Raw genomic sequence first — 57,671 nt, 5'->3', positions numbered from 1 at the left:
GGGCGCTTCGAACACGATGCGGCCCTTCAAACCGATCACGGTATCGCCGGTGTACACGCCACGGCCCACGCCGTAGGGCGCGAACAGCTTGTTGAGCTGGGCCAGGATCTGCTCGCCCGGCAGCGCCTTGCCGTCGAGTTCAACGGCCTCGCCTTCGACGAACTTCAGGGTGACGGTCAGCGGCTCGACCGGCCACTCGCTGCGCGGCGCGCACCAGCCGCGCGCACCCTCGCCCGGCGCTTCCCAACGGTCGATCTCGCCGCCGGACATGGTCAGCCCGAGCAGGTTCTCGTTGATGGTGTAGGCCTGCTGCTTGGCGCGCACGCCGAAGCCGCGCTCTTCCAGGTATTTCTGCTCGTAGGCACGGGTCTGGGTGTGCTCTTTCTGGATCTCGCGGATCGGCGCCACGATCTGGTAATCGCCCAGTGCCTTCACTGCCAGGTCGAAACGCACCTGGTCGTTGCCCATGCCGGTGCAACCGTGCGCGATGCTGCGCGTGCCCAGTTCCCCGGCGCGCTTGAGCGCGGCGTCGACGATCAGGTAACGGTCGGACACCAGCAACGGATACTGGCCCTGATAGCCCTCGCCCGCCCACACGAACGGCTTGACGAAGCCCTGCCAGATCGCCGGGCCGCCATCGACGGTGACATGGCTGGCGGCACCGAGTTCGGCCGCACGTTTTTCGATGAAATCACGCTCCTCGGCATCCACCCCGCCGGTATCGGCAAACACGGTGTGCACCGCATAGCCCTGCGCCTGCAGATACGGAATGCAGAAGCTGGTGTCCAGGCCACCGGAGAACGCCAGGACGATGTCCTTCTTGCTGCCGGGAATCGGGAGTTGGGAATCGGGAATGGTGGAAGCAGTGCTCATCATTGTTTCCTTGGTACGTAAAAGTGGGATCAACGTTCTTGCTGTTGCGATTCTCTATTCCCGATTACCGATTCCCGCTTACGAGGGCAGCCATGATCGCCTTCTGCACATGCAGGCGATTTTCGGCTTCATCGATGGCGATGCAGTTGGGCGAATCCATTACCGCGTCGGTGGCCTTGACGTTGCGACGCAGCGGCAGGCAGTGCGAGAACACGCCGTTGTTGGTCAGCGCCATCTTGCGTTCGTCGACGATGAAGTGCTGGTACTGGTCGCGGATCGGCTTTTCCGGCTCCCAGTTGCCGAAGAACGGCAACGCGCCCCAGCTCTTGGCATACACCACGTCGGCACCGGCGTAGGCGCTGTCGATGTCGTGGCTGACCTGCAGCGAGCCGCCGCTTTCGGCCACGTTCTGCGCCGCCCAGTCCATGTAGCGCGGGTCCAGGATGTAGTCCGGCGTCGGGCACAGCAGGGTCACGTCCATGCCCATGCGGGTGGCGATGGTCAGCGCGGAATTGGCCACCGCGGTGTTCAACGGCTTGGGATGATAGGTCCAGGTCAGCACGTACTTCTTGCCGCGCAGATCCTGGGTACCGAAGTGTTCCTGCAACGCCATCGCGTGCGCCAGCTCCTGGCACGGGTGGGTGATGGTCTCCATGTTGATCACCGGCACCGGCGAATACCTGGCGAAGCTCCTGAGCACCTGGTCCTCGCGGTCCTTGGACCAGTCGACGAACTTCGGGAACGCGCGCACGCCGATCAGGTCGACATAGCGGCCCAGCACCCGCGCCACTTCGGCGATGTGCTCTTCGGTGTCGCCGTCCATGACCGTGCCCAGATTGAATTCGATCGGCCAGGCGTCCTTGCCCGGCTGCAGCACCACTGCATGCCCGCCCAGCTGGAACGCGCCCAGTTCGAAGCTGGTGCGGGTGCGCATGGACGGGTTGAAGAACACCAGCGCGATCGACTTGCCCTTCAGCTCGCTTCCCAGCTTGTTGCGTTTGAACAACGCGGCCTGGGTCAACAGCGCGTCCAGTTCGGCGCGGCTCCAGTCCTGGGTGTTCAAGAAGTGCTTCAGTGACATCGATCGATCCTTGTGCTGCGTGCTTCTGCTGCGTGGTCCGCCAGGAGCGACGGGGTGCGCGACATGCGCGTTTCTTGCGGTTGAAACTTTTGTGACGTCAAAACGAAAAAACCCAGCCTGCGGGCTGGGTTTTCAACGGCGGAACAGCAAAACGCTCCGGTCACCCACCGAAAATGTGGGATTCCGGTCGGCGGGCACGCGAGGTCATGCCGGAGGCCATCCGGGCGGCGCTGGTGTCGTGCTGAAAGGCGTTTGCGTACATAGGGCGCGAATCCTCGCATGCATGCGGGCACGGCGCAACCGCCGCGCGGCTCAGCGCGGCGGTGCGACGATGGCGTCAGGGATGTAGGGGGTGACCGAGACGCGGATGCGCAGCCGGTTGCCCGGGTCTTCCGGCAGCCGCGAACGGTACTTGGTGCCCTTGTAGACATAATCCACGTCGAAGGCGATCGGCCGCCGGAACTCGCGCGGCACTTCCACCACCCGGCAGTTGCGCCGCGTGCTGGTCGGCGGCACCGCCATTGGGACGGACGCCGGCTCGGGACGGCGGGAGAACATCTCCTTGACCGAATCCACCATCCGGTTGATGCGGCCCTCGTCCTCGACCGGTGCCGTTGCCACCGGCGCGACCGGCTCGGCTTCGCACTGTTCTTCCATGCGGGTGGCGCGCAGGGTCTGGTAGACCGGCTCGACATTGAGCACCTGCGCGTAATCCAGCTTCACGTTCTCGATCACCACTACCCGGTTCTTGGGATCGGTTTCTGCCGCGTGTGCTGACGATGCCTGCCAGGCGAACACACAGAGCAACAGGAAGAACGGGGAAGGTCGCATCAGTACCAGGAGGGCGCAGCCAGGCAATACGTAAGTGTATGGAGCTTGCGATCCCCTGGGCTGAACGCAGCCCATCCGGTCACCGGCGCCGCTGCGGACAGGCGGTTGGTTCGCCACACCGCCGCGACCGGCTAGAATCGCCCGGTTATCCTTTCTCAGATGCCGATGAGCCTGCGCCTGCACAACAACCTGACGCGGCGGGTCGAGCCGTTCGCACCGCTCGATCCGTCCAGCCCCACCCTGTATGTGTGCGGCCCCACTGTCTACAACTACGCGCATATCGGCAACGCCCGCGGCCCGGTCGTGTTCGATGTGCTCGCCGCCTTGCTGCGCCGGCGCTATGGCGCGCTGCGCTACGCGCGCAACATCACCGACGTGGACGACAAGATCAACGCCACCGCGCAGGCGCAGGGCGTGCCGATCTCGACCATCACCGACCGCTTCGCCGCGATCTACCGCCAGGACATGGCCGCGCTCGGCGTGCAGCCGCCGGACATCGAACCGGAAGCGACCGCGCATATCCCGCAGATCGTGGCGATGATCGAGCAATTGATTGCCAACGGGCATGCCTATGCCGCCGAAGGCCATGTGCTGTTCGCGGTGACCAGCTTTGCGCACTACGGCAAGCTCTCGCGCCGCGATCCGGACGAGATGCTGGCCGGCGCGCGCGTGGACGTGGCACCGTACAAGCGCGACCCCGGCGACTTCGTGCTGTGGAAGCCTTCCAGCGACGAGTTGCCCGGCTGGGACTCGCCCTGGGGCCGCGGCCGCCCGGGCTGGCATATCGAATGCTCGGCGATGGCTGCCGCGCACCTGGGCCCGACCATCGACATCCATGCCGGCGGCGTGGACCTGCAGTTCCCGCATCACGAGAACGAGATCGCGCAGAGCGAATGCGCGCATGGCGGAGCCACCTTCGCGCGGTTCTGGCTGCACAACGGCATGCTCAACTTCAGCGGCGCCAAGATGAGCAAGTCGCTGGGCAACATCGAGACCGTGCACGACCTGATCGCCCGCCACCCGCCCGAGGCGCTGCGCTACGCGCTGCTGAGCGCGCATTACCGGCAGCCGCTGGACTGGTCCGACGGCCTGATCGACCAGGCCAAGCACACGCTGGACCGGCTATACGGCACCTTGCGCGACCTGGCCGCGGCCGAACACGCTGCCGGGATCGCCCCTGCGCAACCGGCCACGATTCCCGACGAGGTGGAAGCCGCGCTCGACGACGACCTCAACACCCCGCTTGCGCTGTCGGTCATCGCCAGCATCGCCTCCGAGGCCCGCGCGCTGCGCACCCAGCTTGCTCAAGGCAACGAAGCGTCGGTAGGCACCGCCGCGCTGTCCGGGCTGAAGTCGCGGTTGCTCGGCGCAGGCCAGGCGCTGGGCTTGCTGCAGCAGGATCCGGCCGCCTGGTTCTCGCGCGGCACCGACGCCGGCGACGATGCGCGCATCACGGCGCTGGTCGAAGAACGCAATGCCGCCAAGAAAGCCAGGGATTTCGCCCGCGCCGACGCCATCCGCACGCAGCTGGCCGACGAAGGCATCGTGCTGGAAGACACCCCGCAAGGCGTGCGCTGGAAGCGCGCATGACTCTCCTCCCTTCTCCCGTCGGGAGAAGCTGCCCCGCAGGGGCGGATGAGGGTGCGAGCGCAGCCACATGCATCGCTTTTTTCGAGATGGGCGAAGCCACCCGCATCGAATTCCAGCGAGGCTTCGCACGTACCCTCGCCCCAACCCCTGCTCCGCGCCCCGGCCCGCGCTGGCGGCGCGGGCGCTGCAAGGCACGCGCGCCAATGGCGCGCAAACCGCGCCTTCTCGCCCCGGAGGGAGAGGGGCTTTGACCGAACGATTCTGGATGTTTGATGACCACCACCCCCTTCCCGCTTGAACCCACCGCCGTCGACGCACAGGCCGCCATTGCCGAGGAGTTTTCCTTCTTCGGCGACTGGTCCGAGCGCTACCAGTACCTGATCGACCTGGGCCGCAAGCTGCCCAGCTTCCCCGAACAGTGGAAGACCGAAGAACACCGCCTGCATGGCTGCCAGTCGATGGTGTGGATCGTGCCGGAAGGCAATGCCGAACGGCTGGACTTCCACGCCGTCAGCGACTCGGCGATCGTCTCCGGGCTGATCTATCTGGCCTTGCGCGTGTACTCCGGGCGTAGCGCGCAGGAGATCCTGGCCACCGAGCCGGACTACATCGCCGGCATCGGGCTGGCCAAGCATCTGTCGCCGACCCGCAGCAATGGCGTGGCGGCCATGCTGGCCTTTATCCGCGACACCGCCCGCGCCCAGCAGTGAGCACGCCGACGCCCTCGCCTGCCGCCTCGCTGCGTACGCTGCTCGCCCACCCCGGCTTCGGCCTGGTGCTGCTGTATCGCGTGGCGGCGATGCTGTCGTACCAGGTCGTCGCGGTCACGGTCGGCTGGCATATCTACGAGATCACCCGCAATCCGCTCTCGCTCGGGCTGATCGGCCTGGCGGAGATCCTGCCGTTCTTCTGCATCGCGCCGTTTGCCGGCTATCTGGTCGATCATCTGCCGCGCCGACGCCTCGGCATGGTCGCGGTGCTGGGCCTGGCCGCCACCGCGTTGCTGCTGTTGGCCATCACCCATGCCTGGCTGCCGGTGCAGGGCGTGTGGCCGATCTACGCGGCCATCGCGCTGACCGGTGCAGCGCGCTCGTTCCTGTCGCCGGTCTATAACGCGCTGTTCGCGCGCGCGCTGCCGCGCGAGGCGTTCGCCCGCGGCGCCAGCATCGGCAGCGTCACCTTCCAGGCCGGCATGGTGATCGGCCCGGCGCTGGGTGGCGTGCTGGTCGGCTGGGGCGGCAAGGGCCTGGCCTATGGCGTGGCCGCCGGCGTGGCGCTGGTGGCGATCCTGGCGCTGGCGCTGCTGCGGGTCAGAGAGCCGGTCAACGCAGACCCGCGTGCGCCGATCTTCCGCAGCATCGCCGAAGGCGCGCAGTTCGTGCTGTCCAACCAGATCATGCTGGGCGCGATGGCGCTGGACATGTTCTCGGTGCTGCTGGGCGGCGCGGTGTCGATGCTGCCGGCCTTCATCCACGACATCCTGCATTACGGCCCGGAAGGCCTGGGCATCTTGCGCGGCGCCCCGGCGCTGGGCTCGATCGTGGTCGGCGTGTGGCTGGCAAGGCACCCGCTGCAGCGCAATGCCGGGCGCATCCTGATGCTGTCGGTGGCCGGCTTCGGGCTGTGCACGATCGCCTTCGGCCTGTCGCGGCACTTCTGGCTGTCGGCGGCGATCCTGCTGGTCTACGGCATGTGCGACGGGGTGTCGGTGGTGGTGCGCCAGACCATCCTGCAGCTGGCCACGCCCGACGCGATGCGCGGCCGGGTGTCGTCGATCAACGGCATCTTCATCGGCTCGTCCAACGAGCTGGGTGCGTTCTACGACGGGGTGATGGCGCGCCTGGTCGGCCTGGTGCCGGCGGTGGTGATCGGCGGCGGCGTGACCCTGGGCGTGGTCGCCACCACCGCCTGGAAGGCGCCCAAGCTGCGCAAGCTGGATCTGCGCGACCTGCAGTGAGGTCTGCGGCAGTGCCCGCCGGTCTGATCGACAGCGCCCAATCGACGCCTGCCTGGCAACACGACACGCGCCAGGCGTGTCGCTAAACGCAACGCCCAGTGCGCTTGCGCGATGCGCATAAAAAAACCCCGCACATGGCGGGGTCTTTCAGTCGACGGACAAGGCCTGGACCTTGTCGAACGATCAGTCGCCCTGCTGCTTCTGCAGGTGCTCCCAACGCTCCTGGGCGTCGATGGTGCGTTCGGCGGTCAGGCGCGCTTCCAGCCGGTCCAGGCCGATCTCTTCGCCGGTGTCCACGCAGTAACCGTAGTCGCCGTCTTCCAGACGCTTGAGCGTGCTGTCGATCTTGCCGATCAGCTTGCGGTGACGGTCGCGAGTGCGCAGCTCCAGCGAGTTCTCGGTCTCGCGTGTGGCACGCTCGGCCTCGTCGCCGATGTCGCGCACTTCTTCGCGCAGGTTTTCGATGGTCTGCTTGGACTCTTCGATCAGGTCGTTGCGCCAGCTCTGCAGACGCTGACGGAAGTACTCCTGCTGCAGCTTGCTCATGTACTCCTCATCGGCTGCAGGCTTGTAGCCCTGCGGCAGGATCGGACGACCGGTGGCTTCATCGGTCTTGTACTCGACCACCTTGTACTTGGTCTTGGGGGTCGGGCTGGCCGGCTTGGAGGTCACGGCCACGGCCACCTTGCCGACCGGACGGGTCGCGGCGGGCTTGGCGGGGGCTTCGGTTTTGGTTGGCGTTTTTGCTGAAGATTTCGAAACGGGCACGGGATTCTTGAGTGACGGGGTCGCAGGCTTTGCCGGCTTCGCAGGGACGGCCTTGGAGGCCGGTGCGGGCGCGGGCTTTTCAGCCTTGACCGGGACTGACTTGGCCGGAGTCGACTTGGCAGCCGGCTTCGGTACGGACTTGGGCGCCACCGGCTTGGCGGCCGGTTTGGCGGCAGCCGGAGCTGCCTTGTTCGCCGCCGGCTTGGCAGCACGCTTGACGATAGAAGATTTTACAGGGTTGGCGGCCGCGGGTTTGGACGCTGCGGTCTTGGCGACCGGCGCCGGCTTGGCCGCGGTCTTGCTCGCAGCTGCCTTCTTGGCAACCGCTGGCTTGGCAGCCGGCTTGACCTGCTTGGCGGCCGGTTTTGCAGCGGCAGGCGCCGCTGCCTTCTTCGCAACGGGTCTGGCGGACTTCTTGGCGGCCTCTACGGCCTTTTTTGCAGGTTTTTTAGCAGCCACGAAACGCTCATCCTTGGTTCCCCCGGGGCCCGGGAAAGCAGGCCTTTATAGCTTACCCCACGGACCCCCGGCAACCACGTATTAATCCAAGTGGCATATCATTGGCAAGTGATCTCACGCCTGCTCATCGCGCTGCTGCGCTTCTACAAGCGGTTCATCAGCCCCCTGCTGGGGCCGCGCTGCCGTTTTGCGCCCAGTTGCTCGGAATACGCGATGACCGCGATCGGCCGCTTCGGCCCGCTGCGCGGTTGCTGGCTGGCCGCACGCCGGCTCGGCCGCTGCCATCCCTTTCATCCGGGCGGGTTCGATCCCGTCCCCGACGCGCCCGCGTCCGGGTCCTCGCCCGTTTCCCCTTCCTGCAGTTGCAAAGGACCTCATCCATGAGCCGAACCCTCATCGTCAACGCCCGCCTGGTCAATGAAGGCAAGGAATTCGACGCCGATCTGCTGATCGACGCTGGACGCATCGCCAAGATCGCCAGCAAGATCGCCCCAGCCGCAGGCGACACCGTCGTGGACGCGGCCGGACGCTGGGTGCTGCCGGGCATGATCGACGACCAGGTGCACTTCCGCGAGCCGGGCCTGACCCACAAGGGCGATATCGCGACCGAATCCGGCGCCGCGGTGGCCGGTGGCCTGACCAGCTTCATGGACATGCCCAACACCAATCCGCCGACCCTGGACGCGGCCGCGCTGCAGGCCAAGTACGACGCGGCGGCCGGGCGCGCCTGGGCCAACTACGGCTTCTACATGGGCGCCAGCAACGACAATCTGGCCGCGATCCAGACGCTGGACCCGAAGACCGCACCGGGCATCAAGGTGTTCATGGGCGCCTCCACCGGCAACATGCTGGTCGACAACCCCGAGACGCTGGATGCGATCTTCCGCGACGCGCCGACGCCGATCATTACCCACTGCGAAGACACCCCCACCATCGATGCGACGCTGGCGCAGTACAAGGAACAATACGGTGACGCGTTGAGCCCGGAGATGCATCCGGACATCCGCTCGCGCGAGGCTTGCCTGAAGTCCTCGCTGCTGGCGGTGTCGCTGGCGCGCAAGCACAACACCCGCCTGCACGTGCTGCATATCTCCACCGCCGACGAGCTGGTGCTGTTCGAAGCCGGCCCGCTGGTCGATGCCGAGGGCAAGCTGCGCAAGCGCATCACCGCCGAGACCTGCATCCACTTCCTGCGCTTCGACCGCAGCGATTACGCGCGGCTGGGCAACCTGATCAAGTGCAACCCCGCGATCAAGGACGCCGACGACCGCCTGGCATTGATCCAGGCGCTGGCCGAGGACGTCATCGACGTGCTCGCTACCGACCACGCCCCGCATACCTGGGAAGAAAAGCAGAAGCCCTACGCCCAGGCGCCCTCCGGCCTGCCGCTGGTGCAGTACGCGCTGGTGGCCGCGCTGGAGCTGGTGCACGAGGGCAAGCTGCCGATCACCCGCATCGTGCAGAAGTTTGCGCATGCGCCGGCGCAGCTGTTCGATGTGGAAGAGCGCGGCTTCCTGCGCGAAGGCTATTTCGCCGACCTGGTGTTGATCGACAACACCCCGTTCACCGTGAAGCGCGAGCAGGTGCTGTCCAAGTGCGGCTGGTCGCCGTTCGAAGGCACCACGTTCCGCTCGCGCATCGCCGCGACCTGGGTCAACGGCCAGCAGGTGTGGGATGGCGAACAATTGATTGGCGCTGCCGCCGGTCAACGCCTGACCTTCGACCGCTGATGCGCGCAGCCCTGGTTGGCGCCTGGCTTGCGCTGGCGCCGCTCTCGCTCGCTGCCGGCAGCGTCGCTGCGCAGTCTGCCGACGCCGTGGAGGTGGTATTTCCGCAAAGCGCTTCGCAGGGTGCGCTGGTGATCGGCAAGGTGCCTGCGGGCAGCCAGGTGCAGTACGCCGGCCGCAGCTTGCGGGTCAGCGGCTATGGCAGCGTGGTGTTCGGTATCGGCCGCGATGCCAGCGGCCCGTTGCAGGTGCAGATCACCCGGCCCGATGGCAGCAGGCAGACCGCCAGCATCGCAGTGACGCCGCGCGACTGGCCGGTGGAGCGCGTCAATGGCGTGCCGCCCAAGACGGTCAATCCGCCTGCGGCGATCGCCGAGCGGATCAAGCGCGAGCAGGCGCAGGTCACCGCCGCGCGCGACCGCGACGATGCCCGCACCGATTTTGCCCAGGCCTTCATCTGGCCGGTGCAGGGCCGCATCAGCGGGCGCTTCGGCAATGCGCGCGTCTACAACGGCCAGCCCGGTGCCGGCCACTCGGGCATGGACATCGCCGTGCCCACCGGCACGCCGGTCAAGGCGCCGGCTGCCGGCGTGGTGACCTTTGCCGCGCCGGACCTGTATCTGACCGGCGGCACCGTATTGCTGGACCACGGCTTCGGGGTGAGCTCGAATTTTCTGCACCTGTCGCGCATCGACGTGAAGGTGGGCGACCGGGTGGAGCAAGGCCAGGTGATCGCGGCGGTGGGTGCCACCGGGCGCGCGACCGGGCCGCATCTGCATTGGGGGATGAACTGGTTCGATGTGCGCATCGATCCGCTGCTGGTGCTTGAGCGCAGCAAATAGCTAGCGCGCGCGGTGTGCCGGCAGGGCCGGCGCGCGGCGGCATGGTGTCTGCGACCCACCCGTTGCGCTTGTGTTCGCCGCAGGGCTTTGGGGTATAACCGGGACGACCGTCGATCCTCGCCAGGCATCGGTGGACGATCGGTCACTGGCCGTCGGTCCGGTGCCTAGCCGCCGGACCTGCGTCATCTCCCCTCCCCCGACCGCAGGAGATGTGCGACATGCGCAACGAGCAACTCAAACCCACCCTGGGCACCTGGCAACTGTGGGGGATCGCCGTGGGTCTGGTGATTTCCGGCGAGTATTTCGGCTGGAGCTACGGCTGGGGCACCGCCGGCACGCTGGGTTTTCTGGTGACCACGCTGCTGGTCGCGGTGATGTACACCTGCTTCATCTTCAGCTTTACCGAGCTGACCACCGCCATCCCCAATGCGGGTGGGCCGTTCGCCTACAGCCTGCGCGCGTTCGGGACCTACGGCGGCATGCTGGCGGGCCTGGCCACGCTGATCGAATTCGTGTTCGCGCCGCCGGCCATCGCGATGGCGATCGGCGCCTATCTCAATGTGCAGTTCCCGACCCTGGACCCGCGCATCGCCGCAATCGGCGCGTATGCGATCTTCATGGGCTTGAACATCGTCGGCGTGGCGATCGCCGCCACCTTCGAGCTGATCGTGACCTTGCTGGCGGTGATCGAGCTGCTGGTGTTCATGGGCGTGGTGGCACCCGGGTTCAGCGTTGCGCGCTTTGCCGCCAATGGCTGGGCCGGTAGCGATGTATTCGGCCCGGCCGCCATTTCCGGCATCTTTGCCGCGATTCCGTTTGCGATCTGGTTCTTTCTGGCGATCGAGGGCGCGGCGATGGCGGCCGAGGAGGCCAAGGACCCCAAGCGCACGATTCCGCGCGCCTACATCGCCGGCATCCTCACCCTGGTGGTGCTGGCGCTGGGCGTGATGGTGTTTGCGGGCGGGGTCGGCGACTGGCGTCAGCTCTCCAACATCAACGACCCGTTGCCGCAGGCGATGAAGGCGGTGGTCGGCAACAGCTCGACCTGGCTGCATATGCTGGTGTGGATCGGCCTGTTCGGCCTGGTGGCCAGCTTCCACGGCATCATCCTGGGCTATTCGCGGCAGTTCTTCGCGCTGGCGCGTGCCGGGTTCCTGCCGCACGGGCTGGCCAGGCTGTCGCGCTTTCGCACGCCGCATCGCGCGATTCTTGCCGGCGGCGCGATCGGCATCGCCGCGATCTGCAGCGACAGCGTGGTCAAGATCCAGGGCATGTCGCTGACCGCGGCGATGATCACCATGTCGGTGTTCGGCGCGATCGTGATGTATGTGATGAGCATGCTCAGCCTGTTCAAGCTGCGCCGCGCCGAACCCGGGCTGGAGCGCAGCTTTCGCGCGCCGGGTTATCCGCTGGTGCCGGCAATCGCGCTGCTGCTGGCGCTGGTGTGTCTGGTGGCGATGGTCTGGTTCAACCCGATCGTGGCGCTGATCTTCGTGGGCCTGCTGCTGTTCGGCGGGCTGTGTTGCGTGCTGAGCTTGCGCGGCCAGGCCACGCCTGCGGCCAGTGCCAGATGAGCGGGTTCGCGTTTAGCGCCGGCGGCGAGCGCTTCCAGTTTGCCGATCTCAAGACCTTGCTGGCCAAGGCCACGCCGCCGCGCTCGGGCGACCAACTGGCCGGGCTCGCCGCCGACTCCGGGCTGCAGCGGGTGGCCGCGCAGATGGCGCTGGCGGACCTGCCGCTGCGTCACTTCCTCGACGAAGCGGTGGTGCCGTACGAATCGGACGAGGTCACCCGCCTGATCGTCGACCAGCACGATGTGGCCGCATTTGCCACGGTGGCGCATCTCACCGTCGGCGGCTTTCGCGATTGGCTGTTGAGTGCGCAGGCCGACGAAGCGGCACTGGCCGCACTGGCGCCCGGACTGACGCCGGAGATGGTGGCGGCGGTCTCGAAGCTGATGCGCGTGCAGGACCTGATCCTGGTCGCGCAGAAGACGCGGGTGGTCACGCGCTTTCGCAATACGCTGGGCTTGCGTGGCCGTCTGTCCACGCGCCTGCAGCCCAACCACCCTACCGACGATGCCACCGGCATCGCCGCCAGCGTGCTCGATGGCCTGTTGTACGGCAATGGCGATGCGGTGATCGGCATCAATCCTGCCAGCGACAGCCTGGCCGCCGCCACCGCGTTGCTGCGCATGCTCGATGCGGTGATCACCGGCTACCAGATCCCCACGCAGTCCTGCGTGCTGGCGCACATCACCACCACCATCGACGCGATCAACCGCGGCGCGCCGGTGGACCTGGTGTTCCAGTCGATCGCCGGCACCGAAGCGGCCAATGCCAGCTTCGGCATCAATCTGGCGCTGCTGCAGGAAGGCCATGACGCCGGGATGTCGCTGCGGCGCGGCAGGGTCGGCGACAACGTGATGTATTTCGAGACCGGCCAGGGCAGCGCGTTGTCGGCCAATGCGCATCATGGTGTCGATCAGCAGACCTGCGAAGTGCGCGCCTATGCCGTGGCGCGGCAGTTCAAGCCGCTGCTGGTGAACACCGTGGTGGGCTTCATCGGCCCGGAATATCTCTACGACGGCAAGCAGATCATCCGTGCCGGGCTGGAGGATCACTTCTGCGGCAAGCTGCTCGGCGTGCCGATGGGCTGCGACATCTGCTACACCAATCATGCCGAAGCCGACCAGGACGACATGGACGTGCTGCTGACCCTGCTCGGCAGCGCTGGAATCAACTTCATCATGGGCATTCCCGGCTCCGACGATGTGATGCTCAACTACCAGACCACCTCGTTTCACGATGCGCTGTATGCGCGCCAGGCGCTCGGCCTGCGCGCTGCGCCCGAGTTCGAACAGTGGCTGGAGCAGCACGACATCCTGCAGCTGCGCGATGGTCGCTTCGAACTTGGCAGCGAAGTACCGGCGCCATTTCGGCGTGCATTGGCACAGGTCAGCGGTAGAACGACGCCATGAGCGCGCCCTCCAGACCGCCACGCGATGCCTGGGCGCAACTGCGCCAACTGACCCCCGCGCGCATTGCGCTAGGCCGGGTGGGGACCAGTCTGCCGACGGACGCACACCTGGAGTTCCAACTGGCGCATGCGCAGGCACGCGATGCGGTGCATCTGGCATTCGACCCGGCACCGCTTCAGGCCGCGCTGGAGCAACGCGGGCGCAGCAGCATCTTGCTCCAAAGCGCTGCGGCCGATCGTCATCAGTATCTGCAACGTCCGGATCTGGGACGGCGCCTTGCCGAGGAAGCCGCCGCCCAGCTACGCGGCCTCACGGCCGTGCATGGCGGTAAACATGACGTTGCGGTGGTGGTCGCTGACGGGCTGTCCGCGCTGGCCGTGCATCGGCATGCGGCGCGCATGCTCGACCAGATCGACGCACTGGCGTCGCAAGAAGGTTGGTCACTCGCCCCGGTGGTATTGGTGAGACAAGGGCGCGTGGCGATCGGCGATGAGGTCGGCGAGCTGCTCGACGCGCGTGCCGTGATCGTGCTGATCGGCGAACGGCCGGGCCTGAGCTCGCCCGACAGCCTGGGCCTGTATCTCACCTACACGCCCCGCGTCGGGCTCACCGATGCAGCGCGCAACTGCATTTCCAACATTCGCGCCGAAGGACTGAGCTACGCCGAGGCGACCCACAAACTGGGGTATCTGCTGCGCGAGGCATTCCGCCGCAAACTCTCTGGCGTGCAGCTGAAAGACGAAGCCGAGCAACCTGCATTGTTGGCAGGCCCTGCCGATGTTGCGCCGCGCACGTTCTTGCTGCCGGAGTGACCTGCGCGGCGTGTGCGGACCCGGAATCGACACCGCTCAGCAATCACTCCGTTATTTCAATGCCCCATCCTGCATATTGCTGGCGGCATAGGAGCTGGTCTGCAGCTCGTTGTCATGCGGATGACGCAGGGCATTGCGTACATCATCGGGAAGCTTGTCGACATCCAGCATCACCTTTCCCGAATGCACATCACGCACCACCGATGCAGGCAGCACGAAGTCGCCGCCGTTTTCGATATTGATGACCAGCTCGGCCCCCTCGTTGCGAATGTCGCGGATGGCACCGACGCCGACCTCGCCATCGCGTAGAAACACCATCTGGCCAATTTCAATTTGCTGCATGTTCGATCTCCTGGAATGGCGTCATCACGCAAACGCGCTGTGCCGGTGGCAGATCATCGCGCTGCGGTGCGTTGGCGCGCGGTGAAGCGCAGATCACTGTGGCGTGGGTGCGTGCAGCAAGGCGCCGCTTGGCAGTCGGGCCGGCTGCCCGGCAACGCGCTCGAACTCGCTTACATCGTGCGAACAGAACACCTCCACCTCACCGCCGTGCTGTTGCCGTAGAGCGCGCAGACGCTGCTGGTTGGTCAAGCGCGCAGTCCGGTCCTTTTCCAGCATCCATTGGTAAGCACGCAGCCCTGGCGTGCAGTAAGGCGCATCTGCATCCATTTCGCGATGGAAGAAATATGCATCACCTGCCAGCAGCAGCCATCGCTCCGGCGTATGCACCGCAACCGCGGCATGACCCAGGGTGTGGCCGGGAAGCGGCACCATCAGCAGTTCTGGCGGTAGTCCATGCAGGTCGCGCACGCACTCCAGCCCCATCCAGTGCTCGCCTGCTGCGCCATCGTAGGTGCGCCACTGCCCGCGCGTAGACCACTGTTGCGGACGAAAGCGCTGGCGATCCATCCAAGTACGCTGTGCCAGTGCGGCATCGCGCTCGCTCGTCATCAGGTGCACGCGCGCATGCGGAAAATCGTCCAGCCCGCCGGCGTGGTCGAAATCCAGATGGGTCAGCACGATGTGCCGCACATCGCGCGGATCCAGCCCGAGCCGTTGTATATGCCGGATTGCGGTCATGTCCTCGCGCAAGTCTGGCTTGACCAGCGCCAGAAAAAATCGACTCAGACGCGCGCGTGGCTCGGCCACATCGCGCAGGCCGAAACCGGTATCGATCAGCACCAACCCGGCGCTGGTTTCCACCAGCAAGCAATGGCAACACAGATGGCCGCGATCCAGGAGACCCGGCGTACGGCCGTCCATAAGATGGCCGCCGAGCGGGCAGGTGGAGATGCAATTGAGGTGATGCACGCGCATCGGCGCGCTCCGCTTGGCGGGCCAGCATTGCAACGCGGCCGTCGCACAGCGGTGAGCGGTACCGATCGCGCAACCAGCGCGCGCACGCCACCTTGACGGTGGCGTGTGCGAGGCAGGTTTCAGCGCAGCGGAACGTCCGCCACCTTGTCTTGATAATCCTTCTTCGGGTCTACGCCCAACAACACCTTGATTCCTGCCAGCAGGCTCGACTCGTTGAGCCAGATCTGCGCATGGTCGGCATCCAGGCGCAGCAACGCCAAGTTCGGATCGGTCTTGCCGCCTTCGTACCACGCGGCGACATATGGATTCCACAACCGGTCGACCATGGCCGGGTCGGTGTCTTCGCGCAGCGATCCGCTGATGCTGGCAAACAAGTCGTGGCCCTTGCTGCTGAAGGCGCCAATGACGCGGCGGCCCTGCCCCAGCATGGCGATCAGCGCGTTGTCCTTGGATGTAAAGAACCAGATCGGCCCACCGCTATCGCCTTCGATCTGTGCGGTCATCGGACGCGCGTGGCCGTCTTCGACACCATCCAGGCCCAGCATCACGGTGCGATCTGATTTGAGCGCCTTCCAGAATTTTTCCTGCAGCTCTTTGGTGTCTGCCATTTCGATTCCTGACATGCGCGTGGTACGCGGGTGAGCCAGTCTGGAACTCGCTCTGGCCACAGCATGTGACGATGCGCACTCTCGATCTACACATTGCGACAACGCAATTCTGCTTGGGCACCAATACCAACATACCAACATCGTCACCAGCGCGCGCCTTGGCAGAGGATGGTGGCAAACTTCGCACACGCACCCTTGCATTCGCAAAAAAAAAATCAAATAAGCGGATCACGGTCATGATGGGAACGCATTCTAATGCATCGCATCTGCACGCGAAAGAAAAAAGTAGCGCCAAGGGCAGGAGCGACGAAAATCATCCATAAACATGGGCACGCGCTGCGATTTAATCTTAAATTGTTTATTTTATATGATTTAAGTTAATCCACTTGAATCGCCCAACTCCAAGCGAAAAATACAGGTCAAGATAATAATGACATATATGCTGAAAATTACATTCCTGCGTACTTCCTGCGCGGTCCTAGCCTTCCTGGCGATTACCGACGTGTCTGCAAGCACAAATTCGGTCAACCTCTCCGCCGGCACCATCGTGCAGCACGTTGTTCCGACTGCTCAGCGAGATGAGAGTGCTTCCTACTGGACCCTCGGACGGATGCAAGCTGCTGTTTCCGCATCATTCGTGGATGCCAACCCGGTCGACGGCGACCCGCCAGAGTTGCAGAATTCGGCATTGGCCAGTGGTGAAAATCGGAGCGCAGGTTTGAAGGTGGTGACAGGACCGGTGCCGACGCCGAAGACGGATCCGTCAGTGCCGGTTCCACGATTCTCCCCAGCAGCTCATCTCGGCGTTGTCTTCTTTCGGGCGAACGGCGTAGACCAGCGCTGCACTGGCAACGCGGTCGTGTCCGATTCCGGAAACGTCGTAGCCACCTCGGGGCGATGCGTCTCTGCCCTAGCAGGCAAGTTCGTGTCGGACTTGGTGTTCGTGCCAGCCTACAACGGTACCGCCCCCTATGGTGTTTGGCCTGCGACGACCATCACGGCCGATAATCGCTGGGTCTCAGAGCGATCCGTGAACTACGATACGGCCTTCTTCCAGGTGCAAGCTCCCATGACAATGAAGCTCTCTGGCGCCACTTTGTCGAATACTGTAGGAGCGTCTGGCGTTCGCTTTGACGGTCAGGAGGACGACAACGAATATCGGGTAACTGGCTACAACACCGACCCTGGCGCCAATGGGAACACGCCTGTCAGCGTGACCAGCACAGCAGAGCCGAACCCATGGATGAACAAGGACTATGCCATTGAAGGCCTGGAGTGGGACGCACGCTCCGGTGTCAGCGGCTCACCGTGGGTTTCGACCGACGAGGATCCCGTGCAGGACGTCGAAGTCGGCATGACCTCATTTGCCTATAAGCAGTTCACCCACGCCTCGTTCGGTCCTCAGTGGACGTCAGCAATCCGTAACCTGTATCAGACCGCAGCAGCCATCAACTAAGCATTCAGATCGCTGCGACATATAATTTCTTACCTGATAGATAACCGTTCGCTATTCACTGACACACACAGCACGCTGCTCGAGTTAATCGAACAGCGTGTTGCCTCTAGCCAAACTTATCTAGAGATTCTACATAAATTTTTCTCTTTGCAATAAAGGCCCGCATTTGCATTTACATTTACCTGCTATCTCGCTGTTTTTTGCTATTTTTATCACACAGGCTAGTGTCGCCAAGGCTGATACCGGGGGTTTTTCCTCTGCATCTGTATCTGGCGAAACTGCCATTACAGTGACAACACTTGCAGAGCTGCAAGCGGCATTCAATGCCAAAAACCATCATATCATCATCCGTGGAAAGATCTACGGCGGCCCAAAATTGACCACCCTGAATTTCTCCAGCACTGCTTGGAACAACATAACAATCGAGGGTGCTGCGGGCGGTGGCGCGGCTTTGCAGAACATCCAATTGAAATTTAGCGGCGAAAAGCTGCCCGCCGGGACAAACATTCAAAACGTGGTTATCAGAAACATCTCATTCGCTGGCAATATCGGCGACTTGCAAGCCTTGCCCGACCAAGTCGAAGGAACTTCCAACAACATTGGCATCAACTACGTGGGCGTATCATTGCGGCGCATATCCAATGCCTGGATCGACCACTGCGATTTCTACGACATGAGCGATGATCTTTTATCAGTCGGCATATCATCTGATTACATCACGCTGTCGTACAATCACTTCTATTTCAGCAACACATGGGTCAACATGAATCCGGATCCAGTATGGAACTGGGTCGACAAAAATTATCATGACCTCGCAAATGAGCGCTTGGCAATCCTTGTTGGTCACAACAAGAACGATTCATATGTATATGGCGGCAATAAGCTGCACGTGACGCTGCACCACAACTGGTTTGGCCCCAATCTTGCCGGGCGCCCCCTACTCCGCGGCTGGGTCCATGCCTACAATAACTACTTTGACAATAGCACCTTGCCCAATGGCACGCGCACCGCTGCCGATGGTCGCCGCTATGAAAAGCAGCAGTACAACGCTTTACAGGTAGGTAGCGGCAGCATTGTTTTTTCCGAATCAAACTATTTTTACAAAACCAATAGTAGCAACCAGATTCGACTGGAATCAAGCGGGGACATGTACAATTTCTACGAGAAAAAAAACGTGTATGACGCAGCAACCGGCAATTCGGCGATCGGCTCAACCTTCAATAATGCGCCGGTGAAATACAGCTACAAGTCTGATGATGCAGCAAGAGTCCCCGGCATCGTTCTATCCACCGCGGGGCCGCACTAAACACGATTTCTCCAGCATTCACTGCGTAACAGAAAGAGGGGCCGCAGGAATCTTCCTGATTAGCCCTGACTCTCAGCCATGATAATTGCTCGCCATGCGCAGAACCGGCTCCGGGCAGGGCTTGCAACGCATCATCGCCGTGGCGAGTCGTGGCAGCATTTCGGGCAGGCGGAATCTGCGATTGAATCGGTAGGCCGCTTCGGCCAGATACCGCCTTGCGTATTTGCCTTGCGCGATGGCGTGATAGACGCCGCTGATGGCGCGTTTGAGGTTGCCCAGCACCACGTTGACCCAGCGGGCACCAGCAGCTTCTGTTGCAGCACGCCCTTCACCGGTGTCCAGCGTGGTGTGCGCGTGGCCGGCCTCTTCCAGGCGGCGGAAGCAGGCCAACCCGTCGGTATAGACCTCGCATTCGGGTGCCAGGCGACGCGCAGTCCAGTCCGTGAGCGAGGCATTGTCGAAGCTGCGCACCGGCTCGATCACCACAAAGCTCGGCGCGGTGAAAGTGGCATCGGTCTGCACTGCAATCAGGAACGGCTGCTTGTTCTCCGATCCGCGCCCAGCCTTGCCACCATTGCGCTCACCGCCGAGGTAGGCATCGTCGATCTGTACGAACCCGGACAGTCGACGCGTGGCTTCTCGCTCGGCCATGACCTGCATGATCTTGTGCTTCATCCGCCAAGCACTCTTGTAGTTGATGCCCAGATGACGCATCAGTTCCAGCGCGGCCATGTTGGTCTTGGTCGAGGTCAACAGGTGCAAGGCCAGCATCCAGATGCGCAGTGGCAGTTTGGTGCCTTGGAACATCGTGCCCGCGATCAGGCTGGTCTGATGCCGGCACGCGCTGCATTGAGAGTAAATGGCGCCACCACGCTTGAAGCGCGAGCGCGCCCGTCCAGCGCAGGAAGGGCAGCGAAATCCCTGCGGCCACCGCCATTGATACAGAGCGCGGTAGCACTTGGCCTCGGTACCGTAGGCAGCGAAGAACTCCGGCATCGACAATCCAGCCTGGAACTGTACGGCATTGATACTCATCGGGCCACCTCGTCGGCTTCAGCTGGCAACAGCATCTCCCCATGCCGGCTCAGATCTTGCGACTGCTCGCTGAGGGTCAGGGCTAATCAGGTCGGTCATTGCGCCTGAATGGAGCGAGCCAGCCGCCAACTTCGCATCACAAGCGCATCGGCAAGCGAGCCCACGCTTGCCAGCCGCGTGATCATCCAGCGCTGCAGGCATCATTGAGGCAAGGCCGGCTGTCTAAGAATCTGTTCACGATCTCCTGAGCAGCAGTGCCAGGAAGGCCAGGTGGATGAACTGCAAGCTGGTATTGAGCTTTCGCTCGCAGTTCTTCCATAGCCTTCGGTTCTTCTCCAGCCAGGCAAAGCTGCGCTCGACAATCCAGCGCTTGGGCATGACCTTGAAGGTATGCAGCTCGCGGCGTTTGGCAATCTGGACGGCGCCGTGCTTGCCAATGATGTCCTGTACGCCCTCGGCGAAGGGGTCTCCGGTATAGCCGCTGTCGCACAGCAGGCTTTTCACCCAACCCAAACCCGATTGGCAGCGCTCCAATGCTTCCAGCGCGCCTTTACGATCGGTGACCTCCGCCGTGGTCACCGCAACGGCATGCGGAAATCCTTGCGTATCCACCGCAATGTGGCGCTTGATGCCCGACACCTTCTTGCCTGCGTCATAGCCCTTCTGACCTGCCGTATCGCTGTGCTTCACGCTCTGCGCGTCCACGATCAAGAACGTGCTGCTGGCGTTGCGCCCCTGTGTTTCGCGGGCCGCGCCAACCTGATTTTTTGAGCGCCCGCTCCAGCAGGCTTCTACCTTCATCGTCCACTTCGCTCCACTTGGCAAAGTAGGAATGCACCGTGCGCCACTTCGGAAAGTCACTGGGCAACGCACGCCACTGGCAACCTGCCCGCAGTAAATACAGCACTGCGCACCACACCTCATACACATCCACCGTCGCAGGCTTGGTGCGTTTGCGGGCTCGCTCCAAAATCGGGCGGATCTGCTCGAACCGCTCACGGCTCATGTCACTTGGATAGGTCTTCTCGCGCATTCGTGCAGTTTGCATGGTTTGAAAGAGATCGCGAACAGGTTCTAAGAACCTGGAACCGTTATTTTATTTCGTCTTGAAGCACTAAGGAACCTCTGAACAACTCTTGGCGTTGCGAGCGAATTTGGGATTTCGCTTGATCACGACAATCTCCGTTGCTGAAAATCAATCACTTACGCGTGATGGCTCCAACCTCAGGCGTCGATCAGAAGTCTATCGAGGAGTTGTTCAGAGCTTCCCTAAGATCAGAGCCTGGCACAGCCAGCCTGGGGCATGGCTCTAACGGACAGCTGCTTTTCAGTGATTGTAAACGAAGAATAAGTGTGATCCACTGGCTGTATGGGCATGGCGCTCGCAGAAAACCCGACAAAATAACTACCTGTGAGGAAGCGATGGACCGCTGTTTTCCAGAAGATCTTGAGCATCTACGAAATCAGATCGAAGACCTTAACAAGGTTGATGATCCTACTGAGCAGGTATCAAAGCTAGTAAGAATTGCCGGGGATGCCGTAAGCATCGCATTTCGGATTGCGCAGGACTCGTCCACTCTGCCGCTACAGCAGCGAGCATTGACTGATCTCTCCGAGCTACATGGCGCAATTGCTGAGGCCGCAAATATTTTAACTGACCCCGATTATTTTGAAAGGCTTATAAGTTTAAAGGGTCATGTTCCAGAGGTCATGCTTCAACATCTAGCTGTCATGAAAATATTCGACAAGGCATTTTATAGCCTTTTTATGCTAATGCAATACGACACCAATGACCGTCATGAGCTGGATCCTGAAAATGGGTTTATAATAACAAGCGGAAGCATGGTTTTTGGCCGGGCTTCCTTTCGCCCCAGCTCAATAAAGTAAAATTTACCGAGAGACCATTAATCTCGGATAATGGAATTGCCCATCCTGGGTAATAATGACAGATGGTTGCCTGTCAATTCAATAGGATCTATCGATACAAGGAGATGTTGTCGTGAAAGCGAATAAATATGGAATTTTACTTATAGCAGCTAGCTTATGCATTAGCTCAGCGGGAAAGGTGTGGGCCGAACCTCAGTTGCAAGAGGCACGCAATTATCCAGCACCGGAACTCATTGTAAGATCCAAGAACTTTTCTTCCCAGATGACTATAGAGCATCCGGAGACCGGGGTTATCCTCAAAAAGCTTGGGCTAAAGTATTTGCATGAATTGGATCCGAACCTCGTCTATCAACTGAACACGCGTACAGGCGACATGCGGACGCTTACTCGTGAGCAATCCGCTGCAGGTGGAAGTGTTGGTCCGGCAGCGATCTTCTGGGGATTTGGCACCCCAACAGTTCGGATATCGGGTGGTGCTGCCATCAACGGCGAGGCAGCGACGACGGTAACATGTCCTTTCTCTGCACAGACTGCAGAGGTCAGTGGCTTTATGGCTTCTACAGTGTCACGCGATCCGATTGCGGGCATCCGTAACGGCGTTCTTGTAGTAGACGATCCACTTACTAGCAGAGCGCAGGCTAATTTTACTATTCTCCGTGCTTCTGGTGGGGCGCGCAATCCAATCAATCGCACGGTTTTAGAATCACTACATACCGGCTCTTGTGGTGACGAAGTCCGTATAAATAACTTGGTGACAACGTGGCCGCCTATCCGAGTAGAATTGACCATTGATGACACTGGCTCAATGGATACACAACTGAGTGGCGTTAAAACTGCAATAGCAAGCTTCATTGATAATACTAATACCGGCGAAGATCAGCGTGCCGTTTCGTATGAGCTCATTAGCTTCAAGGACTCTCCTACTCTCCGACTTGCAAACACTGAGGACACTTCAGCGGTCATAAGCGCTGTGCAAGCCCTTTCAGCTTCAGGCGGTGATGACTGTCCGGAAGACTCCCTTGGAGCTTTGGGACTGGCACTTTCACGAATCGACACGGATGAAGACTCGGAGGGCTCTGTAATCCTAGCGACCGACGCGTCGCCAGGCAACGGAAATGTTGACGCTCTTACCGCACAAGCTCGCGCTAGCGGGACACGTGTAAATGTGCTCTTATCCGGCGACTGTGTCGCGGGTGCAGCCACGAAGAGTCGCGCGGTCAACGGAAACACCGATGTAATCCCGGCGGCCACCCTGTCTTCGCGAGAAGTTTTTTCTCGCCTCGCAAAGGATACTGGCGGATTGTATTTTTATGCTCCTGGAGCCACAGCAGAAGTATATTCCGACCTACTGGGACAAATATTTAGCAGTGTTGCAGAAGGAATTACTCCGATCAAGTCAGATGAGTTAGTTGAGGAAATTAAAGGTGATGCGGGTGAAGATCACTTATATAGACTTGACGTACCAGCTGGAACAAAACTTCTGCGAGTTATGTCGTACGGCGGAACTGGAAATATATCTCTCTTCATGAAAAGAGCATCAATCCCCACTGAAACGGATTATGAGAGCCGCTCAACTCGTCCTTCGACAAACAGTCAGACGATGCAAGTCGATAACCCGGTCGCGGGTACGTATTACATTAGACTATCTGGAGTAAGCGCGTACTCAAAGGTCACTCTGAGGGCACTAGTCCGGAATTAATATTTTCCTATGGTCGGCGCCTTGACATTTGTCCTGGCGCCGACACTACGATAACAAAAATATTCATAAAGATAAGGGCTCGCGAAATAACGGCTCGACTACAGCCCGGCCGTCGCCAAACCATCGCGCCCATACCGTCCGCCACGCGGCATGCACGGGCGCGACACCTTGCGACCTAGAACTTGTAGGTCAGCCCCAGGTACGCCAACCGGCCTGCGTATCCGCCGCTATAGAAGCGGGCGCGAGTGTCGTCGCCCAGGCGCGAGCGGGACTCCTGCTTGGTCAGATTCAGCACCGAGGCAGTGAGGCTGAGCGCCGGGGTGATGTTGTAGGCCGCGTTGACATCGATCTGGTAGTACGGCTCCTCAAAGACGTTCAACCCGTTGACCAGGCCTTGTACCAGCTCACCGCGACGATTGTACGAGGCGCGCAGCAGCAGGCTGTCGATCTCGTAGAACACAGTGAGGTTGGTCTGGTTCCTGGCGCTGCCGGGCATTGAAGTCTTGCCGGCCTCGGTGCCGTCCTCCAGCCGCACCGCCGCCTTGCTGGCGTCGTTGTACGTGTAGTTGAACTGCACACCAAGACCGAATGGCAGCGTGTGCTGCGCGTAGAGCTCCACACCCTGCGAGACCGCGTCCTGGCCGCCGGCCTGGGTGCTGTAGTTCTGCACGGTGACCAATTGCCCGTCGACCATCATGTTGACGTCGCTGATCACGTCGACCGCGAAGTTCTCCACGTTCTTGCGGAACAGTCCCACACCCGCCACAGAACCCGGCTGGAAATACCATTCCAGCCCCAGGTCGAACTGGTTGGCCTTGTACGGCTCCAGGTTCTTGTTGCTGCCCGAGCCGTACCAGCCCTGCTCGCTGGCACCGCCGGTCAGGCGCCGGTCGGCCACGTACTCGGGGCTGTAGTACTCCAGGCTGCCAGGCGCGGCGATGTCGTTGTAGCTGGGCCGCGCGATCACCTTCGACGCCGCCGCGCGCAGCAGCAGGTTCTCGCTCAAGTCATAGGCCAGGTTGAAACTCGGCAGCACGTCGGTGTAGTTGCGGTCCAGCCCGCTGACCACGAACGACTCGGTGCGTTGCACGCTGTCCGACAAACGCCAGTAGCCTTCGGTCCCGCAATAGGTATCGGCCGGGGCGCCGCCGGGCATGTCGGCGCCCTGCTGGCAGGCCAGCGGATTGCCGTCGGCGCCATCGAAGAAGTAATCGTTGTAGGCGGTCACCTTGTCGGTGGAATCGGCACGCTGGCCGGTGCGCGCCACGCGCACGCCGACGTTGCCACGCAGCCGCTCGGTGTGGAAGTTGAGTTGCAGGTACGTCGAATAGATCTCCTCGTCGACGTTGTAGACGAAGTTGTCTTCGCTGCGGGTCTGCATCGCGCCGTAGGTCTGGTTCAAGTAGCCGATGTAGCCAGGGAAGTTGATCGCCGGGAACGCGCTGGCGTTGACGCCACCGGCCAGGTTGTCCTGCGCGAACAGCAGGCCCGGCGAGAACTGCGTGGCGATGGCATTGCAGCGCCCGTTCCAGTAGCGGTTGTCGTAGTCGCCCGGGTCGGTGCCCGGGCACACCCAGTAGTTGTTGCCGGTACTGCGGTGGATGCCGCCGTCGCGACGCTTGAGGCCGAACTGCAGCGAGTCGAAGACCTCGCCATCGAAATGCCAGGTGGTATCGATCTGCGCGTACTGCTGCTGATTGGTGTTGCGGGTCCAGGACGAGCCGGTCGAGCCCAGGTCGACCTGCAGGATGCCGTCGCGCAGGTTCTGCATCAGCTCCGGCGAGAACGTCATGCTTGGGGTGCCGGTCAGGTCCCAGGCGCTGGCGAAGTTGCCGTTGGTCCAGCTGCCGTCGGCGTTCTGGAGGCGCGGCTTGATCGGCAGGGAGAACTGCAGCTCCGGCCCGCCCTTGGCCCAGGTGCGGCCGGCCTTGAACGCCACGTCCACCTGCTCGCCACGCCATTCGCCGCCCAGGTCCACCGTCTGCGACTGCGATTTCTCGATGTTGTAGCTGCCGGTGATCTGCGGCGTCGGCACCGTGCAGTCGTCCGAGCCCCAGCCGCCCGGCGGCAGGCCGGCCGCGGCGGCCTGCGCCTCGCTGCAATAGTAGGTCTTGCCCGGACGCAGGCTGTAGGCGGCGCCGGTGACAATCGTGCCGCTGGGATCGAACCGCAGCCCGTCGAGCAGACGGCCGCCGCGCCAGTTGCCGTCGCCGTTATAGCGGGCAATGTTCCACTCGGGAATCTTGATGGTATTGGTCTGCGAGTCCTGCGACAGGTCGAAGCGGAAGTAGTTCGCGGTCAGCGTCAGGTCGTCGGTCGGCTTGAACTGCAAGGTCAGTTGCCCACCCTTGCGCTCGCGCTCCTCGCGTTTGACGTCCAGGTTGACCGCCGTCGGCATCATGAAACCGGTGTAGTAATTGCTGTTCTGGTCCCAGAAACCAGTACCGCCCCACCAGTTGGCGTTGAAGTCCGACGGATTTCCATTCACGTCGACCGCCGGGCCGACTTCGTCGCGGCCGTACCACTGCCAGCCCTCGGTACTGGCATTGAGCGTGCGAGCGGTGCGCTTCTGCTGCGTGTAGCCCACGAAGACACCGAAGCGGTTGTCCTTGTCGTGCCACGAGTACGAACCGGAGAACTGGCCGTCGGTCTTCTTGCTGGTATCCGACCAGGTGCCCTCGGCCGAGACGAAGCCGGAATGTGGCTCCAGTTCCAGCGGGCGCCGCGTCTGCAGGATCACCGTGCCGCCGATGCCGCCTTCGTCGATACGCGCTTCCGGGGTCTTGTACAGCTCCGCACTGCCCAGCAGGTTCGACGGCAGCAGCGTGTAGTTGAACGAGCGCGTCGGGTCGCCGTTGGATTCGGCGGTGGCGATGTAGTTGCCGTTCAATTCGGTCAGCACCAGCTCCGAGGACAGGCCGCGCACACTGACATTCTTGCCTTCGCCGCCGTCGCGGCTGATGACCACGCCGGGCACGCGCTGCAGCGCATCGGCCACGTTCTTGTCGGGGAACTTGCCCACGTCCTCGGCGGTGATCACATCGACCACGGCGTTGGCGTTGCGCTTCTGCTCCAGACTTTTTTCGATCGCGTAGCGGTAGCCGGTCACCGTCACCGCGTCCAGGTCCTTGGCCTGCAACTCGGCCTGGCCCGTGGGCGCCGGCGTGCCGTCGGCCTGCTGGGCGGCAGCGGTGGTAGAGGCGGCGCTCGCGAACAAGGCAATGGCGATACCGGCGGACAGCGTGCTGCGGTTGCGTGCGAATGGCATGCAGTTCATTTCGATCGTGCTCTCCCAATAGTGATCGGCTTCGGTGGATTTCTATCGATCCAAAGATCGGACAAGAACGCCGCGGGAAGTGACGCAAGAGATCCGGCGCCGTTGCGACCCCTCCCCCTCCTCTTGCGTCCGCTTCCACGCAGATGCGATTGGATCGTTCTAATGCCGTGGAAAGCTAAGTAGCACAGCCCATGCGGCAGCGCATTCTGCCCCGCAACAGGCCCGCGGCGTTGCAAGGCATCCACGATGGTCGGCCGAGCTCGCCACGCTTGCACGCGGCATGGCACGGCCTACCGCGTCGCCGGCTGCAGCAGCGTGATCGCTGCAAGCAACACAGCCTCGCCCGCAACCGGACGCAAGCGGTTTACCGCAGCGCCTACGCACCCTCATGTGCAACCGAGCTGAGCGGCAACCTGCTGGATCACACAGCGCGCATTCTTCGTGTTGACATTGTTGAATTCCAGGATGAGCGAGCCCGGTGCTCATAGGCGACTTTAAGAACTACCTCGACTGCCTACGCAGGATCGCGAGATGGAAAGCCGTTGTCGCAGACCGGTCTCCATAGCAATGCGAGTCCTCCCTGGGCCATGTCTGCATCTGCCATGGGGGATTGTCTTTATATAGACGTGGGCCATCCGGACGATTCCAAAATCGTCACAGTACTGCGCATCCCACTCCTTCGCAGCTTGTTGCACGCAGCTAGCATGTCGTGCACTGCATGAAAATGGTCGATATCGACAGCACAACCTCAGATGCAACCACCACAAAAGAAGTAAACCCCCATCAATTAGCATCAGGAGATACCAAATGGCTCAACCGCAAAAACGCAATGCTTCCCTGTTGCTGACAGTCTCATTATGCCTCCTTGGCTCGTTTGCCGCAGACGTTTCTGCGCAACAAGGGAAGCAGGGCAACTATGTGATACGCGTATTGCCAAGTCCTGCGGGACCGTGGAGTGCCTATGCTGACCTGAAGAGCGCTGACGGCAAGACACTTTTTAAACACTGGGAAGAAAAACACGGCAAAGACAAAGGCTATGTTGAATGGAATTATTTTTACGGTGGCGACAATGCACGGATCGACCTATGGGTATCCGCTTACCCAGGCGCGCCCCTGGAACACTTTGCCTACGCGCCAGCCGGCGGAAATATCTGCATAGGTCACTACTTCGATAATCAGAAGGGGGTTTGGATTACGAGTTGGAATGTGGGTGGCTGCTCATAGGACCAGCTGCAAAGGCGCATGAAAGAGGCGTTGGTCTGGCGACAATCGATTGAATCAGTGCGACATACGGCTGTAGCCCGCCCCCGTTCCGTGCCGCTCCTGCGCAGCTGCAGGCAGCAATTCGATAGTTTCCCGACGCGACCAGCAAAGCGCGCGCGACGGCGCGCCAAAATTAAGAGCGGCCAACACAACGTAGCGAACAGTCGTCAGGTGGGTGTGGACGGTGCGACGGAACCGGAGTGTACGCGCGGTACATGCCGCACCGAGCACCGGTCGCGCCTGCCTGGCGGCTGTGCAATAGTCTTGTTCGCTGCTCTACGCGTATGGACCGCTGCAAGACGGATCTGGCATGGGCACGGAATCGCTTCCCGGCATGGGGGGCGATAGACGTACTGCCGGAACGTCCGGTCTCCGCGGCCGGGAAGAGCGTTGCCCGAGACGGAAGCAGGCCGTGCCCGCCAGCAATGCCTGACAGGCGCGCCCACGAACTGCGACCACGCCAGATTTCCGGCACTGCCAAGCGCCCTTGCCTATCAAGTCCGCCGCGCCTGGGCCGATACCGCTTGCATGGACAGATTGAGCATCATCGGACTGGTGCTGGCGATCGTGGCGATCGTGGGCGGCAGCGTGTTGAAAGGTGCCGGCATTTCGTCGCTGTGGTCGCCGGCTGCCTTCGTGATCGTGATTGTCGGCACCGTGGCGGCGATCCTGCTGCACACCTCGCCGGCAGTTTTCCGGCGCGCGTTCAAGATCCTGCGCTGGGTGATCCAGCCGCCGGCCAGCGACCGCCCGCAGTTGGTCGCGCGCATCGTCGAGTGGAGCAACATCGCACGTCGCCAGGGCCTGCTGGGTCTGGAAGACCAGCTGCCGCGCCAGGACGATGCCTTCCTGCGCAAGGGCCTGCAGATGCTGGTCGATGGGGTGGAGCCCGAATCCATGCGCCACATGCTCGAGATCGAAGTGGACAACCAGGAGCGTCAGGATCTTGCCGCCGCCAAGGTGTTCGAGGGCATGGGCATCTACGCGCCCACGCTGGGCATCATCGGCGCGGTGCTGGGGCTGATGGCGGTGATGAAGAATCTGGCCGACCCGGCCATGCTCGGGCACGGCATCGCCGCAGCCTTCACCGCCACCATTTATGGCATCGCCTCGGCCAACCTGCTGTTCCTGCCGGTCGCTGCCAAGCTCAAGAGCGTCATCCATTGCAGTACCAACGAGCGCGAAATGGCGATCGAGGGCTTGATCGCGATCGCCCAGGGCGAGAACCCGCGCAACATCGAATCGAAATTGGCAGGCTACTTGCATTAACTCGTCATGGCCCGTCGTCGCAAACATCACGAAGAACATGGCAACCACGAAGCGTGGGCGATTCCGTATGCCGATCTGATGACGCTGCTGCTGGCGTTCTTCGTGGTGATGTACGCCATCTCCTCGCTCAACGAGGGCAAGTACAAGGTCATGGCGCAGGCGCTGACCAGCGCGTTCGGTGGCTCGTCCAATGCCGCCAGCCCGGTGCAGCTCGGCAAGACCCAGACCCTGGGCGCCGATTACGACCGCCCGTCTGTCATCAAGGCCGGTGCGCCGATGGCTGCATCCAACGGCCCGACCGACCCGACCCTGCTGCCGTCGATGGCGGCGCAGATGCGTATGCCGGTGTCGCTGCGCAACCAGGCGCAACTGGCGCGCGCGCAGCGGCAGATGGATGCGGTGGAGCAACAGCTGAGCAAGACGCTGGCACCGCTGATCGACAAGAAACTCATCACCATCCGCCGCAACGACCTGTGGATCGAAGTGGAGATCAACAGCGACATCCTGTTCGGCACCGGCTCGGCCTCGCTGGCCGGCAGCGCCCGCGGCACCCTGTCGGCGCTGGCCGCGGTGCTGCGCGATGCACCCAATGGCGTGCGCGTGGAGGGGTATACCGACAACCAGCCGATCGCCACCGCACAATTCCCCTCCAATTGGGAACTGTCCGCGGCGCGTGCGGCCAGCGTGGTGCACCTGTTTGCCGACGACGGCGTGGCCCCGCAACGATTGGCGATGGTGGGCTATGGAGAATTCCGCGCACGTGCCGATAACAGCACTGAGGCGGGACGGAATGCGAACCGGCGTGTGGTGTTGATCATCCTCGCTGACTCGGCTGGCTCACTCGCACCCGATCCGCCATCGCAGATGCACGCGACCGCCGCCGGGGCGCCCAAGCTTCCCAAGTCTGACGGCGGCCAAACGGCCGCTACCACCGAAAGCGGCACAAGTTCCGTCCCCGCCGTAATTCAAGGAGTGCAGTGAGATGCGTATCTGGGCAATCGCCAACCAAAAGGGCGGCGTCGGCAAGACCACCACGACGCTGGCATTGGGTCGCGGCCTGGCCGCGCTCGGCCACCGGGTATTGTTGATCGACCTCGATCCGCACTCCTCGCTCACCCGCGCGTTCGGCGTGGCGGTCGACCCGCCGCCGCGCGGGGTGCTGGACCTGTTCGGCACCCCGCCGAGCGATCTGGCCAGCCTGGCGCATGAAAGCGCCATCCCCGGCCTGTCCTATGTGTGCGCGCAAGCCGCACTGGCCACGCTGGAACGCCGCAGCGCTAACCAGCCCGGCCTCGGCCTGGCGCTGCAAAACGCCATGACCCGGCATGCCGGCCAGCACGACTACATACTGCTCGACTGCCCGCCCACCCTCGGTCTGCTGATGATCAATGCGCTGGCCGCGTGCGACCGCGTGGTGGTGCCGACCCAGGCCGAGCCGCTTGCGCTGCATGGCCTGGCCAGCATGGTGCGGACTGCCGACATGGTGCAGCGCTCGCGTCGCCGCGCGCTGCCGGTGTCGATCCTGCCGACCCTGTTCGACCGTCGCACCCGCGCCGGCACCGAGACGCTCAAGGAGATGCAGGACACCTACGGCGCCGTCGTCTGGGAAGACGCGGTGCCGGTGGATACCCGCATCTGCAATGCCGCCGCGCTGACTGTTCCCGCCACCGGCGGCGACTACCAGGGCCGCGGCCTGTCCGCCTATCGCCGCGCGCTGGAATGGGTGCTGGCCGATGACGCGATGCGTATGGAGCAAGCCGCATGAGCAACCACACCGCCAACGGTGAGCTGGACGATTACCTGGAAGGCCTGTTGCACGATACCGGTGTCGAGATCGCCGCCCCGGCTGCTGCGGCCACTGCCGCCCCTGCTGCCAGCGAAGCTCCGGCGCCTGCGGACGCAGACCTTGCGCTGGCCGAGCCGCCGGTGCAGGCTGCCGCGGCTCCCGAAGCCGCCGCCGTGTCGGAAGCGGCGACGTCCAACGCGATTGCCGCGGTGCTGAGCGCCGACGCGATCGCCGCCGATTTCCTGGCCGAAATGGATGCCGACCCGGCCTTCGGGCCGCCGGTGGCTGCCGCACCCAGCGCCGCGGATATCGCTGCCGATTTCCTCGCCGAAATGGATGCCGACCCGGCCTTCGGGCCGCCGGTGGTCGCCGCACCCAGCGCCGCGGACATCGCTGCCGACTTCCTGGCCGAAATGGACGCCGACCCGGCGTTCGGGCCACCGGTGGTCGCCACGCCCAGCGCCGCGGACATCGCTGCAGATTTCCTCGCCGAAATGGATGCCGACCCGGCTTTTGCTACCGCTGCGCCCGGCCCGTTCATGAGCACCGCCGATCTGATGGCCGAAATGGACGCAGACCCGGCCTTCGCCACGGCGGCCTCCAGCGCCGACCTGCTGGCGGCCGATCTGCTGTCGGAGATGGATGCCGACCCGGCCTTCGCCGATGCCGCGCCCGCCCCGCCGGCACCGGCACGGCCAGCGCCGGCGTCGGTACCGCATCGCGCGCCACCGGCCCCCATCTATCCGCAAGGCCTGCAGGCGCTGCTGGCTCCCGGCCAGGCCGAGCACATCCAGGCCGAGCGGCGCGCCAGCGAACGCAGTACGCGCTGGCTGCGCCTGCGCTGCGGCGAGCAGACCTATGCGCTCGAATTGCTCAAGGTGCAGGAAGTGGTGCTGCCGGTACCGCTGCTGCCGTTGCGCGGCACTGCCAGCGCGATGCTCGGCATCATGAACCTGCGTGGTCAGGTGGTGCCGGTGATCGATCTGGGCATCCACCTGGGCTCGGCGCCGGTGGACATGGATCTGCACACCCGCGTGGTGGTGCTGGAAGAAAACGGCGAAACCATGGGGCTGCGCGTCTCGGCCGTGGAAGACGTCACCAGCCTCACCGATCATCAGATCGAGCCGCCGGACAACGCCCGCCTGTGCCGCATTTCCAACAACCTGTTCCGCGGCGTCGCGCGGCTGGGCCATCAACCGATGATCCTGCTCGATGCCAGCCATCTGCTGCATTGATCGACCGCGCAGCTGACGCGCACCTGCACGCGCAACGATTCAGCGTTAAAGCTTTCCCGCCCCCCGCCGTTAGTACGCATAGAACCATCCGTTCGGAGCAACAATGAGCACAGTGACATTGGGTGAGGATCTCGGCATCGAGACCAGCGCCGACCTCAAGCAGAAGCTTGCCGCGTTCCTGACCCAGGACGGCGACCTGGTGCTCAATGCCGGCGACGTCCGGCGCATCCATACCGCCAGCGTGCAGTTGCTCTGCGCCTTTGTGCAGACGCGCCGCCAGGCCGGCTTGCATACCGAATTCGATGGCTGCAACGACACTTTTAGAGATGCGGCCCGTCTGCTCGGCGTCACCGACGCGCTCGGACTTTCCGCATCCAATGACAACCTGAAATCTGTGGAGAACGCCGCATGAGCGCACGTATCTTGGTGGTGGACGATTCGGCGTCGATGCGCCAGATGGTCTCTTTCGCCCTCACCTCTGCCGGCTTTGCCGTCGAAGAAGCCGAGGACGGCGCCGTTGCGCTGGGCCGCGCGAAGGGCCAACGCTTCAATGCGGTGGTGACCGACGTGAACATGCCCAACATGGACGGCATCTCGCTGATCCGCGAGCTGCGCCAGCTGCCGGACTACAAGTTCACCCCGATGCTGATGCTCACCACCGAGTCGGCGGCCGACAAGAAGTCCGAAGGCAAGGCCGCCGGTGCCACCGGCTGGCTGGTCAAGCCGTTCAATCCGGAACAGCTGATCGCCACCGTCCAGAAAGTTCTGGGTTAATTCCACTTGCCTCACCATCGGATGTCACGCCCATGAGCATGGACCTGCAACGTTTCCACGCCACCTTTTTCGAGGAAAGCCGCGAAGGGCTGGATGCGATGGAGGCCGGGCTGTTGTCCCTTGAAGAGGGCAACCGCGACCCGGAAATCATCAATTCGGTGTTCCGCGCCGCGCACTCGATCAAGGGCGGCGCGGCCACCTTCGGTTTCGACGCCGTCGCCGGCCTGACCCACGTGCTGGAGACGCTGCTGGACGAGTTGCGCTCCAACAAGCGCCAGCTCGAAGCCAATGCGGTCGATGCCATGCTCGGCTCGGTCGACGTGCTGCGCGCCCTGCTGCGCGAAGCCGAACACGGCACCCCGGCCGACCCGGCCGCGGTCAAGGCCGTGCACACCCGTTTGAACGCCGTGCTGGCCGGCGAAGCGCCGGTGGCCGCGGTGGCCGCCAAGCCGAAGGAAGAAGAACCCGAGGCCTGGCATATCGGTTTCACCCCGGCGCCGTCGCTGTTCATGAGCGGCAACGACCCGCTGCGCATCATCCGCGAGCTCGAGCACCTGGGCCCGCTGCAGATTGCCGCACGCCTGGAGCGCATGCCGGGCTTCGAGAACATCGACCCGCTGGAAGCCTACCTGGCCTGGGATCTGGGCCTGATCGGCAAGATTCCGCGCAGCAAGATCGAAGACACCTTCGCCTGGGTGGTGGACGATTGCGAACTGGACATCCGCCCGATGGCGGTGCCCGGCCCGCCGCCGAGCCTGGCCGTCGAAGCCGCTGTCGCGGCGCCGGTCGCCGTCGCAGCGGCACCTGCCGCCGCTGCCGAACCTGCCGCAGCAGCGGCAGCCACGCCGGCCAAGGCTGCCGCTGCCGAGGCGGAAACCTCGATCCGGGTCAGCGTCGACAAGGTCGATGCATTGATCAACCTGGTCGGCGAGCTGGTCATCACCCAGGCCATGCTCAAGCAGGTCTCCACCGGCCTGGATCCGGCGCATGCCGAACAGCTGTTCGCCGGCCTGGATCTGCTCGAACGCAATACCCGCGATCTGCAGGAGGCGGTCATCGGCGTGCGCATGCTGCCGGTGGATGCGGTGTTCCGTCGCTTCCCGCGCCTGGTCCGCGACCTCTCCAGCCGCCTCGGCAAGCAGGTGCGCCTGCGCACCATCGGCGAAGGCACCGAGCTGGACAAGGGCCTGATCGAAAAGATTGCCGATCCGTTGGTGCACCTGGTGCGCAACTCGATCGACCACGGTCTGGAAATGCCCGATGCGCGTCGCGCCTCCGGCAAGGACGAGACCGGCACGATTACCCTGGCGGCCTCGCATCAGGGCGGCCATATCGTGATCGAAGTCAGCGACGACGGCCGTGGCCTCAACCGCGCCAAGATCCTGGAAAAAGCCGCCGAACGCGGCATCGCCGTGCCGGACAACCCGACCGATGCGCAGGTATGGGATCTGATCTTCGCACCGGGCTTCTCCACCGCCGATGCCGTCACCGACCTGTCCGGTCGTGGCGTGGGCATGGACGTGGTTCGCCGCAACATCCAGGGCCTGGGTGGCGAGGTGCAGCTGGAAAGCAACGCCGGCAGCGGTACCCGCGTACTGATCCGCCTGCCGCTGACCCTGGCCATCCTCGACGGCATGACCGTCTCGGTGGCCGGCGAAACCCTGATCCTGCCGCTGGCCTATGTGCTCGAGGCCCTGCAGCCGGCGCCGGAAGACATCCGCTCGATGGCGGGCGACGGCCGGGTGCTGCGGGTGCGCGGCGAGTACCTGCCGATCCTGTCGCTCACCAATTACTACGGCTTCGGCGGGCAGCAGTCCTCGCAGGAACCGCTGGTGGTGGTGGTCGAAGGCGACGGCCAGAAGATCGCGCTGGAAGTGGATGAACTGCTCGGCCAGCAGCAGGTGGTGGTCAAGAACATCGAGAACAACTACCGCCGCATCCCCGGCGTGTCCGGCGCCACCATCCTGGGCGATGGCCGGGTCTCGCTGATCGTGGACATCGGTGGGCTGGTGCGCTCGCTGCGCGTACCGCAGGCCGCGTAAGACGCCAAGCCACGCAAGAACGGCAAGGTAATCCCTTCTCCCACCGGGAGAAGCTGCCCCGAAGGGGCGGATGAGGGCACGAGCAAAGCCACGCGCAGTCGGAGTTACGCGGCTTCGCCGATACCCTCGCACCACCCCTTCTCCCGCAGGAGAGGGGCTCAAAGCGCCCAGTCCACCGATTTTGTGCGGCAACGACAGAGCCCTGGCAGCGATGCCGGGGCTTTGTCGTTGCGGTGCGTCTGCGTGCCCTGTTTTCGCTGCTTGCCTGCTCGTGGGTGAGCCTGCATGCAGGTGGTGTGCTCAGTGTTCGCCGTACGCGATCTGCAACGCGAGCTCACGGCACCTCGTTCCTCCCCCCACCCGCGCACTGCGCAACGCGTCACATCCAAAGAACGCAAGCGGGCCGGAAAACGCCGGCGAGCTCAAGAAAGCCAGCTGGCGAACGCTACCGCTATACCTCTTCTCCTCCCTCCCGAGAACACCATGAAATTTCTGCACTCCCTCAACGTCGGGCGACGCCTGGCGTTGGCATTCGCGTTGCTGATCGTCCTGCTGGCCGGTTCGACCAGCCTGGCGCTGTACGAATTCAAGACCGTCAAGAACCAGGTCTCGATCATCATCGAGATCAACAACCGCAAGGCGCAGCTGCTCAACCAGATGCGCGAGAGCAATATGCTGGGCGAGCGTTACATCCGCGATTTCATGCTGGCCTCGCCGCAGCAGCAGCCCGCCATCGATGCCCAACTCAAGGTCAATCGCGCGCACTACGCCGAGTTGTGGGCTGCACTGAAACGCCTGCCGGCCACCGCCGAGGGCATGCGTGCACGCCAGACCATCGAAGAAAGCCTCACCGCCGCCCGCGCCACCAACAACCGTCTGCTCGGCATGATCCGCGACGGCGATCTGGATGGCGCCAAGCAGCTGTTGCGCGGTGAAGCGCAGCCGTTGCTGGAGCGCCGCTCCAAGGCGATTGCCGCCGCGGTGGAGCTGCAGAACGCGCAGAACGCCGCCGGTGCCGCCGCCATCCTCGGCAGCGTGGCGCTGGCCAACCGTGCGTTGATCGCCTTCGGTCTGCTGTCGGCCGGCCTGGCCGCCGCCCTGGCCTGGCTGATCTCGCGCAGCCTGGTGCGTCCGTTGACCCAGGCCACCCAGGTCGCCGACGCCATCGCGCACGGCAAGCTGGACAACCCGATCGGCCCGCAACCCGGCGACGAACCCGGCCAGCTGTTGACCAGCATGCGTGGCATGCAGGACCAGCTCAAGGCGGTTGCCGCCGCACAGCAGGACATGGCGCGCCGCCACGACGACGGGCAGATCAGCTTCCGCATGGACGAAGCGGTGTTTCCCGGCGAATACGGCAGCATGGTGCGCGACACCAATGCCCTGCTCGATTCGCATATCGCAGTGAAGATGAAGCTGGCGCAGATCATGTCGCGCTATGCCATCGGCGACCTGAGCCAGGACATGGACCGCCTGCCCGGCGAAAAAGCCGTGTTCAGCGACACCATGGACGCGGTCAAGCGCAACCTGTCTGCGATGAACAGCGAGATCAAATTGCTGGCGCAGGCCGCGGCCAATGGCGATTTCAGCGTGCGGGGCGATACGCAGCGCTTCCAGTACGACTTCCTGGCCATGGTGGAAAGCCTCAACCAGCTGATGGCCACCGCCGACGGCAATCTGGGCGCGCTGTCCAAGGTACTGCAGGCAATTGCCGCCGGCGACCTGACCGAGCGTATGCATGGTCAGTTCAACGGCGTCTTCGCGCAGATGCGCGACGATGCCAACGCCACCACCGAGCAGTTGTCCGGCATCGTCGGGCGCATCCAGCAGGCCGCCGGCTCGATCAATGCGGCCGCCAGCGACATCGCCGCCGGCAACCAGGACCTGTCGCAGCGCACCGAGCAGCAAGCGGCCAACCTGGAAGAAACCGCCGCCTCGATGGAGGAGCTCACCTCCACCGTGCGGCAGAACGCCGAGCATGCGCGCCAGGCCAACCAGCTGGCGATCGGCGCCGCCGCAGTGGCCTCGCAAGGCGGCAGCGTGGTCGCACAGGTGGTCACCACCATGTCCGGGATCGAGGTCTCTTCCAAGAAGATCGCCGACATCATCAGCGTCATCGACGGTATCGCCTTCCAGACCAATATCCTGGCCTTGAATGCCGCGGTGGAGGCGGCGCGTGCCGGCGAACAGGGGCGCGGGTTCGCCGTGGTCGCCTCGGAAGTACGCACGCTGGCGCAGCGCTCGGCCGGTGCGGCCAAGGAAATCAAGCAGCTGATCGACGATTCGGTCGGCAAGGTGGCGCAGGGCTCGGCGCTGGTGGACCAGGCCGGCAGGACCATGGCCGACATCGTGTCCTCGGTGCAACGCGTGACCGACATCATGAGCGAGATCTCCGCCGCCTCGCAGGAACAGTCGGCCGGCATCGAACAGGTCAACCTGACCGTGACCCAGATGGACGAGTCCACCCAGCAAAATGCCGCATTGGTGGAAGAAGCCACCGCCGCCGCACGCGCGATGGAAGCACAGGCCGGGCAGCTGTCCGATGCGGTGGCGATCTTCAAGATCCAGCCGACCGCGGCGCTGCCGTCGGCAAGCCGCACACCCGCCCCGCGGCATCTGACCGTGGTTTAAGCCGCAGGAAACTGCCTTCGTCCCTTCGTGCGGCGCTGCACGCCAGCTTCTCCCGCCGGGAAAAGCAACTGCCCTGTCCGGTTTGAAGCGCCGGCATCGACACCCGAAACGCCCCGATCCCGTCGGGGCGTTTTGCCATCTGGCAGCGATTGCCGGATGCACCGCACTATCACGGCGATTGCCAGGCAATGCCGCCGTTGGTCGCCAGGTGATCAAGCGCAAGCGTCGGCGGCCGATACAGAAAGCAACGAGGGCTGCCCGGCCCGCGCTACGTCCAAGGAAGTCCGCATGCCTACCGTCAACTCACCACGCTCTGCCCACCACATGCTGGGCTCGGTGTTCGCCGTCGCGCTGCTGGCTGCCAGCGCCTGGCTGCCGCCGTCCTTCGCAGCGCCGGCCGCGCCGGTGTCGGTCCTGCTGGACAACCTACCGATGAGCGCGCTGCAGTCGCTCGCCATCGACCTGGTGCAGCTGCGCGACGACCAGCGGGCGCAGCTTGCCGCAGCGCACGATCCCGTCCGTCTCGAGGCCTACGACGAGCGCCTGGGCCGGCTGCGTCAACGCATCGCACGGCATGCGGACTATTTCCAGGCCAGCGCGCCGCAGGGCGAGCAGGCGCGCCAGTTCGCGCTGGTGCAGCAGCAGTTGGGCCAGTATCTGGCACAGCACCGGCAGGCAAATCGCGCCCTGCGCGATGGCGACCTGCAATACGCGCAAGCCCTGTCGCTGGGCCATGCGGGCGACACGCGGCACCTGCTGTGGACCGAACTGCAGACCCTGCAGCAGTCGGTGGCCGGCGTGCGCAACACGCAGCGCCACTGAGCACTGCCCGCAGTGCGACCGCGACGGTCGCAGCGGCGTCGCAGCATCTGCAGCCAGCCCCACGCTGCGCGAGCCGCGCGGCCTGCCGTGCGGGTGCGCGTGCATCCTGGCTTGCCCGGCTGATCCCGCTGCCGCGTGCCTTGCCCGCGCGGGTGCGCGCTGCCGCCGTACAGCTCCGGCAACCGGGTGAGGCGCCCGGCGTGTGGCTGCCACCGCCGCCAAGAAACCGCTGAAAAACCGCTGTCACACCGGCTGTCGCGCAGTGCTCAACATTTTGGGGATCAGGTCGCTATTCGACTTATCCCGGTCACATTCCATTGCTGGATACCTGCCATGACCTTCAAGACCACGATTGCAAACACGCTGGCCAACGTTCCGCTGAAGCGCAAGTTCCTGGCGCAGACCGCGCTGGTGGCGCTGGGCATCATCGCGCTGGCGGTGATCGCCGCACGCATGCAATACGTGGATCTCACCGATACGCGCCGCGATGGGCTCAGGAGCCAGATCGAAATGGCGATTGCGGTGGTCAATGGCTTCGCCGAACGCGCCGAGAAGGGCGAGATGGATGTGGACAGCGCCAAGAAGGCCGCGCTGCATACCTTGTCCACCATGCGCGCACGTGGTGGCGTGGATTACATCTACGTCACCGACCAGGCGCCGGTGATGTTGATGCACCCCACCCGCCCGGATCTCAACGGCAAGCCGCTCAACGATGTGCTGAGCCCGGACGGCAAGCGGATTTTCCCGGCCTTCGTCGCTGCGGCGCAGGCCGGCGGCGGCTACGTCGATTACGCCTGGGCCAAGCCCGGCGAAAAAGAGCCGGTGCAGAAGACCTCGTACGCTTCGCTGTACAAGCCGTGGGGCTGGGTGATCGGCACCGGCGTGTATCTGGACGACACCCAGTCGCAGGCGCTGGCCTTCACCGGCATCGTCACCCTGGCCGGTGGCGTGCTGGTGCTGCTCAACCTGCTGGTGGGCTGGCTGATCGGCAATTCGATCCTGGAGCCGGTGTCGCGTGCGCTCGCCGCCATCAAGGGCGTGGCGCGTGGCGACCTGAGCGTGCGCACCGCACAGCACGGCAGCGATGAAATCGGCCAGATGCTCAAGGCCACCGACGACATGGTGCACACGCTGGAGCGCTTCTCCGCGCAGACCAAGGTGATGTTGCACATGCACGCCGGCGAAGATATCAGCTACCGCATGCCCACCGATTTCCCCGGCGTCTATGGCGAGCTCGCCGGCGGCATCAATACGATGATCTTCGAACACCTGGACGCCATCGTCGATGCGATCGGCATCCTCAACGAGTATGCGCAAGGCGATCTGTCGCGCGACGCCGCGCGCCTGCCCGGCACGCGTGCGGTGCTGCACGAAGCGATGGATGCGGCCAAGGCCAGCCTGCTGGCGATCAACACCGAGATCAAGCGCCTGGCCCAGGCCGCAGCCAATGGCGACTTCAGCCAGCGCGGCGATGCCACGCGCTTCAAGCACGACTCGGCGCGCATGATCAACGACCTCAACGCGATGATGGAAGTCAGCGACCGCAACCTGGGCAAGCTGTCCGACCTGCTGGCCGCACTGGCCGAGGGCGACCTCACCGCGCGCATGGACGGTCAGTTCCACGGCGTATTCGCACGCATGCGCGATGACGCCAACACCACGGCCACGCAGCTGGCCGGCATCGTCGGGCGCATCCAGCAAGCGGCCAGCTCCATCACCGGGTCGGCCAGCGAGATCGCCGCCGGCAACAACGACCTGTCGCAGCGTACCGAGCAGCAGGCGGCCAACCTGGAAGAAACCGCCGCCTCGATGGAGGAGCTCACCTCCACCGTCAAGCAGAACGCCGAGCACGCGCGCCAGGCCAACCAGCTGGCGATCGGCGCCGCCTCGGTGGCCTCGCAGGGCGGCCAGGTGGTCAGCCATGTGGTGGACACCATGTCCGGCATCCAGACCTCGTCCAGGAAGATCGCCGAGATCATCTCGGTCATCGACGGCATCGCCTTCCAGACCAATATCCTGGCCCTGAACGCCGCGGTGGAAGCGGCGCGTGCCGGCGAACAGGGGCGCGGCTTTGCGGTGGTCGCCTCGGAAGTGCGCACGCTGGCACAGCGTTCGGCCGGCGCGGCCAGGGAGATCAAGCACCTGATCGATGACTCGGTCGGCAAGGTGGCGCAGGGCTCGGCGCTGGTGGACCAGGCCGGCAGGACCATGGCCGATATCGTGTCCTCGGTGCAACGCGTGACCGACATCATGAGCGAGATCTCCGCCGCCTCGCAGGAACAGTCGGCCGGCATCGAACAGGTCAACCTGACCGTGACCCAGATGGACGAGGCCACCCAGCAAAATGCCGCATTGGTGGAAGAAGCCACTGCCGCTGCACGCGCGATGGAAGAACAGGCCGGCCAGCTGGCCCAGGCGGTGTCGCGCTTCACCCTTGGCGATGCGCCGACGGCCACAGCGGCAGTGACTGGGACCAAGCGCAACTCCAGCGCAGCGGCTGCACGCAAGCCGGCCACCACGCCGGTGGTCGCCACCAGCAACGACGGGCAGTGGCAGGACTTCTGAGCCACGCGTGCACGCGGCCCAAGCCTGGTCCGCGCCTGCGCGCTCGCCGCGCCACCGGCGTGCCCGCCCTGCCCGCCGCGGCTGCGTTGCCGGCGGCCTGATCGCAGCGTCCGCGAGCCGGCCGCCGCAACGTTCATCCTTCAAAGATAAAGAATCATGCCCGGCAGCCGCTAGCGTGCTGGAGAGCGTTCCTGCGCAATGCCCCGGAGTTAATGATGAACAAGTTCAACGATTGGCCGATCCGCCGCAAACTGATGTTTGCCTTTTGTCTGAGTGCCGTGCTGACCGCCCTGCTGGGCGGGCTCGGTTTTGCGCGCATGCAGCAGATGCAGCAGCAGACCACCCTGATCAACCAGGACGTGGTGCCGGTGCTGAGCCGTCTGTCCGAACTGCGTGGTTTTGCCGGCGAATTCCGCGTCTATGAAGTGGGCCAGTTCGTCAATCTGGACGACCCGGAACGCTATGCGATGTTCTTCAAGCGCATGGACGAAATCCAGGCCAAGTACGTCGAGACGCAAAAGCTGCTGGACGCCAAGATCGGCGCCGGCTCGCCGCTGCAGGCCGAATACGCCAGGCTGACCGATGCCAGCACGCGCTACTTCGCCGCCAACCAGCAGCTGCGCAAGCTCTATGCACAACCGGACCGCGCTGCGGCGATGGAATTTTCGCGCAGGCAGTCCGGCGAGATCCGCAAGGAACTGTTCGCCTCGGTCGACAAGCTCTATGCACAGCAGTCCAGGGCCCTGGGCGATATGGTCGCGGCCAGCGCCGCCTCGTTCAAGCTGACCAGCGCGGTGCTGCTGCTCGGCACGCTGCTGATGGCCGCGCTGTCGGTGACCTTCGGCTGGCTGATCGCACGCAGCATCACCAATCCGCTGTCCAAGGCGCTGGGCGCCATCAAGGCGGTCTCGCGCGGCGACCTGAGCGTGCAGGTCAGCAAGACCAGCAACGACGAAATCGGCCAGATGCTCGACGCCACCGGCGGCATGACGCAGATGCTGCGCCGCTTCAGCGACGAAACCGCGCGCATGTCGCACCTGCACGCGGCCGAAGACATCACCCACCGCATGCCGGAGGATTTTCCCGGCGTGTACGGCACCCTGGCCAGCGGCATCAACACGATGATCTTCGAGCATCTGGATGCCATCACCGACTCGGTGCGTATCCTCAACCAGTACGCACAGGGCGACCTGACCCAGGACGCACGCCGTCTGCCGGCCAGCCGCGCCATCCTGCATGAGGCGATGGATGCGGCCAAGGCCAGCCTGTTGTCGATCAACACCGAGATCAAGCAGCTGGCGCAGGCCGCGGCGGCCGGCGACTTCAGCGCACGCGGCGACGCGGCGCGCTTCAAGTACGACTTCGCGGTGATGGTGGCGGACCTGAACTCGATGATGGAGGTCAGCGACCGCAACCTGGGCAAGCTGTCGCAGCTGCTGGGCGCAGTGGCCGACGGCGACCTGACCGCACGCATGGACGGGCAATTCCACGGCGTATTCGCGCGCCTGCGCGACGATGCCAATGCCACCACCCAACGCCTGACCGACATCGTCGGGCGCATCAAGCACTCCACCCTGGCCATCAACACCGCCGCGGGCGAAATCGCCGCCGGCAACCAGGACCTGTCGCAGCGTACCGAACAGCAGGCCGCCAACCTGGAAGAAACCGCCGCCTCGATGGAAGAGCTCACCTCCACCGTCAAGCAGAATGCCGAGCACGCACGTCAGGCCAATCAGCTGGCGATCGGCGCGGCCGATGTCGCCTCGCACGGTGGCAGCGTGGTCGGCCAGGTGGTCACCACCATGTCCGGCATCCAGACCTCGTCCAGGAAGATCGCCGAGATCATCTCCGTGATCGACGGCATCGCGTTCCAGACCAACATCCTGGCCTTGAACGCGGCGGTGGAAGCCGCGCGTGCCGGCGAACAGGGCCGCGGCTTTGCCGTGGTCGCCAGCGAAGTGCGCACGCTGGCGCAGCGCTCGGCCGGCGCCGCGAAGGAAATCAAGAGCCTGATCGACGACTCGGTCAGCAAGGTGGCCGAAGGCTCGGCGCTGGTGAACCAGGCCGGCAGCACCATGAGCGAGATCGTCTCCTCGGTGCAGCGCGTGACCGACATCATGAGCGAGATCTCCGCCGCCTCGCAGGAGCAGTCGGCCGGCATCGAGCAGGTCAACCAGACCGTCACCCACATGGACGAAGCCACCCAGCAGAACGCCGCACTGGTGGAAGAAGCCACCGCCGCCGCGCGTTCGATGGAAGAACAGGCGCAGCAGCTCACCGAAGCGGTTGCCCTGTTCCGCCTGTCGGCCGAGCTGGAGGCGGTGACCACGCCGGTGGCGCGCCCGATCGCGCCCAGGCGGCCTGCCGCCGCCGTTGGCGCAGCGGCGACCAGGCCGCCGGTCGCCAGGCCCGCTGCACGCGCCGCAGTGGCGTTGGCACCGTCCAACGAGTCGGATTGGGCCGAGTTCTAGGAAACGCCGCGGCGGCCGCGCACTGGCGGCTGTAAAACGCAGGCCGCGCTCCCGGGAGCGCGGCTTTTTTATTGCCGCACCGCTTTTGAAAGGCGCACCGACCCGACCAGCAATAAAACAGATTTAAAATAACTTTTTACTTATGTAGCAATATGCTGATTGTCGAGTTCGGCATTATCTCCGCCAATAACGATTACATGACTCGATTAACCCCCCCCCTGGCAACTTGTATTTTTCACAAGCCTGACCACGTTATATATTTTTTTATATCGAGGTATTCAGCGATGCTTGGATGGGCCGTTACTGCGCATAGCGACATGTCACGCAACCACCGGTTGGCGTGACCTGTTCGCTCCCATCCATCGCCTAACGCCTTCCAGGATCTGTCATGACTGCACTTCTCCAACGCTACAACGTCGGCCCCCGACTAGCGGCGGCTTTTGCTGTCCTGATCGTATTATCCGGCATCATTGCGTTTATCGGTTATCGCGGCCTGGCCTCTGCAAGGGCGCTGGTGGATCACCTGGTGCATCAGAACATGGAGAAGATCCGCCTCTCCAACGACATGATGAATGCCAACTACATCATTGCGATGCAGATCCGCAACGTGGTCCTGCCGACGTCCAATGAAGATAATCTCAGGTTCATCGAGATCATCAAGACCGCGCGCGCCGATTACCTCAAGGCACGCGAAATCCTGTATGCAATTCCGCCCTCCGAAGAAGGCAAGGCCATCCGGGCGGAAATCGATCGCCGCCGTGCGGTCGCCAAGGTCCTGAACGACAAGGTGATCGACCTGGTCATGACCGGCCACAGCGACCAGGCACTGCCCTTGCTGCTGACCCAGGCCGCGCCGGCGATGCAGCAATGGCAGGACAAGATCGCCGAGAACATCGCCCTGCAGGACAGGCTGGCTGGCGAGGCCTCTGCGGTCGCACTGCAATCCATGGACGACTCGCGCAAGCTGCTGGTCGGCGGCTCGCTGCTGGTGGTGCTGCTGAGCGGCGTGCTGGGCGTGCTGATCACCCGCAGCCTCACCCAGCCACTGAGCCGGGCCACCCGCACAGCCGAATCGATTGCCGACGGCAAGCTGGATAACGACGTCGACACCCGATTCAACGACGAAAGCGGCCGTCTGCTCAAGGCGATGAGCAAGATGCAGCTGCAGTTGCGCAACCTGCTCGCCGCGCAGACCGACATGGCCAGGCGCCACGACGATGGCCAGATCAGCTTCCGCATCGATGCCGCCGCCTTCCCCGGCGAATACGGCCGCATGGCGCACGACACCAACACCTTGGTGGGCTCTCACATCGCGACGAAGATGCGGCTGGCGCAGATCATGGGGCGCTATGCGATCGGCGACCTGTCCGAGGACATGGAAAAGCTGCCCGGCGAAAAGGCCGTGCTCAGCGAGACCATGGCGCAGGTCAAGCTCAATCTCGGTGCGATGAATACCCAGATCAAGCATCTGGCCGTGTCCGCCGCCAACGGCGACTTCAGCGCCCGCGGCGATGCCGAGCGCTTCCAGTACGACTTCCGCCTGATGGTGGAAAGCCTCAATACCCTGATGGCCACCGCCGACGGCAACCTGCAGTCGTTGTCCGGCCTGCTGCAGTCCATCGCCGCCGGCGACCTCACCGCACGCATGAGCGGCGACTTCCGCGGCGTGTTCGCGCAGATGCGCGACGATGCCAATGCCACCGCCACCCAGCTGGCCGAGATCGTCAGCGGCATCAAGGCCTCGGCGGTGTCGATCAAGGGCGCCGCCAGCGAAATCGCGGCCGGCAACCAGGATCTGTCCCAGCGCACCGAGCAGCAGGCCGCTAACCTGGAAGAAACCGCCGCCTCGATGGAAGAACTCACCTCCACCGTCAAGCAGAACGCCGAGAGCGCGCGCCAGGCCAACCAGCTCGCCATCGGCGCGGCCGGCGTGGCCTCGCAGGGCGGCGAGATCGTCGGCAAGGTGGTCGAGACCATGAGCGGCATCGAAGCCTCGTCCAGGAAGATCGCCGACATCATCTCGGTCATCGACGGCATCGCGTTCCAGACCAACATCCTGGCCTTGAACGCCGCGGTGGAAGCCGCGCGTGCCGGCGAGCAGGGCCGCGGCTTTGCCGTGGTCGCCTCGGAAGTGCGCACGCTGGCGCAACGCTCGTCCGCTGCGGCCAGGGAGATCAAGGGGCTGATCGACGACTCGGTGCAGCGTGTGGCCGACGGATCGGTGCTGGTGCACAGCGCCGGCAAGACCATGGGCGAGATCGTCTTCAGCGTGCAGCGGGTCACCGACATCATGGGCGAGATCTCCGCCGCCTCGCAGGAGCAATCCTCCGGCATCGAGCAGGTCAACCAGACCGTCACCCAGATGGATGAGACCACCCAGCAGAACGCCGCGCTGGTGGAGGAAGCCACCGCCGCCGCGCGCGCGCTGGAAGACCAGGCCACCCAGCTCACCGACGCGGTGGCGGTGTTCAGGACCGATAACGCGCATGCCCTGGCGCCGGTGCGCCCGGCCGTCCCGCGGCCGGTGGTGACCCACGCGCTGAAGGCCAAGGTGGCCGCGACCGGACGCACCGCCGCGTCCAGGCCGCGCGCCGTGGTCACCGCGCCAAGCAACGACGCCAGCTGGCAGGAGTTCTGAGCCAAGCGAGCACGACAGTCTGAACGGAGCCGGTCGACATCGACGCCGACCGGCTCAAGGCATCCCTGTGATCGGCCGATAGGCTGCTTACGCCTATGAGAGACATCCATGACCACCTCGCCCGCGCTGTCGCCGCAGACCGCCTCACCCTTTCCGCAGCGTTGGACCAGCCGTTGGGATGATCTGGCGATCGCCAGGAAGCTCGGCATGATCGGGATTCTGGCGCTGGCGGGCCTGGTCATTCCGGTGCTGCTGTACAGCGGCAAGCTCAACGAGAGTGTGGCCATCAGCAGCAACGAGTTGCGCAGCTATGCGCCGCTCGGACAGATGCTGGGCCTGATCACCGACCTGCATGCCGCCCACGTCGACAGCGGCAGCGCCGCCCGCGCCGCAGCCGAGCGCGCCGAGCGCGATCTGCAGCAACTGCTGGCCACCACCGCCACGATGCAGGGCTTCGACCGCAGCCACAAGGCCTTGCTTGGCCTGCAGCAGCGTCACCTCGCCAGCGCCGCTGCAGACGACTACGCCGCGGTCAGCGAACAGGCCTTTGCCGCGCTCGACGCCTTGCGCGACGACAGCCAACTGGTCTACACCCCGTATATCGAAAGCTACCACCTGGTGGTGGCCACGCTGATCTACAGCCCCGATGCCACCGAATCGCTGACCCGCCTGGATGCGGCCAGCGACCCGTCGCAGGCCGCCGACAGCCGCGCCATGCTGCGCGAACAGCTCGGCCAGCTGGCCCGCAGCCATGTGCGCTTCCGGCATGAGCTGGACAAGGCGATGGGCCTGCTGGAACAACCCGATCCCGCGCTGGCCGATGCCGCCAGGACCGAGACCGCGCGTGCAAACGCGGCGCTGGCCGCGCTCGGCACCGCGCTCGACGGCAGCGACGCCAGCGCCGACACCCAGTGGAACGCTGCGCTCGACGATCTCGGCCAAGCCATGCAGGCACTCAGCAGCGTCTCGCTGCAGGCCTTGCAGCGCCAGTCCAAGCGTCACCTGGCCGATGCCCGCAACGCGATGTGGCAGGCGATTGCCGGGCTGTCGCTGCTGGCAGTGCTGATTGCAGCGCTGGGCTGGCACACCTTGTCCCGGCTGACCCGCAACGTGCGCCGCGCCGCCGCGGTGGCGGCCAATATCGCGCAAGGCCAGCTCGGCGGGCACATCGCCGCGCCCAGCCGCGATGAAACCGGCCAGCTGCTCGACAACATGCGCCGGATGCAGGAACAGTTGCAGCGCGTGCTGGCCGCACAGAGCGAGATGGCCCAGCGCCACGACGCCGGCCAGATCAGTTATCGCATGGACGCCGAGAGCTTCCCGGGCGCGTACGCCACCATGGTGCGCGACACCAATGGCCTGGTCGGCTCGCATATCGCAGTGAAGATGAAGCTGGCGCAGATCATGTCGCGCTATGCCATCGGCGACCTGAGCCAGGACATGGACCGCCTGCCCGGCGAAAAAGCCGTGTTCAGCGACACCATGGACGCGGTCAAGCGCAACCTGTTTGCGATGAACAGCGAGATCAAGTTGCTGGCCCAGGCTGCGGCCAACGGCGATTTCAGCGTGCGGGGCGATACGCAGCGCTTCCAGCACGACTTCCTGGCCATGGTGGAGAGCCTCAACCAGCTGATGGCCACCGCCGATGGCAATCTGGGCGCGCTGTCCAGCGTGCTGCGCGCCATTGCCGCCGGCGACCTCACCACCCGCATGCATGGCGACTTCCACGGCGTGTTCGCGCAGATGCGCGACGATGCCAATGCCACCGTGGCGCAGCTGGCCGATATCGTCGGACGCATCCAGCAGTCCACCGACGCCATCAACGCTGCCGCCAGCGAGATTGCCGCCGGCAACCAGGACCTGTCGCAACGCACCGAGCAGCAGGCCGCCAACCTGGAAGAAACCGCCTCCTCGATGGAGGAACTCACCTCCACCGTGCGCAACAACGCCGAGCATGCGCGGCGCGCCAACCAGCTGGTGGTCGGCGCCGCCGCGGTGGCCTCGCAAGGTGGCGCGGTGGTCGGCGAAGTGGTCGGCACCATGGCCGGCATCCAGGCCGCCTCGCGCAAGATCGCCGACATCATCTCGGTCATCGACGGCATCGCCTTCCAGACCAATATCCTGGCCTTGAACGCGGCGGTGGAAGCCGCCCGTGCCGGCGAACAGGGGCGCGGTTTTGCGGTAGTCGCCTCCGAGGTGCGCACCCTGGCGCAGCGCTCGGCCGGCGCGGCCAAGGAGATCAAGCAGCTGATCGACGATTCGGTGAGCCGGGTCGAGCAAGGCAATGCGCTGGTCAGCCAGGCCGGCCGCACCATGCAGGACATCGTCGATTCGGTGCGCAGCGTCACCGAGATCGTGCACGAGATCAGCCAAGCCTCGCAGCAGCAGTCGCAGGGCATCGAGCAGGTCGGCCAGACCGTCGCGCAGATGGACCAGGCCACCCAGCAGAACGCCGCGCTGGTGGAAGAAGCCACCGCCGCCGCACGTTCGATGGAAGCACAGGCGCAGCAGCTGCGCGATGCGGTGTCGGTGTTCCAGCTGCAGGCCGCAGCCAGGCCGGCCAGGCTGGTGCGTGCCGCGTAAGGCGGTTGCGCGCGCAGCTGCATGCGCGCCAAGCCGCACACCTGTGGGCCAGCGCACAGGGCCCTCGTGCAACATGGTCGCCGGCGCCGGTGTGCTGACCGATCGCGGCCGAGCAACACCGCCTGGGCCGCGCAATCAAGCGCTGCCTCCAGACTGGAACCAACGCAGCGGCATGACGTCTCCGCTGCGGACCCGACGTCAATCTGCCCGGCAGCCGTTTGGTGTCTGGCGCAGGCAATGCCCTGCTCTCGCACGCCGCTGCGACAACGTCGCATAGCCGGCCCCATCACTGCATCGGCCAGGGATTTCCATCCGGCCATCTCGCAACGGCAACGTCGCACCGCGCCCAAAAGGGTGAGACAGATGTGAATCCGCCGATGGACGCATCGGTGTTGATAGCGCTCCCATCGACGTTTCCGGTCCATTTGTGCACATGCGCGTCACTTCAGTGACGGCCACCCATACGCAGCGGTGGGCACGCATTCAGTCGTCCAGGCACCGGCCGCTACCTACCACGCACGCATACCTGCCTTGCAATTGCTGGGGTCACCACGCGGTGGCCCGGGTGATGGATCGGTTGGATGCCTGCCCCGCTGCACCTGTTTACCGCCCACGCGTCCTCCCCGACGCGTCTTGTTCTTCCTTGCCAACTGCCTCGAGACCCCCAAAATGATCGCTCTTCTCCAACGGTACAACGTCGGCAAGCGCCTGAGCTTCGCCTTTGGCACGCTGATCCTGTTGTCGTGCGCGCTGGTCGCCGCCGGCCTCTACACACTGGCGCAGGCCCGCGAACGCATGGACACGGTGGTCAACCGCAACATCACGATCATGCAGTACGCACAGGATATGACCAACGCCACCTCGGTCATCGCCGTGCAGCTGCGCAACATCGTGTTGCCGACCTCGCAAGAAGACAATCTGCGCTTCTACGCCATCATCAAGGACCAGCTGAAGCGCTACGAAGACACCCACCGCAAGCTGTACGAATTTTCTGCATCGCCCCAGGCCACCCAGATCCGCGAACGGATCGACCTTGCCAGCGACCAGGCCCGCAAGACCAACGAAGCGGTCGCGCAGCTGGGCCTGACCGGCAAGGCTGATGAGGCACTCAAGCTACTGCTGGAAAAGGCCGCACCGAACACGCAGCAATGGCAGGATGCGTTGACGGAGTATTCCGATCTGCAGCGTCAGCGCACCCAGCAAGCCTATGTGGCCACGACGGCAGAAATGGCCCGCGGCCGCGCGATGTTGATCGGCGGCGGCCTGGCGGTGGTGCTGTTCAGTACCCTGCTCGGCTTCCTGATCACCCGCAGCCTGGTGCGCCCGTTGACCCAGGCCACCCGCGCTGCCGAAGCGATCGCCAACGGCAATCTCGACAACGACGTGCGCACGCAGTCCAACGACGAAACCGGCCGCCTGTTGCAGGCCATGGATCGCATGCAGGGCCAGGTGCGCAACCTCATCACCGCACAGCTGGACATGGCCAAGCGCCACGATGACGGCCAGATCAGCTTCCGCATGGATGCCGGCGCCTTCCCGGGCGACTTCGGCCGCATGGCCAAGGACACCAACGCCCTGGTCGGCTCGCACATCGCGGTGAAGCTGCGCCTGGCACATATCATGGGCCGCTATGCGATCGGCGACCTGTCCGAGGACATGGAAAAGCTGCCCGGCGAAAAGGCCGTGCTCAGCGACACCATGGCGCAGGTCAAGGTCAACCTCGGTGCGATGAATACCCAGATCAAGCACCTGGCCGTGTCGGCGGCCAACGGCGACTTCAGCGCCCGCGGCGATGCGGAGCGCTTCCAGTACGATTTCCGCGTGATGGTGGAAAGCCTCAATACCCTGATGGCCACCGCCGACGGCAACCTGCAGTCGCTGTCCGGCCTGCTGCAGTCGATCGCCGCCGGTGACCTCACCGCACGCATGAGTGGCCAGTACCAGGGTGTGTTTGCGCAGATGCGCGACGACGCCAACGCCACCGCCGAACAGCTGGCCGGCATCGTCGGCCGCATCCAGACCGCTGCCGACGCGATCGGCCTGGCCTCGGGCGAAATCGCCTCCGGCAACCAGGATCTGTCGCAGCGCACCGAGCAGCAGGCCGCCAACCTGGAAGAAACCGCTGCCTCGATGGAAGAGCTCACCTCCACCGTCAAGCAGAATGCCGAACACGCCAGTCAGGCCAACCAGCTCGCCATCGGCGCGGCCGCAGTGGCGTCGCAAGGCGGCGATGTGGTGGCCAAGGTGGTCACCACCATGTCCGACATCCAGGGCTCGTCGAAGAAGATCGCCGAGATCATCAGCGTCATCGACGGCATTGCCTTCCAGACCAATATCCTGGCCCTGAATGCCGCCGTGGAAGCGGCGCGTGCCGGCGAACAGGGTCGCGGTTTTGCAGTGGTCGCCAGCGAAGTACGCACACTGGCACAGCGCTCGGCCGGTGCGGCCAAGGAGATCAAGCACCTGATCGACGACTCGGTCGACAAGGTCACCCAGGGTGCCATCCTGGTCGACCAGGCCGGCACCACCATGGCCGAGATCGTCGCCAGCGTGCAGCGCGTCACCAACATCATGGGCGAGATTTCCTCTGCGTCGCAGGAGCAGTACTCCGGCATCGAGCAGGTCAACCAGACCGTGACCCAGATGGACGAGGCCACCCAGCAGAATGCCGCGCTGGTGGAAGAAGCCACCGCCGCCGCACGGGCGATGGAAGCACAGGCCCAGCAGCTCACCGAAGCGGTCGCCGTGTTCAAGGTTGCCGAACATGCACCGGTGGCGCGCCGGTTGTCGGCCATTGCCAACACGCCCGCCAATGCCCGCAGCACCCCGCGCCCGCACGGGCGCGCCAGCACTGCCGCGCCCGTGCGTCGCAGCACCGCTGGTGCGCCGGCAACCGCAACCGATGTCGGCGACTGGCAGGAGTTCTAAGCACCGCCCAGCGCTGTCGGCACATCGACGCCGGGTGCGCCAGCGATGCGACTGGCGTGCACGCTGAGCGGGAGACGCCTGCGACCCCACGCTCACGCTCACGCACGCGGCCCAGCAATCGGCAGCTGCAGCATGTCACCACGGCACCGCACACGCGGTGCCGTTTTAGCTTGCGCGCTCCCTGCCGGCGGTGCGCAAGCCCGCAGGCACCACGGCCAGCGTGAAATCTCACTTCACATCGTGCGGGACGGTTTCCATCTCATCGCCTCCCAAACCGCGTTCGACGGCTGTTTTCTAGGGATATTCCCGACAGCCCCCCACCAATTCCCCACCCCTTGTACACATGGCAGTCACGTGCCTGAGACCCGGCTTTACCGGCGCGTCCGGCCTGCCTCAATACCGTAGTTCCAACGCCGTTATCTGACCGACGCATTACACAAGGCATGACTTACGACGCACTGCTCCAGCACTGCATCGCGGGCCAGTCCATCCACCGGCACATTCGCTCAGGTCACTCCATGAATTCCTTTCTGCACCGCTTCAACGTCGGCAAGCGCCTCTCCCTGGCCTTCGGCGTGTTGATCCTTCTGTCCTGCGCGCTGGTGGCTGCCGGCCTGTACACGCTCAGCCAGGCGCGCGGACGCCTGGACACCATCGTCAACCGCAACATGGCGATGATCCAGTACGCCACCGACATGCTGGACGCCAATGCCACCATCTCGTTGAACCTGCGCAACATCGTGCTGCCGACCACGGCCGAACAGAATCGCCAGTTCGCTGAAGTGATCGACGCCCAGCGCATCCGCTACAAGGAGCTGCGCGAGAAGCTCTACGCGTTCCCCGCCGACGCGCACGACCAGCAATTGCGCAACGCGCTGGATTCGACCCGCGAGCAGGCGCTGGCGCATAACCAGCAGGTGCGCGAACTGGGCATGGACGGCAAGGTCGACCAGGCCATGCCGATCCTGCTCGAACGCGCCGCGCCGGCCACCCAGCGCTGGCAGGATGCGATCCGCACGTATTCGGATGCGCAACGCAAGAGCAGCCAGCTGGCCTACGACCAGGCCAATGCCTCGATGGCGCGCGGGCGCAGCATGCTGATCGGTGGCGGCCTGGCCGTGGTGCTGCTGAGCGCCCTGCTGGCCTGGACGATCACCCGCAGCCTCACCGGCCCGTTGAACCGCGCCACCCGCGCCGCCGAGGCGATCGCCGACGGCCGGCTCGATAACCAAGTGCACAGCGAGGCCAGCGACGAAACCGGCCGCCTGCTGCAGGCAATGGACAAGATGCAGTCGCAGGTGCGCAACCTGATCACTGCGCAGCTGGACATGGCCAGGCGCCACGATGATGGCCAGATCAGCTTCCGCATGGAAGCCGACGCGTTCCCGGGCGACTACGGCCGCATGGCCGGCGATACCAACGCCCTGGTCGACAGCCACGTCCAGGTCACGCTGCGTCTGGCGCAGATCATGGGCCGCTACGCCATCGGCGACCTCAGCGAGGACATGGACGCGCTGCCCGGCGAAAAGGCCAGGCTGACCGACACCATGGCGCAGGTGAAAACCAACCTGGCCTCGATGAATCAGCAGATCAAGCAGCTGGCCCAGTCCGCCGCCGACGGCGACTTCGGCGCACGCGGCGATGCGGCGCAGTTCCAGTTCGATTTCCGCGTCATGGTCGAGAGCCTCAACCAGTTGATGGCCACCGCCGACGGCAGCCTGCAGTCGCTGTCGGGCATCCTGCGCGCGATTGCGGCGGGCGACCTGACCGCACGCATGGACGGCGAGTTCAAGGGCGTGTTCGCCCAGATGCGCGACGACGCCAACGCCACCGCGACCCAGTTGTCCGGCATCGTCGGGCACATCCAGCACTCGGCCATCTCGATCAATGCCGCCGCCAGCGAGATCGCCGCCGGCAACCAGGATCTGTCGCAGCGTACCGAGCAGCAGGCCGCCAACCTGGAGGAAACCGCCGCCTCGATGGAGGAACTCACCTCCACCGTGCGCCAGAACGCCGAAAGCGCGCGCCAGGCCAATCAACTCGCCATCGGCGCCGCCAGCGTGGCCTCGCAGGGTGGCGAGGCGGTCAGCAAGGTAGTCGACACCATGAGCGGCATCGAGGCCTCGTCCAAGCGCATCGCCGACATCATCAGCGTAATCGACGGCATCTCGTTCCAGACCAACATCCTGGCCCTGAATGCCGCCGTGGAAGCGGCGCGTGCCGGCGACCAGGGCCGCGGCTTTGCGGTGGTCGCCTCGGAGGTGCGCACCCTGGCACAGCGTTCGTCCGCAGCGGCCAAGGAGATCAAGAGCCTGATCGACGACTCCGTGCAGCGTGTGGCCGACGGGTCGCAGCCGGTGGACCAGGCCGGCAAGACCATGGCCGAGATCGTCGCCAGCGTGCAGCGCGTCACCAACATCATGGGCGAGATCTCGGCCGCCTCGCAGGAACAGTCGGCCGGCATCGAGCAGGTCAACCAGACCGTCACCCACATGGACGAAGCCACCCAGCAGAACGCCGCGCTGGTGGAAGAAGCCACCGCCGCCGCCCGCGCGATGGAAGAACAGGCCCAGCAGCTCACCGAGGCGGTGGCCGTGTTCAAGATCGTCGAGCAGGGCCCGGCCGCACGTCAGCCCGCGTCGATGGTGGCGGCACCGGTCAATGCAGGCTTTGCCGCCCGCCCGGCCGCGCGTGCCGGCAGCAACGCAGCGCCACGCCGCAGCACCGCCGGCACGGCGACCGTGGCAGCCACCGCCGGTCCGAGCGACTGGCAGGAGTTCTGAGCCCCTGCGCGACGCGTCGCACCCGCAATCTCCTCAAACACCTTTCGAGCGCAGTTTGATTCAATGACGAATCTTGGGGCCGCTTCCTGGCGAGGGAAGCGGCCCTCTTTTATTGCAGCGCTTGGACCTGCGTCTGGCCTGGCACTACATCCTGGTCCAGAGTTCACCTTGAATTAACAACCGCCTTTCCGTAGCGATATGCCGAATGGGCAGGAAGACTGGATAACTGTGCCGACTTCAACACAAACCATCAATTAATTGGATAAACGGCCGCTATCGACTTCACGCATCCGTAACGCCCTCCCCGGGCAAGGTCGATTCCCCCATGCACTTTTTCAACCGCCTGTCCGTCGGCACCCGGCTGTCCGCGCTGCTGACCTTGGTGATCGCGCTGTCCCTCGGCCTGCTGGCCCTGACCATCTACCGCCAGTCCGCCGACGACATCGAATCCCAGGTCAAGGCCGAGCTGCGCTCCAGCACCCGCTTGATGCAGCAGTCGGTGGCGATGTACGACGTCACCCTGACCGAGGGCACCCAGCGCCTGGGCAGCGTGTTTGACGACATGCTTCCCACCGGCGCACGCGCACTCGATAGCGCCAGTACTGTCACCATCGGCGAGCAGAACACCCCGACGCTGCGCGCCGGCAAGCAGGCGCTGAATCTCAATTTCGACGCCGTGGACCGCTTCGCACAGGCAACCGGCGGGGTCGCCACGATCTTTGCGCGCACCGGCGACGACTTCGTGCGCATCACCACCTCGCTGCGCAACAAGCAGAACGCGCGCGTGATCGGCACCCTGCTCGACCGCAAGGGCAAGGCCTACGCCGCGTTGTCGCAAGGCAATGCGTTCACCGGCCAGGCGCAGCTGTTCGGCGAACAGTACATGACCCACTACCAGCCGCTGCGCAATGCCGCCGGCGAGGTGATCGGCGCACTGTTCGTCGGGCGCAACTACACCCAGGGCCTGGCTGCGCTGAAGGCGCAGGTCAGCACCACCAGGCTGGGCCAGGACGGCTACTTCGTCATCGTCGACATGGCGCCGGGCGAGCACCAGGGCCAGGTCATCGCCGCACCGCCGGGCACACCGGCCACGCTGGCGGCGCTGGTGCCGGCCGGGCAGCAGGCGCTGCTGCAGTCGGTGCTGGACGGCAAGCAGCCCAGCGCCAAGCTGCAGTTGCGCGATGCCCGGGGCAACGCCCAGGCCTTCGAAGTCACCGCCCAGCGCTACGCGCCGTGGCAATGGGCGGTGATCGGCACCCAGCCGCGCAGCGCCATCGACGGCCCGCTGGACGCTTTGATGGGCAGCATGCTGCTGTTCTCGCTGGTGGTGCTGGGCCTGTGCATCGCAGTGGTCTTCATCGCCGCGCGCAGGATGGTCACCCGCCCGCTGCTGGCGGTGGAACGCGTGCTCGGCGATGTGGCTGCCGGGCGCCTGGACAACCCGATCGAGATCGACCGCCATGACGAACTCGGTCGCCTGCTGCTCAACGCGCGCGCCATGCGCGACGACCTGCGCGCGCGGCTGCAACGCGATCAGCTGATCGCCAGCGAAGCGCTGCGCGTGCGCACCGCGCTGGACGATGTCAGCACCAACGTGATGATCGCCGATGCCGATCGCCGCATCATCTACGTCAACCGCCCGCTGCAACGCATGCTCAAGAGCGTGCAGGACGAACTGCGCCGCGACCTGCCCCACTTCGATGCCGATGCGCTGATCGATGCCAGCATCGACCAGTTCCACCGTAAGCCCGAGCACCAGGCACGCATGCTCGACCAGCTCACCGGCACGCACACCGCGCAGATCCATGTCGGTGGCCGCACCATGCGGCTGGTGGTCAACCCGGTGCTGGGCGCGGCCGGCGAGCGCATGGGCTTTGTGGTCGAGTGGGCCGACCGCACCCAGGAGGTCCAGGTGGAACAGGAGGTCGCCCGCATCGTGCAGGCCGCCGCTGCCGGCGACCTGAGCGAGCGTGTCGGCCTGGAAGGCAAGCAGGGCTTCCTGCTGCTGCTCGCCCAGCAACTCAACGCGCTGCTGGACAATAACGCGGACGGGCTCTCGCGCGTGTCCGCCCTGCTCTCTGCGTTGTCGCAGGGCGATCTGACCGCGCGCATGGACGGCGACCTGCAAGGCGTGTTCGCCACCATCCGCGACGATGCCAATGCCACCGCCGACCAGCTGGCCGGCATCGTGCGCCGGATCAAGGACTCCTCGCTGGCGATCAACTCGGCCGCCACCGAGATCGCCACCGGCAATGGCGACCTGTCGCGTCGCACCGAACAGCAGGCCGCGGCCCTGGAAGAAACCGCCGCCTCGATGGAAGAGCTCACCGCCACCGTCAAGCAGAATGCCGACAACGCCGACCAGGCCAATCGGCTGGTGCTGGACGCCGCCGGCGTGGCGGCCCAGGGCGGCGATGTGGTCGGCCGCGTGGTCACCACCATGGCCGACATCGACACCTCGTCCAAGAAGATCGCCGAGATCATCGGCGTCATCGACGGCATCGCCTTCCAGACCAATATCCTGGCCTTGAACGCAGCGGTGGAAGCCGCGCGCGCCGGCGAACAGGGCCGCGGTTTCGCCGTGGTCGCCTCGGAAGTGCGCACACTCGCCCAGCGTTCGGCCGGTGCGGCCAAGGAGATCAAGCACCTGATCCAGGATTCGGTCACCCGCATCGGCAACGGCGCCGCGCTGGCCTCCGAGGCCGGCAGCACCATGCAGCAGGTGGTCAGCTCGGTGCAGCGCGTCACCGACATCATGAGCGAGATCACCAGCGCCTCGCGCGAGCAGGCCGCCGGCATCACCCAGGTCAACCAGACCGTCACCCAGATGGACGAAACCACCCAGCAGAACGCCGCCCTGGTGGAAGAAGCCACCGCCGCTGCTCGCGCGATGGAAGAGCAGGCCACGCAACTGGTGGATGCAGTGGCCGTGTTCCGCCTGGAACAGCAGGACCAACTGAACACCTCGCTGGCCAACGCACGCCACGCCTACGCCTGATGCGACAGACGACGACGGCGCGCCCATCGAATATGTAAGTCGAGGGCGCGATGCCCTCGCCGCTTGAGGGACAGGCCATCAATCTGTCAGTGGAGACTGCGCCTCGTCGTTTAGGCGCGATCCGCTGATTGAATCAAAAAACTCAGTGAGTCGAGTGCGCGGCGCCCTCGCCGCTTGCGGGACACGCCGTGAATCCGTCCATGGAGGCTCCTTGGCGGCATCCATGCCGCCAAGGGTCCCGCAACCGGCAAGGACACCGCGCCAGACAGTTAGTCGGCTGCTTTCTTAACAGGCTGCTGAAATACCTCTCAGCTCGTAGACTACTTGAGTCGGAACATCCCCCACTACCATGCGTGGCGTAGACGTCTTCAGCGAGCA

The 57,671-nt window shown here is 64.3% G+C and carries 39 protein-coding genes, 1 other RNA gene and 2 pseudogenes (1 of these 42 running past the window's edge); 31 read left to right on the top strand and 11 right to left on the bottom strand.

All coding sequences use genetic code 11. From position 1 onward, the window contains the following. The 3 genes from XarbCFBP7408_RS16530 to XarbCFBP7408_RS16520 all read right to left on the bottom strand — a co-directional run. On the bottom strand, window positions 1-876 hold the 5' portion of the coding sequence (locus XarbCFBP7408_RS16530; protein ID WP_181107028.1) for an argininosuccinate synthase. Its footprint begins 366 nt before the window's first position; the window shows 876 of its 1,242 coding nt (coding positions 1-876); its start codon is at window positions 874-876; its stop codon lies off the left edge, out of view. 61 nt (window positions 877-937) lie between these two features. Beyond that, window positions 938-1,954 (bottom strand): N-acetylornithine carbamoyltransferase, encoded by a 1,017-nt coding sequence (locus XarbCFBP7408_RS16525; RefSeq protein WP_104563880.1) that lies wholly within the window; start codon window positions 1,952-1,954, stop codon window positions 938-940. A 312-nt stretch (window positions 1,955-2,266) separates the two neighbouring features. Next, entirely contained in the window at window positions 2,267-2,764 is a 498-nt protein-coding gene (locus tag XarbCFBP7408_RS16520) for a hypothetical protein (RefSeq protein ID WP_181107032.1), read from the bottom strand. A 186-nt stretch (window positions 2,765-2,950) separates the two neighbouring features. On the opposite strand from XarbCFBP7408_RS16520, the gene cysS reads away from it, so the two are divergent. The 3 genes from cysS to XarbCFBP7408_RS16500 all read left to right on the top strand — a co-directional run bounded on the left by cysS (window position 2,951) and on the right by XarbCFBP7408_RS16500 (window position 6,332). Further along, complete coding sequence (gene cysS / locus XarbCFBP7408_RS16510) at window positions 2,951-4,375, top strand: cysteine--tRNA ligase (RefSeq protein ID WP_181107026.1); 1,425 nt, start codon at window positions 2,951-2,953, stop codon at window positions 4,373-4,375. 272 nt (window positions 4,376-4,647) lie between these two features. Further along, complete coding sequence (locus tag XarbCFBP7408_RS16505; RefSeq protein ID WP_016903219.1) at window positions 4,648-5,085, top strand: SufE family protein; 438 nt, start codon at window positions 4,648-4,650, stop codon at window positions 5,083-5,085. Further along, entirely contained in the window at window positions 5,082-6,332 is a 1,251-nt protein-coding gene (locus XarbCFBP7408_RS16500; protein WP_104563877.1) for an MFS transporter, read from the top strand. Before XarbCFBP7408_RS16505 ends, XarbCFBP7408_RS16500 begins: the two co-directional genes overlap by 4 nt. A 183-nt stretch (window positions 6,333-6,515) precedes the next feature. Here the strand turns inward: XarbCFBP7408_RS16500 and dksA are convergent, their stop codons facing one another. Then, window positions 6,516-7,559 (bottom strand): RNA polymerase-binding protein DksA, encoded by a 1,044-nt coding sequence (gene dksA, locus XarbCFBP7408_RS16495; protein WP_104563876.1) that lies wholly within the window; start codon window positions 7,557-7,559, stop codon window positions 6,516-6,518. 90 nt (window positions 7,560-7,649) lie between these two features. Between dksA and yidD the strand changes: the two genes are divergently transcribed. The 6 genes from yidD (at window position 7,650) to eutC (ending at window position 13,920) form a co-directional block, all read left to right on the top strand. Beyond that, window positions 7,650-7,943: a membrane protein insertion efficiency factor YidD gene (gene yidD / locus XarbCFBP7408_RS16490; protein ID WP_039521874.1), complete on the top strand. Its 294-nt coding sequence runs from the start codon at window positions 7,650-7,652 to the stop codon at window positions 7,941-7,943. Then, window positions 7,940-9,289: a dihydroorotase gene (locus XarbCFBP7408_RS16485; protein ID WP_104563875.1), complete on the top strand. Its 1,350-nt coding sequence runs from the start codon at window positions 7,940-7,942 to the stop codon at window positions 9,287-9,289. Before yidD ends, XarbCFBP7408_RS16485 begins: the two co-directional genes overlap by 4 nt. Further along, on the top strand, window positions 9,289-10,128 hold the full coding sequence (locus XarbCFBP7408_RS16480) for a M23 family metallopeptidase (protein ID WP_181107024.1): 840 nt from the start codon (window positions 9,289-9,291) through the stop codon (window positions 10,126-10,128). The genes XarbCFBP7408_RS16485 and XarbCFBP7408_RS16480 overlap by 1 nt, the downstream gene beginning before the upstream one ends. 209 nt (window positions 10,129-10,337) lie before the next feature. Further along, window positions 10,338-11,702, top strand: coding sequence for an ethanolamine permease (gene eat, locus XarbCFBP7408_RS16475; RefSeq protein ID WP_104563873.1), 1,365 nt, complete (start codon window positions 10,338-10,340; stop codon window positions 11,700-11,702). Next, on the top strand, window positions 11,699-13,108 hold the full coding sequence (locus tag XarbCFBP7408_RS16470) for an ethanolamine ammonia-lyase subunit EutB (RefSeq protein WP_104563872.1): 1,410 nt from the start codon (window positions 11,699-11,701) through the stop codon (window positions 13,106-13,108). The genes eat and XarbCFBP7408_RS16470 overlap by 4 nt, the downstream gene beginning before the upstream one ends. After that, entirely contained in the window at window positions 13,105-13,920 is an 816-nt protein-coding gene (gene eutC, locus XarbCFBP7408_RS16465) for an ethanolamine ammonia-lyase subunit EutC (RefSeq protein ID WP_104563871.1), read from the top strand. Before XarbCFBP7408_RS16470 ends, eutC begins: the two co-directional genes overlap by 4 nt. 51 nt (window positions 13,921-13,971) lie before the next feature. Here the strand turns inward: eutC and XarbCFBP7408_RS16460 are convergent, their stop codons facing one another. The 3 genes from XarbCFBP7408_RS16460 to XarbCFBP7408_RS16450 all read right to left on the bottom strand — a co-directional run bounded on the left by XarbCFBP7408_RS16460 (window position 13,972) and on the right by XarbCFBP7408_RS16450 (window position 15,860). Beyond that, window positions 13,972-14,262, bottom strand: a complete 291-nt coding sequence (locus tag XarbCFBP7408_RS16460; protein ID WP_104563870.1) for a hypothetical protein — start codon at window positions 14,260-14,262, stop codon at window positions 13,972-13,974. Between the two features lie 93 nt (window positions 14,263-14,355). Next, window positions 14,356-15,237: an MBL fold metallo-hydrolase gene (locus XarbCFBP7408_RS16455; RefSeq protein ID WP_104563869.1), complete on the bottom strand. Its 882-nt coding sequence runs from the start codon at window positions 15,235-15,237 to the stop codon at window positions 14,356-14,358. Window positions 15,238-15,356: 119 nt separating this feature from the next. Next, complete coding sequence (locus tag XarbCFBP7408_RS16450) at window positions 15,357-15,860, bottom strand: pyridoxamine 5'-phosphate oxidase family protein (protein WP_008573434.1); 504 nt, start codon at window positions 15,858-15,860, stop codon at window positions 15,357-15,359. Between the two features lie 56 nt (window positions 15,861-15,916). Here XarbCFBP7408_RS16450 and XarbCFBP7408_RS22445 point away from each other — a divergent pair, with 56 nt between their 5' ends. From XarbCFBP7408_RS22445 to XarbCFBP7408_RS16440, 3 genes are all read left to right on the top strand, one after another. Next, window positions 15,917-16,168 (top strand): hypothetical protein, encoded by a 252-nt coding sequence (locus XarbCFBP7408_RS22445; protein ID WP_146093780.1) that lies wholly within the window; start codon window positions 15,917-15,919, stop codon window positions 16,166-16,168. A 107-nt stretch (window positions 16,169-16,275) separates the two neighbouring features. Next, complete coding sequence (locus XarbCFBP7408_RS16445) at window positions 16,276-17,301, top strand: trypsin-like serine peptidase (RefSeq protein ID WP_181123309.1); 1,026 nt, start codon at window positions 16,276-16,278, stop codon at window positions 17,299-17,301. 166 nt (window positions 17,302-17,467) lie between these two features. Then, entirely contained in the window at window positions 17,468-18,607 is a 1,140-nt protein-coding gene (locus tag XarbCFBP7408_RS16440) for a pectate lyase (protein ID WP_104563867.1), read from the top strand. Window positions 18,608-18,679: 72 nt separating this feature from the next. Here XarbCFBP7408_RS16440 and XarbCFBP7408_RS16435 read toward each other — a convergent pair whose 3' ends face one another. Both XarbCFBP7408_RS16435 and XarbCFBP7408_RS16430 read right to left on the bottom strand, forming a co-directional pair. After that, entirely contained in the window at window positions 18,680-19,642 is a 963-nt protein-coding gene (locus tag XarbCFBP7408_RS16435) for an IS1595 family transposase (protein WP_104563866.1), read from the bottom strand. A 234-nt stretch (window positions 19,643-19,876) separates the two neighbouring features. Beyond that, a protein-coding gene (locus tag XarbCFBP7408_RS16430; protein WP_104563865.1) for an IS5 family transposase occupies window positions 19,877-20,675 on the bottom strand; the annotation gives its coding sequence in 2 pieces (ribosomal slippage) (window positions 19,877-20,405 and window positions 20,404-20,675; 801 coding nt in all). Between the two features lie 152 nt (window positions 20,676-20,827). On the opposite strand from XarbCFBP7408_RS16430, the gene XarbCFBP7408_RS22440 reads away from it, so the two are divergent. Continuing rightward, a complete protein-coding gene (locus XarbCFBP7408_RS22440) occupies window positions 20,828-21,529 on the top strand; it encodes a hypothetical protein (protein ID WP_181123308.1) in 702 nt (233 codons plus the stop codon). A 112-nt stretch (window positions 21,530-21,641) separates the two neighbouring features. Further along, window positions 21,642-23,228 carry a pre-peptidase C-terminal domain-containing protein gene (locus XarbCFBP7408_RS16425; protein ID WP_146093778.1) on the top strand — a complete coding sequence of 529 codons (1,587 nt, stop codon included), beginning with the start codon at window positions 21,642-21,644 and terminating at the stop codon, window positions 23,226-23,228. Window positions 23,229-23,403: 175 nt separating this feature from the next. Here the strand turns inward: XarbCFBP7408_RS16425 and XarbCFBP7408_RS16420 are convergent, their stop codons facing one another. After that, complete coding sequence (locus tag XarbCFBP7408_RS16420) at window positions 23,404-26,505, bottom strand: TonB-dependent receptor (protein WP_181106990.1); 3,102 nt, start codon at window positions 26,503-26,505, stop codon at window positions 23,404-23,406. 807 nt (window positions 26,506-27,312) lie between these two features. Here XarbCFBP7408_RS16420 and XarbCFBP7408_RS22435 point away from each other — a divergent pair. Then, window positions 27,313-27,729: a hypothetical protein gene (locus XarbCFBP7408_RS22435; RefSeq protein WP_146093777.1), complete on the top strand. Its 417-nt coding sequence runs from the start codon at window positions 27,313-27,315 to the stop codon at window positions 27,727-27,729. Between the two features lie 180 nt (window positions 27,730-27,909). Here the strand turns inward: XarbCFBP7408_RS22435 and XarbCFBP7408_RS16410 are convergent. Next, window positions 27,910-27,985: non-coding RNA, sX9 sRNA (locus XarbCFBP7408_RS16410), on the bottom strand. A gap of 311 nt (window positions 27,986-28,296) precedes the next feature. On the opposite strand from XarbCFBP7408_RS16410, the gene XarbCFBP7408_RS16405 reads away from it, so the two are divergent. The 16 genes and pseudogenes from XarbCFBP7408_RS16405 (at window position 28,297) to XarbCFBP7408_RS16330 (ending at window position 57,293) form a co-directional block, all read left to right on the top strand. Continuing rightward, window positions 28,297-29,037 (top strand): flagellar motor protein, encoded by a 741-nt coding sequence (locus tag XarbCFBP7408_RS16405; RefSeq protein ID WP_104563863.1) that lies wholly within the window; start codon window positions 28,297-28,299, stop codon window positions 29,035-29,037. 6 nt (window positions 29,038-29,043) lie between these two features. Further along, entirely contained in the window at window positions 29,044-30,018 is a 975-nt protein-coding gene (motD, locus tag XarbCFBP7408_RS16400) for a flagellar motor protein MotD (protein WP_104563862.1), read from the top strand. A 1-nt stretch (window position 30,019) separates the two neighbouring features. Then, on the top strand, window positions 30,020-30,802 hold the full coding sequence (locus XarbCFBP7408_RS16395) for a ParA family protein (protein WP_104563861.1): 783 nt from the start codon (window positions 30,020-30,022) through the stop codon (window positions 30,800-30,802). Continuing rightward, complete coding sequence (locus XarbCFBP7408_RS16390; protein WP_104563860.1) at window positions 30,799-32,058, top strand: chemotaxis protein CheW; 1,260 nt, start codon at window positions 30,799-30,801, stop codon at window positions 32,056-32,058. The genes XarbCFBP7408_RS16395 and XarbCFBP7408_RS16390 overlap by 4 nt, the downstream gene beginning before the upstream one ends. 103 nt (window positions 32,059-32,161) lie before the next feature. Beyond that, window positions 32,162-32,470 (top strand): STAS domain-containing protein, encoded by a 309-nt coding sequence (locus XarbCFBP7408_RS16385; RefSeq protein ID WP_039521431.1) that lies wholly within the window; start codon window positions 32,162-32,164, stop codon window positions 32,468-32,470. Next, window positions 32,467-32,832: a response regulator gene (locus XarbCFBP7408_RS16380; RefSeq protein WP_002806565.1), complete on the top strand. Its 366-nt coding sequence runs from the start codon at window positions 32,467-32,469 to the stop codon at window positions 32,830-32,832. Before XarbCFBP7408_RS16385 ends, XarbCFBP7408_RS16380 begins: the two co-directional genes overlap by 4 nt. Window positions 32,833-32,864: 32 nt before the next feature. After that, window positions 32,865-34,874, top strand: a complete 2,010-nt coding sequence (locus tag XarbCFBP7408_RS16375) for a chemotaxis protein CheA (protein WP_104563859.1) — start codon at window positions 32,865-32,867, stop codon at window positions 34,872-34,874. Between the two features lie 483 nt (window positions 34,875-35,357). Beyond that, window positions 35,358-37,493 (top strand): annotated as a pseudogene (locus tag XarbCFBP7408_RS16370) (methyl-accepting chemotaxis protein); the annotation flags it as partial. 300 nt (window positions 37,494-37,793) lie between these two features. Then, complete coding sequence (locus tag XarbCFBP7408_RS16365) at window positions 37,794-38,327, top strand: hypothetical protein (protein ID WP_104563857.1); 534 nt, start codon at window positions 37,794-37,796, stop codon at window positions 38,325-38,327. 333 nt (window positions 38,328-38,660) lie between these two features. Beyond that, window positions 38,661-40,758, top strand: a pseudogene (locus XarbCFBP7408_RS16360) (methyl-accepting chemotaxis protein); the annotation flags it as partial. Window positions 40,759-41,107: 349 nt separating this feature from the next. Next, on the top strand, window positions 41,108-43,363 hold the full coding sequence (locus tag XarbCFBP7408_RS16355) for a methyl-accepting chemotaxis protein (protein WP_104563856.1): 2,256 nt from the start codon (window positions 41,108-41,110) through the stop codon (window positions 43,361-43,363). Between the two features lie 388 nt (window positions 43,364-43,751). Further along, window positions 43,752-46,001 carry a methyl-accepting chemotaxis protein gene (locus XarbCFBP7408_RS16350; RefSeq protein WP_104563855.1) on the top strand — a complete coding sequence of 750 codons (2,250 nt, stop codon included), beginning with the start codon at window positions 43,752-43,754 and terminating at the stop codon, window positions 45,999-46,001. Between the two features lie 108 nt (window positions 46,002-46,109). Further along, entirely contained in the window at window positions 46,110-48,584 is a 2,475-nt protein-coding gene (locus tag XarbCFBP7408_RS16345; protein WP_104563854.1) for a methyl-accepting chemotaxis protein, read from the top strand. Window positions 48,585-49,253: 669 nt separating this feature from the next. Continuing rightward, window positions 49,254-51,512: a methyl-accepting chemotaxis protein gene (locus XarbCFBP7408_RS16340; RefSeq protein WP_104563853.1), complete on the top strand. Its 2,259-nt coding sequence runs from the start codon at window positions 49,254-49,256 to the stop codon at window positions 51,510-51,512. A gap of 518 nt (window positions 51,513-52,030) precedes the next feature. Next, complete coding sequence (locus XarbCFBP7408_RS16335) at window positions 52,031-54,295, top strand: methyl-accepting chemotaxis protein (RefSeq protein WP_104563852.1); 2,265 nt, start codon at window positions 52,031-52,033, stop codon at window positions 54,293-54,295. A gap of 325 nt (window positions 54,296-54,620) precedes the next feature. Then, on the top strand, window positions 54,621-57,293 hold the full coding sequence (locus XarbCFBP7408_RS16330) for a methyl-accepting chemotaxis protein (RefSeq protein ID WP_104563851.1): 2,673 nt from the start codon (window positions 54,621-54,623) through the stop codon (window positions 57,291-57,293). The last annotated feature ends 378 nt before the right edge of the window (window positions 57,294-57,671 follow it).

Source organism: Xanthomonas arboricola pv. guizotiae, from assembly GCF_002940205.1.
GTDB lineage: Bacteria > Pseudomonadota > Gammaproteobacteria > Xanthomonadales > Xanthomonadaceae > Xanthomonas > Xanthomonas arboricola_C.
This window is presented reverse-complemented; position numbering and strand designations above follow the sequence as displayed.

Coding starts and splice junctions, on each gene's coding strand:
- XarbCFBP7408_RS16345 (WP_104563854.1), top strand. CDS start 46,110: ATGACCACCTCGCCCGCGCTGTCGCCGCAGACCGCCTCACCCTTTCCG.
- XarbCFBP7408_RS16395 (WP_104563861.1), top strand. CDS start 30,020: ATGCGTATCTGGGCAATCGCCAACCAAAAGGGCGGCGTCGGCAAGACC.
- XarbCFBP7408_RS16405 (WP_104563863.1), top strand. CDS start 28,297: ATGGACAGATTGAGCATCATCGGACTGGTGCTGGCGATCGTGGCGATC.
- motD (WP_104563862.1), top strand. CDS start 29,044: ATGGCCCGTCGTCGCAAACATCACGAAGAACATGGCAACCACGAAGCG.
- XarbCFBP7408_RS16350 (WP_104563855.1), top strand. CDS start 43,752: ATGACTGCACTTCTCCAACGCTACAACGTCGGCCCCCGACTAGCGGCG.
- XarbCFBP7408_RS16355 (WP_104563856.1), top strand. CDS start 41,108: ATGAACAAGTTCAACGATTGGCCGATCCGCCGCAAACTGATGTTTGCC.
- XarbCFBP7408_RS16485 (WP_104563875.1), top strand. CDS start 7,940: ATGAGCCGAACCCTCATCGTCAACGCCCGCCTGGTCAATGAAGGCAAG.
- eat (WP_104563873.1), top strand. CDS start 10,338: ATGTGCGACATGCGCAACGAGCAACTCAAACCCACCCTGGGCACCTGG.
- XarbCFBP7408_RS16365 (WP_104563857.1), top strand. CDS start 37,794: ATGCCTACCGTCAACTCACCACGCTCTGCCCACCACATGCTGGGCTCG.
- XarbCFBP7408_RS16460 (WP_104563870.1), bottom strand. CDS start 14,262: ATGCAGCAAATTGAAATTGGCCAGATGGTGTTTCTACGCGATGGCGAG.
- XarbCFBP7408_RS16470 (WP_104563872.1), top strand. CDS start 11,699: ATGAGCGGGTTCGCGTTTAGCGCCGGCGGCGAGCGCTTCCAGTTTGCC.
- XarbCFBP7408_RS16335 (WP_104563852.1), top strand. CDS start 52,031: ATGAATTCCTTTCTGCACCGCTTCAACGTCGGCAAGCGCCTCTCCCTG.
- XarbCFBP7408_RS16505 (WP_016903219.1), top strand. CDS start 4,648: ATGACCACCACCCCCTTCCCGCTTGAACCCACCGCCGTCGACGCACAG.
- XarbCFBP7408_RS16330 (WP_104563851.1), top strand. CDS start 54,621: ATGCACTTTTTCAACCGCCTGTCCGTCGGCACCCGGCTGTCCGCGCTG.
- XarbCFBP7408_RS16445 (WP_181123309.1), top strand. CDS start 16,276: ATGACATATATGCTGAAAATTACATTCCTGCGTACTTCCTGCGCGGTC.
- XarbCFBP7408_RS16435 (WP_104563866.1), bottom strand. CDS start 19,642: ATGAGTATCAATGCCGTACAGTTCCAGGCTGGATTGTCGATGCCGGAG.
- XarbCFBP7408_RS16420 (WP_181106990.1), bottom strand. CDS start 26,505: ATGAACTGCATGCCATTCGCACGCAACCGCAGCACGCTGTCCGCCGGT.
- XarbCFBP7408_RS16525 (WP_104563880.1), bottom strand. CDS start 1,954: ATGTCACTGAAGCACTTCTTGAACACCCAGGACTGGAGCCGCGCCGAA.
- XarbCFBP7408_RS16455 (WP_104563869.1), bottom strand. CDS start 15,237: ATGCGCGTGCATCACCTCAATTGCATCTCCACCTGCCCGCTCGGCGGC.
- XarbCFBP7408_RS16385 (WP_039521431.1), top strand. CDS start 32,162: ATGAGCACAGTGACATTGGGTGAGGATCTCGGCATCGAGACCAGCGCC.
- XarbCFBP7408_RS16380 (WP_002806565.1), top strand. CDS start 32,467: ATGAGCGCACGTATCTTGGTGGTGGACGATTCGGCGTCGATGCGCCAG.
- XarbCFBP7408_RS16450 (WP_008573434.1), bottom strand. CDS start 15,860: ATGTCAGGAATCGAAATGGCAGACACCAAAGAGCTGCAGGAAAAATTC.
- XarbCFBP7408_RS22435 (WP_146093777.1), top strand. CDS start 27,313: ATGGCTCAACCGCAAAAACGCAATGCTTCCCTGTTGCTGACAGTCTCA.
- XarbCFBP7408_RS16390 (WP_104563860.1), top strand. CDS start 30,799: ATGAGCAACCACACCGCCAACGGTGAGCTGGACGATTACCTGGAAGGC.
- eutC (WP_104563871.1), top strand. CDS start 13,105: ATGAGCGCGCCCTCCAGACCGCCACGCGATGCCTGGGCGCAACTGCGC.
- cysS (WP_181107026.1), top strand. CDS start 2,951: ATGAGCCTGCGCCTGCACAACAACCTGACGCGGCGGGTCGAGCCGTTC.
- XarbCFBP7408_RS16375 (WP_104563859.1), top strand. CDS start 32,865: ATGAGCATGGACCTGCAACGTTTCCACGCCACCTTTTTCGAGGAAAGC.
- XarbCFBP7408_RS16480 (WP_181107024.1), top strand. CDS start 9,289: ATGCGCGCAGCCCTGGTTGGCGCCTGGCTTGCGCTGGCGCCGCTCTCG.
- XarbCFBP7408_RS22445 (WP_146093780.1), top strand. CDS start 15,917: ATGCGCACTCTCGATCTACACATTGCGACAACGCAATTCTGCTTGGGC.
- XarbCFBP7408_RS16340 (WP_104563853.1), top strand. CDS start 49,254: ATGATCGCTCTTCTCCAACGGTACAACGTCGGCAAGCGCCTGAGCTTC.